Source organism: Streptococcus pluranimalium (genome assembly GCF_002953735.1).
GTDB classification, from domain to species: domain Bacteria; phylum Bacillota; class Bacilli; order Lactobacillales; family Streptococcaceae; genus Streptococcus; species Streptococcus pluranimalium.
In genome coordinates, this window is sequence record NZ_CP025536.1 from 1,802,474 (window position 1) to 1,860,144 (window position 57,671).

57 protein-coding genes and 1 pseudogene (2 of these 58 running past the window's edge) are annotated in these 57,671 nt (G+C 39.3%); 8 read left to right on the top strand and 50 right to left on the bottom strand.

Going from position 1 to position 57,671, the window contains the following annotated elements; translation table 11 throughout:
- The 3 genes in view from tsaD to tsaB are tightly spaced (at most 19 nt apart) and all read right to left on the bottom strand, a layout consistent with a single transcriptional unit that may run on beyond the window.
- Positions 1–733 carry the 5' portion of a tRNA (adenosine(37)-N6)-threonylcarbamoyltransferase complex transferase subunit TsaD gene (tsaD, locus tag C0J00_RS09150; protein ID WP_104968561.1) on the bottom strand. It extends 281 nt beyond the left edge of the window, so the window shows 733 of its 1,014 coding nt (coding positions 1–733); it begins with the start codon at positions 731–733; the stop codon falls past the left edge of the window.
- Between the two features lie 19 nt (positions 734–752).
- Positions 753–1,190 carry a ribosomal protein S18-alanine N-acetyltransferase gene (gene rimI, locus C0J00_RS09155; protein WP_104968562.1) on the bottom strand — a complete coding sequence of 146 codons (438 nt, stop codon included), beginning with the start codon at positions 1,188–1,190 and terminating at the stop codon, positions 753–755.
- Positions 1,168–1,857 (bottom strand): tRNA (adenosine(37)-N6)-threonylcarbamoyltransferase complex dimerization subunit type 1 TsaB, encoded by a 690-nt coding sequence (tsaB, locus tag C0J00_RS09160; RefSeq protein ID WP_104968563.1) that lies wholly within the window; start codon positions 1,855–1,857, stop codon positions 1,168–1,170. The genes rimI and tsaB overlap by 23 nt, the downstream gene beginning before the upstream one ends.
- A 236-nt stretch (positions 1,858–2,093) precedes the next feature.
- Here tsaB and C0J00_RS09165 point away from each other — a divergent pair, with 236 nt between their 5' ends.
- Together C0J00_RS09165 and rnjA are read left to right on the top strand one after the other, a co-directional pair.
- Positions 2,094–2,324 carry a DNA-dependent RNA polymerase subunit epsilon gene (locus C0J00_RS09165; protein WP_104968564.1) on the top strand — a complete coding sequence of 77 codons (231 nt, stop codon included), beginning with the start codon at positions 2,094–2,096 and terminating at the stop codon, positions 2,322–2,324.
- 47 nt (positions 2,325–2,371) lie between these two features.
- Positions 2,372–4,069 carry a ribonuclease J1 gene (gene rnjA / locus C0J00_RS09170; RefSeq protein WP_104968565.1) on the top strand — a complete coding sequence of 566 codons (1,698 nt, stop codon included), beginning with the start codon at positions 2,372–2,374 and terminating at the stop codon, positions 4,067–4,069.
- Between the two features lie 244 nt (positions 4,070–4,313).
- Here the strand turns inward: rnjA and C0J00_RS09175 are convergent.
- The 22 genes and pseudogenes from C0J00_RS09175 to C0J00_RS09290 form a co-directional block, all read right to left on the bottom strand.
- Positions 4,314–4,652, bottom strand: a pseudogene (locus tag C0J00_RS09175) (CHAP domain-containing protein); the annotation flags it as partial.
- Positions 4,653–5,571: 919 nt separating this feature from the next.
- Positions 5,572–6,918: a type I glutamate--ammonia ligase gene (gene glnA / locus C0J00_RS09180; protein WP_104968567.1), complete on the bottom strand. Its 1,347-nt coding sequence runs from the start codon at positions 6,916–6,918 to the stop codon at positions 5,572–5,574.
- Positions 6,919–6,947: 29 nt separating this feature from the next.
- On the bottom strand, positions 6,948–7,334 hold the full coding sequence (locus C0J00_RS09185) for a MerR family transcriptional regulator (protein ID WP_104968568.1): 387 nt from the start codon (positions 7,332–7,334) through the stop codon (positions 6,948–6,950).
- Positions 7,335–7,784: 450 nt separating this feature from the next.
- On the bottom strand, positions 7,785–8,300 hold the full coding sequence (locus tag C0J00_RS09190; RefSeq protein WP_104968569.1) for an FUSC family protein: 516 nt from the start codon (positions 8,298–8,300) through the stop codon (positions 7,785–7,787).
- Between the two features lie 12 nt (positions 8,301–8,312).
- Positions 8,313–8,636 (bottom strand): hypothetical protein, encoded by a 324-nt coding sequence (locus tag C0J00_RS10470; RefSeq protein ID WP_158667330.1) that lies wholly within the window; start codon positions 8,634–8,636, stop codon positions 8,313–8,315.
- Positions 8,637–8,864: 228 nt separating this feature from the next.
- Positions 8,865–10,061 (bottom strand): phosphoglycerate kinase, encoded by a 1,197-nt coding sequence (locus C0J00_RS09200; protein ID WP_104968571.1) that lies wholly within the window; start codon positions 10,059–10,061, stop codon positions 8,865–8,867.
- A gap of 190 nt (positions 10,062–10,251) precedes the next feature.
- The gene (locus tag C0J00_RS09205) at positions 10,252–11,088 is read right to left on the bottom strand and encodes an aldo/keto reductase (RefSeq protein ID WP_104968572.1); all 837 of its coding nucleotides are present in this window, start codon (positions 11,086–11,088) and stop codon (positions 10,252–10,254) included.
- Between the two features lie 70 nt (positions 11,089–11,158).
- Entirely contained in the window at positions 11,159–11,875 is a 717-nt protein-coding gene (locus C0J00_RS09210; protein WP_324761715.1) for a GntR family transcriptional regulator, read from the bottom strand.
- Positions 11,876–12,581: 706 nt separating this feature from the next.
- Positions 12,582–13,592, bottom strand: coding sequence for a type I glyceraldehyde-3-phosphate dehydrogenase (gene gap, locus C0J00_RS09215; RefSeq protein ID WP_104968574.1), 1,011 nt, complete (start codon positions 13,590–13,592; stop codon positions 12,582–12,584).
- A gap of 698 nt (positions 13,593–14,290) precedes the next feature.
- The gene (gene fusA / locus C0J00_RS09220) at positions 14,291–16,369 is read right to left on the bottom strand and encodes an elongation factor G (RefSeq protein WP_104968575.1); all 2,079 of its coding nucleotides are present in this window, start codon (positions 16,367–16,369) and stop codon (positions 14,291–14,293) included.
- Between the two features lie 231 nt (positions 16,370–16,600).
- Positions 16,601–17,071 carry a 30S ribosomal protein S7 gene (rpsG, locus tag C0J00_RS09225; RefSeq protein WP_017768901.1) on the bottom strand — a complete coding sequence of 157 codons (471 nt, stop codon included), beginning with the start codon at positions 17,069–17,071 and terminating at the stop codon, positions 16,601–16,603.
- A gap of 20 nt (positions 17,072–17,091) precedes the next feature.
- Positions 17,092–17,505: a 30S ribosomal protein S12 gene (gene rpsL / locus C0J00_RS09230; protein WP_018366304.1), complete on the bottom strand. Its 414-nt coding sequence runs from the start codon at positions 17,503–17,505 to the stop codon at positions 17,092–17,094.
- A 492-nt stretch (positions 17,506–17,997) separates the two neighbouring features.
- Complete coding sequence (locus tag C0J00_RS09240; RefSeq protein WP_104968576.1) at positions 17,998–18,177, bottom strand: hypothetical protein; 180 nt, start codon at positions 18,175–18,177, stop codon at positions 17,998–18,000.
- Positions 18,178–18,186: 9 nt separating this feature from the next.
- Entirely contained in the window at positions 18,187–20,841 is a 2,655-nt protein-coding gene (locus C0J00_RS09245) for an SEC10/PgrA surface exclusion domain-containing protein (RefSeq protein ID WP_104968577.1), read from the bottom strand.
- 144 nt (positions 20,842–20,985) lie between these two features.
- Positions 20,986–21,798, bottom strand: coding sequence for a pur operon repressor (gene purR, locus C0J00_RS09250; protein WP_104968578.1), 813 nt, complete (start codon positions 21,796–21,798; stop codon positions 20,986–20,988).
- A gap of 198 nt (positions 21,799–21,996) precedes the next feature.
- The gene (locus C0J00_RS09255) at positions 21,997–22,935 is read right to left on the bottom strand and encodes a 3'-5' exoribonuclease YhaM family protein (protein ID WP_104968579.1); all 939 of its coding nucleotides are present in this window, start codon (positions 22,933–22,935) and stop codon (positions 21,997–21,999) included.
- Positions 22,925–24,199 (bottom strand): DNA recombination protein RmuC, encoded by a 1,275-nt coding sequence (rmuC, locus tag C0J00_RS09260; protein ID WP_104968580.1) that lies wholly within the window; start codon positions 24,197–24,199, stop codon positions 22,925–22,927. The genes C0J00_RS09255 and rmuC overlap by 11 nt, the downstream gene beginning before the upstream one ends.
- Positions 24,200–24,213: 14 nt before the next feature.
- On the bottom strand, positions 24,214–24,840 hold the full coding sequence (locus C0J00_RS09265) for a thiamine diphosphokinase (protein WP_104968581.1): 627 nt from the start codon (positions 24,838–24,840) through the stop codon (positions 24,214–24,216).
- Complete coding sequence (gene rpe, locus C0J00_RS09270) at positions 24,833–25,495, bottom strand: ribulose-phosphate 3-epimerase (RefSeq protein ID WP_104968582.1); 663 nt, start codon at positions 25,493–25,495, stop codon at positions 24,833–24,835. The genes C0J00_RS09265 and rpe overlap by 8 nt, the downstream gene beginning before the upstream one ends.
- 6 nt (positions 25,496–25,501) lie before the next feature.
- The gene (gene rsgA / locus C0J00_RS09275) at positions 25,502–26,374 is read right to left on the bottom strand and encodes a ribosome small subunit-dependent GTPase A (protein WP_104968583.1); all 873 of its coding nucleotides are present in this window, start codon (positions 26,372–26,374) and stop codon (positions 25,502–25,504) included.
- A 700-nt stretch (positions 26,375–27,074) separates the two neighbouring features.
- Positions 27,075–27,908 carry an amino acid ABC transporter substrate-binding protein gene (locus C0J00_RS09285; protein ID WP_104968585.1) on the bottom strand — a complete coding sequence of 278 codons (834 nt, stop codon included), beginning with the start codon at positions 27,906–27,908 and terminating at the stop codon, positions 27,075–27,077.
- 168 nt (positions 27,909–28,076) lie between these two features.
- Positions 28,077–28,643 carry a GNAT family N-acetyltransferase gene (locus tag C0J00_RS09290; RefSeq protein ID WP_104968586.1) on the bottom strand — a complete coding sequence of 189 codons (567 nt, stop codon included), beginning with the start codon at positions 28,641–28,643 and terminating at the stop codon, positions 28,077–28,079.
- A gap of 213 nt (positions 28,644–28,856) precedes the next feature.
- On the opposite strand from C0J00_RS09290, the gene C0J00_RS09295 reads away from it, so the two are divergent.
- On the top strand, positions 28,857–29,351 hold the full coding sequence (locus tag C0J00_RS09295) for a VIT1/CCC1 transporter family protein (RefSeq protein ID WP_104968587.1): 495 nt from the start codon (positions 28,857–28,859) through the stop codon (positions 29,349–29,351).
- A 51-nt stretch (positions 29,352–29,402) separates the two neighbouring features.
- Here the strand turns inward: C0J00_RS09295 and rsmA are convergent, their stop codons facing one another.
- The 4 genes from rsmA to C0J00_RS09315 form a co-directional block, all read right to left on the bottom strand.
- A complete protein-coding gene (gene rsmA / locus C0J00_RS09300) occupies positions 29,403–30,278 on the bottom strand; it encodes a 16S rRNA (adenine(1518)-N(6)/adenine(1519)-N(6))-dimethyltransferase RsmA (RefSeq protein WP_104968588.1) in 876 nt (291 codons plus the stop codon).
- Between the two features lie 11 nt (positions 30,279–30,289).
- On the bottom strand, positions 30,290–30,886 hold the full coding sequence (locus tag C0J00_RS09305; protein ID WP_104968589.1) for an HD domain-containing protein: 597 nt from the start codon (positions 30,884–30,886) through the stop codon (positions 30,290–30,292).
- Positions 30,873–31,442 carry a ribonuclease M5 gene (rnmV, locus tag C0J00_RS09310; RefSeq protein ID WP_104968590.1) on the bottom strand — a complete coding sequence of 190 codons (570 nt, stop codon included), beginning with the start codon at positions 31,440–31,442 and terminating at the stop codon, positions 30,873–30,875. Before rnmV ends, C0J00_RS09305 begins: the two co-directional genes overlap by 14 nt.
- Before the next feature lie 168 nt (positions 31,443–31,610).
- Positions 31,611–32,384, bottom strand: a complete 774-nt coding sequence (locus tag C0J00_RS09315) for a TatD family hydrolase (protein WP_104968591.1) — start codon at positions 32,382–32,384, stop codon at positions 31,611–31,613.
- Positions 32,385–32,483: 99 nt separating this feature from the next.
- Between C0J00_RS09315 and ruvB the strand changes: the two genes are divergently transcribed.
- Both ruvB and C0J00_RS09325 read left to right on the top strand, forming a co-directional pair.
- Complete coding sequence (ruvB, locus tag C0J00_RS09320) at positions 32,484–33,485, top strand: Holliday junction branch migration DNA helicase RuvB (RefSeq protein WP_104968592.1); 1,002 nt, start codon at positions 32,484–32,486, stop codon at positions 33,483–33,485.
- Between the two features lie 187 nt (positions 33,486–33,672).
- Entirely contained in the window at positions 33,673–35,022 is a 1,350-nt protein-coding gene (locus C0J00_RS09325; RefSeq protein ID WP_104968593.1) for an MATE family efflux transporter, read from the top strand.
- A gap of 66 nt (positions 35,023–35,088) precedes the next feature.
- Here C0J00_RS09325 and rpmH read toward each other — a convergent pair whose 3' ends face one another.
- From rpmH to tig, 9 genes are all read right to left on the bottom strand, one after another.
- Complete coding sequence (gene rpmH, locus C0J00_RS09330) at positions 35,089–35,223, bottom strand: 50S ribosomal protein L34 (RefSeq protein ID WP_000831903.1); 135 nt, start codon at positions 35,221–35,223, stop codon at positions 35,089–35,091.
- A gap of 101 nt (positions 35,224–35,324) precedes the next feature.
- Complete coding sequence (locus C0J00_RS09335) at positions 35,325–35,720, bottom strand: DUF3021 domain-containing protein (RefSeq protein ID WP_104968594.1); 396 nt, start codon at positions 35,718–35,720, stop codon at positions 35,325–35,327.
- Positions 35,721–35,731: 11 nt separating this feature from the next.
- Complete coding sequence (locus C0J00_RS09340; RefSeq protein ID WP_324761699.1) at positions 35,732–36,181, bottom strand: LytTR family DNA-binding domain-containing protein; 450 nt, start codon at positions 36,179–36,181, stop codon at positions 35,732–35,734.
- Between the two features lie 145 nt (positions 36,182–36,326).
- Entirely contained in the window at positions 36,327–37,382 is a 1,056-nt protein-coding gene (gene jag, locus C0J00_RS09345) for an RNA-binding cell elongation regulator Jag/EloR (RefSeq protein WP_104968595.1), read from the bottom strand.
- 15 nt (positions 37,383–37,397) lie between these two features.
- On the bottom strand, positions 37,398–38,201 hold the full coding sequence (locus tag C0J00_RS09350) for a YidC/Oxa1 family membrane protein insertase (RefSeq protein WP_104968596.1): 804 nt from the start codon (positions 38,199–38,201) through the stop codon (positions 37,398–37,400).
- Positions 38,185–38,544 carry a ribonuclease P protein component gene (gene rnpA / locus C0J00_RS09355; protein ID WP_104968877.1) on the bottom strand — a complete coding sequence of 120 codons (360 nt, stop codon included), beginning with the start codon at positions 38,542–38,544 and terminating at the stop codon, positions 38,185–38,187. The genes C0J00_RS09350 and rnpA overlap by 17 nt, the downstream gene beginning before the upstream one ends.
- A gap of 88 nt (positions 38,545–38,632) precedes the next feature.
- Entirely contained in the window at positions 38,633–40,018 is a 1,386-nt protein-coding gene (gene argH / locus C0J00_RS09360; protein ID WP_104968597.1) for an argininosuccinate lyase, read from the bottom strand.
- A gap of 9 nt (positions 40,019–40,027) precedes the next feature.
- Positions 40,028–41,218 carry an argininosuccinate synthase gene (locus C0J00_RS09365; RefSeq protein ID WP_104968598.1) on the bottom strand — a complete coding sequence of 397 codons (1,191 nt, stop codon included), beginning with the start codon at positions 41,216–41,218 and terminating at the stop codon, positions 40,028–40,030.
- A 228-nt stretch (positions 41,219–41,446) separates the two neighbouring features.
- Positions 41,447–42,730 carry a trigger factor gene (gene tig, locus C0J00_RS09370; RefSeq protein ID WP_104968599.1) on the bottom strand — a complete coding sequence of 428 codons (1,284 nt, stop codon included), beginning with the start codon at positions 42,728–42,730 and terminating at the stop codon, positions 41,447–41,449.
- A gap of 175 nt (positions 42,731–42,905) precedes the next feature.
- Here tig and C0J00_RS09375 point away from each other — a divergent pair, with 175 nt between their 5' ends.
- On the top strand, positions 42,906–43,742 hold the full coding sequence (locus C0J00_RS09375) for a mechanosensitive ion channel family protein (protein ID WP_104968600.1): 837 nt from the start codon (positions 42,906–42,908) through the stop codon (positions 43,740–43,742).
- Positions 43,743–44,957: 1,215 nt separating this feature from the next.
- Entirely contained in the window at positions 44,958–46,166 is a 1,209-nt protein-coding gene (locus C0J00_RS09380; protein WP_104968601.1) for an MFS transporter, read from the top strand.
- Between the two features lie 133 nt (positions 46,167–46,299).
- On the opposite strand, the gene C0J00_RS09385 is transcribed toward C0J00_RS09380, so the two are convergent.
- Genes C0J00_RS09385 through truA form a run of 4 tightly spaced genes read right to left on the bottom strand, consistent with a single transcriptional unit; the run spans position 46,300 to position 48,859 of the window.
- Positions 46,300–46,863: a TIGR01440 family protein gene (locus C0J00_RS09385; RefSeq protein ID WP_104968602.1), complete on the bottom strand. Its 564-nt coding sequence runs from the start codon at positions 46,861–46,863 to the stop codon at positions 46,300–46,302.
- Between the two features lie 32 nt (positions 46,864–46,895).
- On the bottom strand, positions 46,896–47,366 hold the full coding sequence (locus C0J00_RS09390; protein ID WP_104968603.1) for an ECF transporter S component: 471 nt from the start codon (positions 47,364–47,366) through the stop codon (positions 46,896–46,898).
- Positions 47,353–48,120, bottom strand: coding sequence for a bifunctional hydroxymethylpyrimidine kinase/phosphomethylpyrimidine kinase (locus C0J00_RS09395; RefSeq protein WP_104968604.1), 768 nt, complete (start codon positions 48,118–48,120; stop codon positions 47,353–47,355). The genes C0J00_RS09390 and C0J00_RS09395 overlap by 14 nt, the downstream gene beginning before the upstream one ends.
- Entirely contained in the window at positions 48,083–48,859 is a 777-nt protein-coding gene (gene truA, locus C0J00_RS09400; RefSeq protein WP_104968605.1) for a tRNA pseudouridine(38-40) synthase TruA, read from the bottom strand. Before truA ends, C0J00_RS09395 begins: the two co-directional genes overlap by 38 nt.
- Positions 48,860–48,984: 125 nt before the next feature.
- On the opposite strand from truA, the gene C0J00_RS09405 reads away from it, so the two are divergent.
- Positions 48,985–49,437, top strand: coding sequence for a hypothetical protein (locus C0J00_RS09405; RefSeq protein WP_104968606.1), 453 nt, complete (start codon positions 48,985–48,987; stop codon positions 49,435–49,437).
- Between the two features lie 45 nt (positions 49,438–49,482).
- On the opposite strand, the gene C0J00_RS09410 is transcribed toward C0J00_RS09405, so the two are convergent.
- The 8 genes from C0J00_RS09410 to C0J00_RS09445 form a co-directional block, all read right to left on the bottom strand.
- Positions 49,483–50,250, bottom strand: a complete 768-nt coding sequence (locus tag C0J00_RS09410; protein WP_104968607.1) for a nucleoside phosphorylase — start codon at positions 50,248–50,250, stop codon at positions 49,483–49,485.
- Positions 50,251–50,375: 125 nt separating this feature from the next.
- Entirely contained in the window at positions 50,376–51,515 is a 1,140-nt protein-coding gene (gene dnaJ / locus C0J00_RS09415; protein WP_104968608.1) for a molecular chaperone DnaJ, read from the bottom strand.
- A 307-nt stretch (positions 51,516–51,822) separates the two neighbouring features.
- Positions 51,823–52,455, bottom strand: coding sequence for a DJ-1/PfpI family protein (locus C0J00_RS09420; RefSeq protein WP_104968609.1), 633 nt, complete (start codon positions 52,453–52,455; stop codon positions 51,823–51,825).
- 136 nt (positions 52,456–52,591) lie between these two features.
- A complete protein-coding gene (gene dnaK, locus C0J00_RS09425) occupies positions 52,592–54,415 on the bottom strand; it encodes a molecular chaperone DnaK (RefSeq protein ID WP_104968610.1) in 1,824 nt (607 codons plus the stop codon).
- A 215-nt stretch (positions 54,416–54,630) separates the two neighbouring features.
- The gene (grpE, locus tag C0J00_RS09430; RefSeq protein WP_104968611.1) at positions 54,631–55,176 is read right to left on the bottom strand and encodes a nucleotide exchange factor GrpE; all 546 of its coding nucleotides are present in this window, start codon (positions 55,174–55,176) and stop codon (positions 54,631–54,633) included.
- A gap of 24 nt (positions 55,177–55,200) precedes the next feature.
- Entirely contained in the window at positions 55,201–56,235 is a 1,035-nt protein-coding gene (gene hrcA, locus C0J00_RS09435; RefSeq protein ID WP_104968612.1) for a heat-inducible transcriptional repressor HrcA, read from the bottom strand.
- A gap of 125 nt (positions 56,236–56,360) precedes the next feature.
- Positions 56,361–56,957 carry a glucosaminidase domain-containing protein gene (locus C0J00_RS09440; RefSeq protein ID WP_104968613.1) on the bottom strand — a complete coding sequence of 199 codons (597 nt, stop codon included), beginning with the start codon at positions 56,955–56,957 and terminating at the stop codon, positions 56,361–56,363.
- Positions 56,954–57,671: the 3' portion of a M15 family metallopeptidase gene (locus C0J00_RS09445; protein WP_104968614.1), read on the bottom strand. 50 nt of this gene lie beyond the right edge of the window; 718 of the gene's 768 nt are visible here — the last part of the coding sequence; the start codon falls outside the window, past its right edge — the gene reads right to left on this strand; its stop codon occupies positions 56,954–56,956. Before C0J00_RS09445 ends, C0J00_RS09440 begins: the two co-directional genes overlap by 4 nt.

The window sequence follows — 57,671 nt, forward strand, 5'->3', positions numbered from 1 at the left end:
AAGCTTGGAAAGAGGCACATAAATCCTCTAAGACCAGTTCTTCTCCTTTTTGAGCAGCATTATGATGAAGGTTAATAAAAGCTGACTTGAGACCAGAAAATGAAAACTCAAGATTATCTTCCTTAATCATGGCTCTTGGAAAATCATAAACATCATTTCCTTGATGCGCCAACTGGTCAATCTCACGACCCGCAGGATAAGTCAACCCCATCACACGACCAACCTTGTCGTAAGCTTCACCAACGGCGTCATCTCGAGTTTCCCCTACAATATGATACTGACCAGGAGCTGACACATATACCAACTCGGTATGCCCACCCGAAACTAAAAGTGCCAGGAGTGGATAGGTCAACTCTTTTTGTTCACGCGCTGCCATCAAATGTCCTGCCATATGATTGACTGGGATTAAAGGCAAGCCATGAGCCCAGGCAAAAGCTTTAGCGGCCGATAAACCAACTAAGAGGGCACCAACTAAACCAGGACCATAAGTCACAGCCACTGCGGATAAATCTTGAGCAGTGATACCAGCCTCCACTAAGGCATCTTCGATACAAATCGTTATCACTTCCACATGGTGGCGACTAGCTACTTCAGGCACCACACCACCAAAACGCTTGTGACTTTCCACTTGACTGGCAATAATATTACTCAATAACTCTGCTTCGTTTTTTAAAACAGCCACGCTAGTCTCATCACAAGAACTCTCGATGGCTAAAATATAGCGATCAGACATGCCAACTCCTTTTCTAACATTATCTTGCTTCTCGTTTCATTAATACTGCATCTTCGATTGGATTATGATAATAGTTTTTTCGACAACCGACCTTCGCAAAACCAAATCGCTGATAAAGACCTTGTGCTTTTCGATTGGATTCTCTCACTTCCAAGAAAATAGGTCCATCCATCTCATCTAGATTGGTCAGCAATTGTTTAGATAAGCCTCTTCCTTGATAAGCTGGTAAGATAGCAATATTGGTGACTTCTATCTCACCAAATAAATCCTGAGTAGATAGAAATCCTAGCACTTGCTCATCCTCTGACAGAAAAAAATAATCCGTATTATCCTGCTCAAAGTCAGCTCTTATTTGATTTTTTGACCAAGGTGACTGACCATAAGCCTCTTTAAGAACAGTGAAGACACCATCGACTAACTGTTGTTTAGACAGATTAGACCCGTTTGATATAGTCATCCCTGTCACCTGCTTGATTGGCTTGGAGCCAATTTTCTTCTGCCTCTACCTTCTTCAAGTAATTGGGTAAGAAAGCATCAACATCTGCACTAGGCAGGCTCAAGGCTAATTTTCCCACCTCATAAGCTGATGGTAAACTGGCTTGATAAGTGGCTTCTGGAAAATCCGTCGCAATCTTTTCAGAAAAGGCGGCAACTTCTCCAACGAAGCAGACCTGGTCATGAGTCTTTGCTTGCTCGATAATCTCATCAATACTAGCATAATGATCTTCTGCAATAGCTTTCCCATTCTGATAAAAACCAACATAGGCATGCTGGCGCCTAGCATCAATCAAAGGCACCAAAACGGCTGTTGACGTCACAGGTAAAGCCAAAGCTTGCAAACTAGACACACCAACCAAGTCGATTTTGAGACTGTAAGCCAAGGTTTTAGCTGTCGCTACTGCTACACGAAGACCTGTATAAGAACCAGGTCCTTGCGCCACGGCGATACGCTCCAAGTCAGACGGCTGCCAGCCAACTTGCTGCATCAGAAAATCAATTATTGGCATCAAGCTGATACTGTGATTTTTCTTAACCGTCAGACAAGTCTCCGCCTGTAAGTGTTCATCTTCCAAAAGGGCTACCGACAAGGTCTGGTTTGAGGTATCAAATGCTAAAACTTTCATGAGAACTTCCTTCTTGTTTCACTATTTCAATATTATATCATATTTGCAAATAGCCTAGTCTAACAAAGTTTTCTCGTCAATGTTTTTACTATACCCTGTCTTTATGGTATAATTTAAGATAATTGTAACGATATCACGGTTAACGCATGATGCAGAAATGATCACATTGAGTCAACCTAACCAAACAGGTTGTCTTCTTTTATTGTCAGCGATTAACCAAACCAGAAAGGAATTTTATGATCTACAAAGTTTTCTATCAAGAAACAAAAGAACGTAACCCACGTCGTGAAACAACACAAGCTCTTTATGTTGACATCGATGCTACAGAAGAGTTGGAAGGACGTATCAAGGCTCGTAAACTCATTGAAGAAAATACAGCTTTCAACATTGAGCATATCGAACTCCTATCAGACAAACACCTTGACTACGAAAAAGAAAAAGGCGTTTTCGAACTCACCACATTTTAATCCAAACTAGAATAGAAAGGACTGGCGCTAAAAGACGCCAAGAAACTATGTCAAATATCAATCTAAAACCCGAAGAAGTTGGGGTCTACGCGATTGGTGGTTTGGGAGAAATCGGAAAAAATACCTACGGGATTGAGTACCAAGATGAGATTATCATCGTTGATGCTGGTATTAAATTCCCAGAAGACGATTTGTTAGGGATTGACTATGTTATCCCTGACTATTCCTATATCGTTGAAAACATTGACCGTGTCAAAGCATTGGTCATCACCCATGGTCATGAGGACCATATCGGTGGTATTCCCTTCCTCCTTAAACAAGCCAATATCCCTATTTACGCTGGACCTCTTGCTCTTGCCCTCATCCGTGGCAAACTTGAAGAACATGGTCTTTTAAGAGATGCTAAACTTTTTGAAATCAATCATAACACTGAATTGACGTTTAAAAACCTTAGCGTTACCTTCTTCCGTACTACCCACTCTATTCCAGAGCCTTTAGGGATTGTTATCCACACTCCTCAAGGGAAAATTGTTTGTACCGGGGACTTTAAGTTCGACTTTACGCCAGTTGGTGAACCAGCTGACCTCCACCGTATGGCAGCTCTTGGAGAAGAGGGGGTTCTTTGCCTTCTCTCTGACTCTACCAACGCAGAAGTCCCTACTTTCACCAACTCAGAAAAAGTAGTCGGACAGTCCATCATGAAACTCATTGAAGGTATTGAAGGACGTATCATTTTTGCTTCCTTTGCCTCAAACATCTTCCGTTTACAACAAGCTGCGGAAGCGGCTGTTAAAACAGGACGTAAAATTGTCGTTTTTGGGCGCTCAATGGAGAAAGCTATTGTCAATGGGGTTGAGCTTGGTTATATCAAGGTGCCAAAAGGGACTATTATTGAACCAAGCGAGATGAAAAATTACCACGCTAGCGAAATCCTCATTATGTGTACTGGTTCTCAAGGAGAGCCAATGGCAGCCTTAGCACGTATCGCTAATGGTATGCACCGTCAAGTAACCTTGCAACCTGGCGATACTGTTATCTTCTCATCAAGCCCAATCCCTGGTAACACCACAAGTGTTAATAAATTAATCAATACTATCCAAGAAGCTGGTGTTGAAGTTGTCCATGGTAAAATTAACAACATCCATACATCTGGACACGGTGGTCAACAAGAGCAGAAACTCATGCTTCGCTTGATAAAACCAAAATACTTCATGCCCGTCCATGGTGAGTATCGTATGCAAAAAGTCCATGCTGGACTTGCTATCGATACTGGCGTTCCTAAAAATAACATTTTTATCATGGAAAATGGTGACGTTTTAGCCTTAACAAAGGACTCCGCTCGTCGTGCTGGTCACTTCAACGCTCAAGACATCTACGTTGATGGTAATGGAATCGGTGATATCGGTGCTGCTGTTCTTCGCGATCGTAAAGATTTATCAGAAGATGGGGTTGTCCTTGCTGTCGCAACTGTTGATTTCAAGTCAAAAATGATTCTTGCCGGTCCAGATATCCTCAGTCGAGGCTTCATCTACATGCGTGAATCTGGTGACCTTATCCGTGAATGCCAACGTGTCTTGTTCAACGCTATTCGTATTGCTCTTAAAAATAAAGATGCTAGCATTCAGTCTGTCAATGGTGCTATTGTCAATGCTATTCGTCCTTTCCTCTACGAAAAGACAGAGCGTGAACCAATCATCATTCCAATGGTCTTGACACCAGACAAAGAGAATAACAATAATAAATAAACCTAAATCAGTTAGCTAGGCTAGCTGATTTTTATATACTTCAAATACCTTAAACAATACCATCCAAAACCTAATCAGGTTAGCATTAAGAAGCATCAAAAAAAGCTAGACAAAATCTAGCTTTCTATTATTAAACAATATCTATCAAGTAAAACTACCGTTACTCACTATATGGAATGATTCAGAGAATAAAGTTAACCATCACTCTCTTCAATAATTGAGGTGTTTAGAGTGGCAACTAACATCAAGCATTAGGATAGATGTAAGATACCATACCTGGTGTATCGCTTGCTAGTGGATTGAACCAACCACGATAATTTCCAATCGCTTGATTGCCATTATAATTAGCTTCCATTACTTGAATCTGGCCATCTGCAGCCACATCCGTTACATAAGCCACATGTCCGTATCTACCATCAGTCCAGACTATCAAAGCACCAACTTGAGGTGTTGTTCCAGTAGCAAAACCTGCTGCTACTGCACTAGCAGTCCAGTCACCACCATTCCCCCAGTAACTACCAGCCCAAGGGGCTAAAACCTTGGCCCCCCAGGTGCATTGACCGACTGGATAACCATTTGAACTAATATTCGATACTGCTACTTGACTGATTGAAGGCTGACTTGGCCATGTCGTGTCCTGATAAAAATTGCCGTAACTATTATAACTATAGTTGTCGTTATAAGAATAGTTTGAACTATATTGATCAGCACTTACGGTGTCATTCGCCATTAAAGTTAAAGCAGAAACAGCTGTAAAACCGAAAGTTGCTATAAGTGTTTTTGATGTCATATTAAATACTTCCTTTCATTGTCAGACCTGTATATCATATCGAAGAAATATAACAAGCCATTAACGGCAACATGACATTCATCACACTTGAATTGCAAATAAGCTTTCTTTAAGTTTTCTAACCTTCTTTTCTTATTAATGTAGCATCAGCTATCTTATTCTTTTAACATCAAAGACCTAAAAACAAGTCACACATAAAACCTTGTAAACTTCATTCTTCCCTTACTCTCAAACGATTAAAACGGTTCAATCCTTAAATATCATCTCCACCTTTTTGTGTAATACAGACCGGTGATCGAGTGTTTTCACATCTTTTCGATTAATGTTTTCAGTTAATTGACATCGCTACAAAACTAGTTAACTTCTGAAAGTTATCCTCAACTTGCTAATCAATATCCTTCAAGCTAACTCGTTTTCTAGCTATTAAGTTCTTAGAAGGAAAAGACTGAGCGATGACTTAGGACAACTGAAGAATGTCATAACCTCAGAAAGACAAAAACATCGGAAAGTCCAAAATAAAAGTTAACGTTAGCATGTTTAGATATCAAAAAATTGGTCAAAATGATATCTGGAGGGTCTTTTTATGTTGGCTTAAATGGCTTTATTGAGCCTATTGTAACTCTTTGCAATCTTATTTGTGTCATTGGATAAGAAAAGACAAACATCAAAAATGACGTTTGTCTTCATTGTGAATCATTCAATTGAACGCTTTTTAATAAAGATCTAAATAATTCTCGATCTCCCATTGAGAAACAAAGGTTGCATAACTTGCCCATTCCAGACGTTTTGCTTCTACAAAATTGGTTGTAATATGCTCTCCAAGAGCTTCTTTTACCACATCATCTTCCAACAAAGCCTTAATAGCATTATGAAGTGTTGAAGGAAGATCTGTAATTCCTGCTTCCTTACGCTCATCTGCAGACATAGCATAAATATTTGACTCAACAGGTGCTGGTGCTTCAATTTTATTTTTCACACCATCAAGACCTGCTTCAAGAAGGACAGCCATAGCAAGATAAGGATTTGCAGTCGGGTCAACAGAACGTAATTCTAACCGAGTACTCATACCACGAGATGCTGGTACGCGAATCAACGGTGAACGATTTCGACCAGCCCAAGCGATATAAACAGGTGCCTCATAGCCAGGTACCAATCGTTTATAAGAATTAACCGTTGGGTTCATAATAGCAGTATAGTTATAAGCATGCTTCATTAAACCACCAAGGAAATGATAGGCTGTTTGAGAAAGCTGCATACCATTTTTATCCTCTGGATCAAAGAAGGCATTATTGCCATCCTTATCAAAGAGAGACATATTACAATGCATACCAGACCCAGCGATACCATATTTAGGTTTCGCCATAAATGTTGCATACAGACCATGTTTACGAGCAATGGTTTTGACAACTAATTTAAATATCTGGATATTATCGCAAGCTTCAAGAACCTCACCGTATTTAAAATCAATCTCATGCTGACCGACAGCCACCTCGTGATGGCTGGCTTCTACTTCAAAGCCCATCTCTGTTAAAACATTAACAATTTCACGACGTGTATTATCAGCTAAATCAGTCGGTGCTAAATCAAAATAGCCACCCTTGTCATTAACATCAAGAGTTGGTTCACCCTTGTCATTAAGTTTAAAAAGGAAAAACTCTGGCTCAGGTCCCAAGTTAAATGATTTAAAACCAGCTTCTTCCATATGTTTTAGAGAACGTTTAAGGTTTCCACGAGGGTCACCTGCAAAAGGCTCTCCTTCTGGCGTATAAATATCGCAAATCAAACCGGCAACAGCACCATTTTCATCTCCCCAAGGGAAAACAGTCCAAGTGTCAAGGTCAGGGTATAAATACATATCTGACTCATTAATACGGACAAAGCCTTCAATGGAAGAGCCATCAAACATTGCTTTATTCGACAAGACTTTTTCAATCTGTTCATCTGTTGCTGGGATTTCAACATTTTTCATTGTCCCCAAGATGTCTGTAAACATTAAGCGTAAAAATGTAACATTCTTATCTTTGATATCTTGTTTGATATCAGCTACTGTAAGTGCCATTTGATCTCCTTTTAAGAATATGGGCAGTTTTATTTACGTACTATACCAGTTTGTAAATGATTGAAATGTGATGAAGGATTTTGAAATCCACCTTGATTAAGGAGTTCGTCATGAAGGATTCGACGAACATCAGCATCAGTCAATGTTTTCCTTTTAGACTGCTTAGCTTCTTGGCGCTCTGCATACTCATGCTTAATAGCAGCAATATTTAGACCTTCATCAATAAAATCTTTGATTTCCAATAGACGATCCATATCATTTAAAGAATACATCCGCCTATTTCCTGGGGTTCTTTCTGGATTTATCAAATCTTGATCTTCATAATAACGAATCTGCCTAGCTGTTAATTCCGTCAGTTTCATAACAGTGCCAATTGGAAAAACAGCCATGGTTCGTCTTAATTCTTTACCTTTCATACGACCTCCTTTCTTTTACATTATATTCTGAAAATTCAAAGCTGTCAAGCCCTTATGTTACTTTTTCTAACATCTAAAAGAGTTGCCAAAGAATAAGAAAGTACTCTGATTAATAAAAAAGAGTTCGTCTTCGCTCTTTTGATTTAAAGCTCAGACCTGAAACTCTTAATTGAATAGATTTTGACATTTACTTCGCAAGGTTTATCTCCCGCTCGAAAGCTTCATCCAACTCTTTTTAACCCAACCTCACACAGCATAAAAGAGCTAGAAAATCTCTTGCGGCTGCAGATATAATACTTCACTTTTTTTACTTATCTAGAGCTCAAACTGTAAAACATGAACAACAAACCATTCAACCACTGCATTTAGAGGCTTATTACAATGAACTGCATATAGCAAGAATGGCGTTTATGACCATACTCGCTTAACTATTATTTTTCGATACTAGAGTCACTTTTTTACGAGCCATTCACGGACTTTGTCAACATCAGCATTCACTAAAATAGCTACAAAAACACCGATAAAGGTTTCAAAAATCCTAGAAAATACATATAAAATCGTATCACCTTGAGGAATCGATAAGGTAATAATCAATAAGGCAGCTACCCCGCCGATAATACCTGGTTTATTATCACAAGCGACATTGACCATAATAGTTAGCATGGTTAAAATAGGAACAAAGACCAGCATAACCCATGCTCCACCACCTAGTAACTCCCGCAAAAGATAATAAATCAAAGCACAAATACCACCGACAGAATTACCAAAAATTCGTGACATACCAAACGAAAAACTTTTATCAAAATCTTCTCTTAAACTAAAAACAGCCGTTAGAGAAGCAATCTGAAGACCTTTCCAGCCCAAGGCTAGAAATAAAGATAAGACCAAAAAAACAGCAAGCCCCGTTTTAAAAGTTCGCATCCCTAAGCGAAATTTCTTAGGATCAAAACGATAATTTTTTAACATAAAACTATTTTATCATGAAGCATTGGATTTGTGGGATAAATAGGCTAAATAATAAGTTTGTAGCAGATAAAAAACCACTAGAGCAAGAATAGCTAGATATTTCAGAACAGGATTTACATCAAAATCTGCTACACCATTTTCATGGATCGATTCTAAATACCAAAGAAGATAAATATTCCAAAGAACAAATGGACTCGATAGATGGAAAATCCACTTCCAATTTGTTGTTAAAACATCTTTAGTCCATAAATGAAGAAGAAGAAAAGGAATGATATTTGGTAAAGTCACTAAACCAACAGTCATTGCAATAACGATAATCCAAATGCTTTGAATCATATAAAAATAGTAAAACCCAACAGCATAAAGAAGCAATAAAAGCTGAAGTACTTTTAATATATTATTATAGCTTGTCAAAAAACTTCCAATTTTTTGGGAAACACTTAGTCTCACCAAACAAAAAGAAAGGCTATAGCATACAATATGTAAAAGCAAAAACGGTATAGCTGTTAAAATAATGTCCATTTTTCACCTAAAAAAACAGGGCAAAGCCCTGCTTAATCATTCTTATTTTTCAGTAAGGGCATCAAGTCCTGGAAGTACTTTACCTTCAAGGAGTTCCATTGACGCACCACCACCTGTTGAGATCCATGAGAATTTATCTGCACGGCCAAGGTTGATTGCTGCAGCAGCTGAGTCACCACCACCGATAATTGATTTCACGCCTGGTTGTTTAACAATAGCGTCCATCACACCGATTGTACCAGCTTGGAAGTCAGGGTTTTCAAAGACACCCATAGGACCATTCCAAACAACTGTTTTAGCGCCTTCAAGAGCTGCTTCAAATTTAGCAATTGATTTAGGACCGATGTCAAGACCAAGGAAACCTTCAGAAACTGCTTCACCTTCAGTATCACGTACTTCAGTATAGTCTGCAAAAGCGTTAGCTTCTTTTGAGTCAACTGGCAAAATCAACTTACCGTTTGATTTTTCAAGCAATTCTTTAGCAACATCAAGTTTGTCTTCTTCAACAAGTGAGTTACCAATTTCGATACCTTGAGCTTTGTAGAATGTATATGTCATTCCACCACCGATAAGAACTTTATCAGCTTTATCAAGAAGGTTTTCGATAACACCGATTTTATCTGAAACTTTTGAACCACCAAGGATAGCTACGAATGGACGTTCTGGAGTTTCGACTGCCTCTTGGATGTAGGCAATTTCGTTTTCAAGAAGGTAACCAGCAACAGCTTTATCAACGTTAGCTGAGATACCTACGTTTGAAGCGTGCGCACGGTGAGCTGTACCGAAGGCATCGTTAACGAAGATACCATCACCAAGTGATGCCCAGTATTGACCAAGTTCAGGATCGTTTTTAGATTCTTTCTTACCGTCAACATCTTCAAAGCGAGTATTTTCAACAAGAAGAACTTGTCCATCTTCAAGAGCGTTGATAGCTTCTTCTAATTCAGCTCCACGAGTAGCTCCTGGGAAAGCAACATCTTGTCCAAGTTTTTCAGCAAGTGCTTTAGCAACTGGTGCCAATGATTTGCCGTCTTTATCTGCTTCTTCTTTGACACGTCCAAGGTGAGAGAAAAGGATCGCACGTCCACCCTCTTCAACAATGTGTTTGATTGTTGGAAGAGCTGCAGTAATACGGTTATCGTTTGTGATAACGCCATCTTTCAAAGGAACATTGAAGTCAACGCGAACGAGGACTTTTTTACCTTTTAATTCAACATCTTTAAGCGTTAATTTAGCCATTAGTAAGACTCCTTATTAATTTTTATAGGAACTATTATATCATAATTCTCCTCAGAAACCTATGATATGAAAATAATAAATTAATTGTTTCACATTTTTGAACGATGCTTTCATAGGATTATGTCGGTAACAACTTAACACTCAACATAAAAAGAAAGAAACCTGTCAGAGACAGATTTCCAAGCTATTTTTAAAATTCTACTGAATCCGGATCTTTCTGACCAACAACACCTTGCACCTTATCTAATTTATCTTCATCTTCATCAGATAAAACAAAATCAAAAATCTCTAAATTAGAAGTGATATTTTTAGGGGTCACTGATTTCGGAAGGGGTAAAAATTCTTTTTGCAGTGACCAGCGCAATGCCACTTGAGCGACAGTTTTTCCATATTTTTCTGCCAATTGATTAGCTAAATCATTGCTAAAAATAGATCCTGTTCCTAATGGGCTGTAGGCTTCAAGAAGGATATCATGTTTGCGACAAAATGCAACGAGATCATCCTGTGAACAACCTGGCGCCAAGAGAATTTGGTTAACCATCGGTTTGATTTCTGCTGTTTCAAAAAGTGCTTCCAAATGATGTTCCATAAAATTTGACACACCTATCGCACGGATTTTCCCAGCTTTATAATATTCTTCCATAGCTTTCCATGTTCCCGCATTAGCTTCTCGCCAATTATCACGAAAGGCCTTTGGATTTGGCCAATGAATCAAAAGAAGGTCTAGATAAGACACACCTAATTTTTTAAGTGATTCTTCAATCGACGCTTTTGCCAAATCATAGCTATGGTTACTATTCCATACCTTCGTCGTTAAGAAGATATCTTTACGAGAAATACCACTATCAGCAATCGCTCTACCAACGCTCTCTTCATTCTTATAAGCTTGCGCAGTGTCAATGTGAGTATATCCTTCCTTCAAAGCATGACTCACAGCCTGATAGGCTTCATCACCATCAGGAATTTGCCAAGTTCCAAAACCAAGTTTCGGAATAGTTACACCATTAGATAAAGTATATGTTTCCATAAATGACTCCTTTATGATTTTTTGGCAGAATGAATCAAATAAGCTTGACTAAAGACAGTCTCAATGACGATTATTGTTTAAAAAGAACTGTCTCAAAATCAAACATCTCTGGTAAATGACGAGAAATTGAATACTCAAATACTTTACAATTGTCTAGACTAACAACTTGCTCAACCTGCATCAGAAAGTCAGTCTCTTTCAACTCCATTTTTTCTGCTTCAAGCTCATCTGGTCGGATACCGGTAACTTTAACAAAAGCACTGTGGATCTTACGCCCAAGCTCATCGGTAATATACTGATAAATAGAACTTTCTAAGTGATCACGTTTTAAGTGAGGTATCACATCTAAAGGCATATAGGTATATTCTATAATGCTTGGTTTTTTATCAATATAACGCAATCGGATAATTTTATAAGCAAAATCATCTTCATTAATCGATAATTTTTCTGCTAACTGACTATCTACTCTAATCACATCAAAAGCAAGAACTTCTGTATCCAACTTGTCACCATAGTCTTCAGTAGCTCCATTCAAAGTATAAACATGAGGCTTCTGTACAGACTTCCAGTCGCGCACAAACGTCCCAGAACCCCTGCGACGAATAAGATAACCTTCTACTACGAGCATATCTAAGGCACGCTTTAAAGTCATTAAACTCACACCAAACTCTTTGGCCAATGTCTTACCATCTGGTAAGCTAGCATTAACTGGATAAAAACCCTCTCTGATACTTTGACGAATTTCTTTAGCAATTTGTAAATATTTTGGTTCAATATGTCCGATAATCGGTCACCACCTCTTCAATAAATATAGCATTTATAAACGAAAAAGTCTAGTCTTTTTAAAAATCAACTATTTTGACTAACTTTCTCCTTATATCTTAACACAATCCTTTTGATTCCGAAAATTAAACCTATTAAACTTACTATAAAAAAACTAAGAAACTAGGGATTCTAGCCATTTGATAACATACCAGAACCTTGTATGATACGCAGTTATAACAAGAACAAAATCCACCTCTAAAAACTATACTGCTAATTTACAGTATCTATTAAAGTTAATGTGGAAAGCGTAATCCTTTAAATAACTTTGGGAACAAACATATTATCTGCCTTATCAGAGGCTAAGATGAGTAATTTTCATTAACCAACTTATCGTTAAAGAAGTCATCTTACTTCAGCACTATTTATTGACACCCTAGTACATGAATACTCATTGAAAATCAAAATCTGACGTTGTCAAGTTTACTTTGATGGACTTTAGTTCTATCTGCGGCGCCTTGTGTAGGCAGATTTTTATTTTCTTCGAGTATAAACTATCCTACTGTCACATTAAAAACTAGGAAGTAAGCTTGCAAGGATAACTTTAGATATAAAAAAGAGAAGACCAAGAAGGTCTTCCCTAATATATTAGCTGAAAGCTAAATGATTACTGGGCAATTACATCAGAACTGAAAGAGCCCTTTTCTTGCTTTTTATTGATTAGTAATCAATTATTTAGCAATTTTTGCGAAGTACTCAAGAGTACGAACAAGTTGTGAAGTGTATGACATTTCGTTGTCGTACCATGAAACAACTTTAACCAATTGCTCACCATCAACTTCAAGAACTTTAGTTTGAGTAGCATCAAACAATGAACCAAATGACATACCAATGATATCTGAAGAAACGATTTGATCTTCTGTGTAACCATAAGAATCGTTAGCTGCAGCTTTCATAGCAGCGTTAACTTCTTCTACAGATACGTTTTTAGAAAGAGTTGCAACCAATTCAGTTACAGAACCTGTTGGAACTGGAACACGTTGTGCAGCACCATCAAGTTTACCATTAAGTTCTGGAATTACAAGACCGATAGCTTTTGCAGCACCTGTTGAGTTAGGTACAATATTAGCTGCAGCTGCACGAGCACGACGAAGGTCACCACCGCGGTGTGGTCCGTCAAGAACCATTTGGTCTCCTGTGTAACCGTGGATAGTTGTCATAAGACCTTTTTCTACACCAAAGTTATCGTGAAGAGCTTTTGCCATTGGAGCAAGACAGTTTGTAGTACATGAAGCACCTGAGATAACTGTTTCAGTTCCATCAAGAATATCGTGGTTAGTGTTGAAAACAACTGTTTTAACATCATTTCCACCAGGAGCAGTGATAACAACTTTTTTAGCACCATTTTCATGGATGTGTTGCTCTGCTGCTGATTTAGAAGCAAAGAATCCTGTAGCTTCAAGAACGATTTCTACACCGTCAGCAGCCCAGTCAATGTTTCCTGGCTCACGCTCAGCAGAAACTTTAATGAATTTACCGTTAACTTCAAATCCACCATCTTTAACTTCAACAGTACCATCGAAACGGCCTTGTGTTGTATCATATTTCAAAAGGTGAGCAAGCATGTTTGGATCTGTAAGGTCGTTGATGCGTGCAACTTCAACACCTTCTACATTTTGGATACGACGGAATGCAAGACGACCGATACGACCGAAACCGTTAATACCAACTTTAACTGTCATTTGTGATTTCCTCCTTATGAAAATCAATAAATAATTCTACTAGGGAATACCCCTATACCTATTGTGAAAATATTAACTAATATATCTATCAGCTAACCTTTCAACACCAATATTATATAATAATTTCCTTAAACTTGCAAATCCTAAATATTTTCTGTAAAACAAATGGGACATCACTCCTATTAGCGTTTAAAATAGAAATTTTCACACCTAAAGCTAGTAAGAAGTGAGCTAACACTTTTAAAAATAGAAAATAGCTTAGAATGATATTACCATAAAGTGTTGATTCTAAGCTAATTCCCATTGTTTAATTGTTATCAATAAGGTTAAACTGAGTTTTACTAAGCAGGATCTTACTAAACTATCATTCAATAAGGAATCGGCAAAGAACCTAAAAAGAGAGTGGAACAAAATCGTTTTCTCTTCAGATGATTTCACTACTTCCACCGAACAACTAAATAAGTCGCTTCCTTGGTTGTTTGAACTTAGAAATTAGAGAAGTAAAGCTTCCTTAATTTATTCGAGCTGTAAAAGCTAATGATGTCCGCACCTTAGAGAGATTTGTATCTCACATTTTCCACCTTCAAGGCTTATATTGAAGCGCTCATACTGCATCTCGCTAAGTACCTAAAAAGGCAAGGACTTTTGTCCTTACCTCCTTCAATACAGGAAATACTTTCAAGTATCTCTATTAGTTATTATTCACCAGAATTTTTTTTGATGATTTCTTCTTGAACTGACTTAGGAACATCTTCATAGTGGTCGAATACCATCATGAATGTACCGCGTCCTTGAGTTGCAGAACGAAGAGTTGTTGCGTAACCAAACATTTCAGCAAGTGGAACGAAGGCACGAACGATTTGGCTGTTACCATGAGCTTCCATACCATCAACACGTCCACGACGAGCTGTAACGTGTCCCATAACATCTCCAAGATTTTCTTCTGGAACTGTTACAGTAACAAGCATCATTGGCTCAAGGATAGCAGGTTGTGCTGATTTAGCAGCTTCTTTAAGAGCAAGTGAAGCAGCAATCTTGAAGGCTGTTTCAGATGAATCGACATCGTGGTATGAACCATCGTAAAGCTTAGCTTTAACGTCAACCAATGGGTAACCAGCAAGAACACCATTTTCCATAGATTCTACAAGACCTTTTTCAACGGCTGGGATGAATTCACGTGGAACCACACCACCGACGATTGCGTTCTCAAATTCGAATCCTTTACCTTCTTCGTTTGGCGTAAATTCAATCCAAACGTCACCGAATTGTCCTTTACCACCAGATTGGCGTTTGAAGAATCCACGAGCTTGAGTCGAAGCGCGGAATGTTTCACGGTAAGATACCTGAGGAGCACCGACGTTTGCTTCAACTTTGAATTCACGCTTCATACGGTCAACAAGGACATCAAGGTGAAGCTCACCCATACCTGCGATGACTGTTTCACCAGTTTCAACGTTTGTTTCAACGCGGAATGTTGGATCTTCTTCAGCAAGTTTTTGAAGGGCAATACCCATTTTGTCTTGGTCAGCTTTAGACTTAGGCTCAACCATCAATTGGATAACTGGTTCTGGAACATTGATTGACTCAAGAATAACTTTTGCTTTCTCATCAGTCAATGAGTCACCAGTTGTTGTATCTTTCAAACCAACGGCAGCTGCGATATCACCGGCGTAAACTGTTTCAATCTCTTGACGGCTATTAGCGTGCATTTGAAGGATACGTCCGATACGCTCACGTTTACCTTTTGAAGTATTCATAACGTATGAACCTGAGTTAAGAACACCAGAGTAAACACGGAAGAATGTCAAACGACCTACAAATGGGTCAGTCATGATCTTGAAGGCAAGAGCTGCAAATGGCTCTTCATCAGATGCTGGACGTTCTTCTTCAGCGTCAGTATCAGGGTTTGTACCTTTGATTGCAGGGATATCAAGTGGGCTTGGAAGGTAATCAATAACCGCATCAAGCATCAATTGAACACCTTTGTTTTTGAAGGCAGAACCACAAAGAACTGGGAAGAATTCAACATTGATTGTAGCCTTACGGATACCTTCCATCAATTCTTCGTTAGTGATTTCTTCACCTTCAAGGTATTTCATCATCAAGTCTTCGTCAGTTTCAGCAACGGCTTCAACCAATTTTTCACGGTACTCTTCAGCTTGTTCAAGGTATTCAGCTGGGATATCTTCTTCAAGAATATCTGTACCAAGGTCATTAGTATAGATTTCAGCTTTCATCTTGATCAAGTCGATGATTCCTCGGAAATCATCTTCTGAGCCGATTGGCAATTGAATTGGGTGAGCGTTAGCTTGAAGACGGTCATGGAGTGTGCTTACTGAGTAAAGGAAGTCTGCACCGATTTTGTCCATTTTGTTAGCAAAAACGATACGAGGAACGCCGTATTCAGTTGCTTGACGCCAAACTGTTTCAGTTTGAGGTTCTACACCTGATTGAGCATCAAGAACAGTTACCGCACCATCAAGTACGCGGAGTGAACGTTGTACTTCAATAGTGAAGTCAACGTGCCCTGGTGTATCAATGATATTAACGCGGTGGCCATCCCATTGTGCAGTTGTCGCAGCAGATGTGATTGTGATACCACGTTCTTGCTCTTGCTCCATCCAGTCCATTTGTGAAGCACCTTCGTGTGTTTCACCGATTTTGTGGATCTTACCAGTGTAGTAAAGAATACGCTCAGTTGTTGTTGTTTTACCTGCATCAACGTGAGCCATGATACCGATATTACGAGTTTTTTCTAGTGAAAATTCGCGAGCCATTAGGTTTCTCCTATAAAAATTTATTTTACTTAGTCATTATAACACTATTTAAGAAAAACGGATAGGCAGGACCTACCCGTTAGTAGTGTTTATTTGTTGAACTTCCAATCCGAAAGATTCTATCATACTTGGCTTTGCTTCATATGTTAGTTAACATTACTCATCTAATACAATGATACAGAATAAAATTCTTGATATCTATATAGCAAGCTACGCCACTGTACTTTAATCTTACCAGCGGAAGTGAGCGAAAGCACGGTTGGCTTCTGCCATTTTGTGTGTGTCTTCACGTTTTTTAACTGATGCGCCAGTATTGTTAGCTGCATCCATGATTTCTTTTGAAAGACGGTCTTTCATAGTGTGCTCACCACGGGCACGTGATGCATTAACCAACCAACGTAGACCAAGTGTCACACGACGTTCTGGACGAACTTCAACTGGGACTTGGTAGTTTGAACCACCAACACGACGTGCACGTACTTCAAGTACTGGCATGATGTTATCCATAGCTGTTTCAAACACTTCAAGAGCATCTGTTCCAGTAGTTTCTTTAATTTCTGCAAAAGCATCGTATACAATTGATGCTGCAGTACCACGTTTACCATCAAGCATTACACGGTTGATAAGACGTGTCACAATTTTTGAATTGTATAATGGATCTGGCAATACTTCGCGTTTTGGCGCTCTATTTTTACGACTCATTTTCTCTTATCCCCCTTCTATTATCCTTTAGGACGTTTAGCACCGTATTTTGAACGGCCTTGTTTACGATCTGCAACACCTGCTGTATCAAGTGCACCACGAACGATGTGGTAACGTACCCCTGGAAGGTCTTTTACACGTCCACCACGGATAAGAACAACACTGTGCTCTTGCAAGTTGTGGCCGATACCTGGGATGTATGCAGTTACTTCGATAAGGTTACTCAAACGTACACGAGCGAATTTACGAAGGGCTGAGTTAGGTTTTTTAGGTGTCATTGTTCCAACACGAGTCGCAACACCACGTTTTTGTGGAGCAGACAATTTAGTGTGAACTTTTTTATGACTGTTGTAACCAATATTCAAAGCAGGTGAATCTGATTTTTCAACTTTAGATTTACGTGGTTTACGTACCAACTGGTTAATTGTAGGCATCTACATTTCTCCTGTAAAAATTTTATTTTTGGCTGAATAGAACGATTGGTGACATCTTCTATTCTGTGTGTACTTTTGCAACATTTGTCAGCACGTCTCTGTACACTTTTGAGAGACCAAAAGTAAAAAGTACCGTTTATTATAATAACACATTTGTAATTCTCAGTCAATTGATTTCTCTTAAATTATTTTTTGACGTCATGCTAAAAGTAAGCCCTAGCTTCCTCTCAATCTAAAAGCTGCTCAGAGACGGGAAAATAAGATAGACCTCCATCTGGGACAAGTTCGATACTTATATAATCATAATGAAAAAAATACCCCAAAAAGCTGTCACTCACCTAATCTTTTAGCTTATAAACTGTAATACCAACCATCAAAACTAGGCTCATTTCAGAATGGAAATTCTCTCAAAGTAATTGATTTCAATTGGCTCTAAAATACAGATCTCAGGCAGTTTATCCTTACTCTTATCAGTATCTATGAAAACAGAACTTACTTTAAGGAGTCATCAAATTTTTTTTGCTTCCATTCAACCTCGATAATATCTTCCTCAAATCGAACATCAGTCGATAATTCTAAAATATTAGCAACCCAAAGATAGAAATCTAGCTTTTCAACTATCAAAAAAGAGAAGATCAAGATAGTCTTCTCTTTTTGAATATTCAATGACAAGTTATCACTTTATTTGTAGCGTTTTTTTGAAAGAGCCATCGCTGCTAACGTAACCATTGTTGCTCCGGCTACTACTGTTGTCGCTACTACTTTATCACTAGTAGGTTCAGACTCAACAGCTGTTGCCATTGATTTGGAAGATGATGTCTTTGTTAAAGCTGTTTTTTGCTGCTTTGTTTCCTCGCTGACATCTGATTTAACCACCATTTTTTCTGATTGAGATGACACATTTTGTAACCCTAGAGAACTAAAGTTCTCAAGAGGCATACGATCACTTACTACAGAAGCTAGTTGTCCAACTTTTGCAGGATGAGTCACCTGTTTTTCTATTGTTGTTAGAGATGCTAGCTCTCGTACAATTTGATGTGATGAAGACGAACCTTCTGAACGTTCTACAATGTTTAAACGACTTGCTGATGAAGAATTCGAGGTATTAGATTGAGTCTCAGATATCGTTGAAAATACTGCATCACTATTACCGTGATCATTTTCAGCAATAAGCGTTTCGAGCAACAATTTAGAATTAAGTAGATTTTCTTTAGCGCTATCATAACCTTTAGCAGCTGTAGCCAAATCATCTTTTAATAATTGCAATGCTTTAACATTGACTTCTAAATTCACCGTTGCAACTTGAAGCTTAGTCTTCAGATTTCGAACATTAGCTTCTGTACGTGACACAAGTTCTGGATCACTATATTTTTGTAGATTTTTCGTTAATTGCGCAATCCTATCCTTTAATGCTGAAATCTTAGCCTTAGATTCAACGGCTGCTGCTTGTAGAACTTGATATTTTTTAAGTTCTTTTGTCAAATTATCCTGAGCAATAACTTTTTCTTGAAGACGAATCGCATTGACCTGTTTGGCTTCTTCAAGTTGAGTCATTAACTTAGTCTTATTAGCCGCTAATTGAGTTTTTAATTTAGACAAGTTACGATAATTATCGCGTGCACCTGCCAATTGCTGATTTAGAGATTTCAACTTATCTTTAGCACGAACAACCAAGGTAGATGATGCTACTGTAGAACCTTGAGCTTTTAAACGACCAATTTCTGATTGAATAGTCGCCATTGCTGCTTGTACAGCTGAAATTTTAGCGCTATTATCTACTGTTTTTACAGCAGTTAATGATGCAGTGCTGAAACGAGCGCTTCTAACATTTGCTGAAGGTATAACATAGATATGTTGAGCATCAGTAGTTGAAGATACTCCTAGATAATACGGACCATTATTGCTATTTTGCAACAAGCTGATTGTGTGACCATAGTTTGAAGTCACATCATTAAATAGCATGTAAACAATGGAATTATAGAAATAATTTTTTAATTGATCAACTGTTCTAGCATTCCCAAAGAAACCTAAACTTTCATATCCACGATTATCAGAATAGGCTAATCCAACACTTTGGGCATTATGTCCTATAATACTTGAACTGTGAGGATTTGACATACGACCAAAGCCTGTCCGACGATAGTCGCTTGCAATTGCTGCCGCAAATTCTTGAGCTGTTTTTGTAACAGTTAAAGTAGTCAAACCTAACTGGCTACGAACTTCATTTAAAAGCTCTCCTGTAAATTGAGCCAGCTCATTTTGAACAGCTGTTGTTAAGTTATTTGGGTCAATATATCTAGTTCGATCTGCTGCAATAGATTTATAGGAGTTAACACCAGTACCATTATATGACACTCCATATACTGATGATTGAACACCAGATTCAATTCTACCTTTTAACCTTGAAACTGAAGTATTGTATCCAGCTGAAAAGGTCCAACCACTATTTTCAATATCCTTAAGAGCAGGATAAACAATTGTTTTATAGGTTGATGGCAAAACAATTTTATTAGAACCAGTAACCGACGGCGCTTTAATAACCGTCTTATCTGCTTTGAGTTTATTCAACTCAGATTGTTTTTGTGATAATTCTTCTTGCTTCGATGCTAGCTTTTTAGCAAGCTCTGCTTTTGCAGTAGCTGTTGCAGATGTTACAGCTTTTTCAGCAGCAGAAACTTCACGTTCTAAACGACTAACTTCTGATTTTGCATTTGCTAAGTCAGTGGAAACTTTTTCTGGAGAATTAACCAATGACGTTAATTCATCAACTTTAGCTGCTGCCTCTGATGCTGAACGACTTGCTTCTGAAGCAACAGCACTTGCTGATGCTACTGTATTAGACTGTGAATCAGCAACCGATTGATTAGTGATATTAACAACTGATTCAGAGGTATAAGTCTCTTTAACAGAAGATAGTTCTGAGGTCAATTCTGAGATGTGCTCAGATGAACCTTCAGATTTGATAGCAATGGCTTCTGAATGCTCCGCAATGGCACTAACCAACTGTTCTTCGAGAGTTGCAACTTCAGATGTTGATAACTCGACTTCTTCAGATTGAGACGTCAGTTGACTTTCTTTTGTTGAAAAAACTTCACTTGCACTATCCGCATCAGCTTGTGCATTAACAACTAGGGCATTCGCTTCTGCAATCGTTGTTGGTACAACTTCAACCGTTGATGACGCCGTAGCTGACGGTTCAGTCGGTATAGGAGCAACAGTCACTTCGTCAGCTTGTACTGTCCCTTGGTTTGCCAAACCAAAACCAAGTAAAGCAATGGTTGAAGTCGCTGCAAGCTTACCTGAATTCTTCCTTACTAATTTTAATTTTTTTAACATAAATTCCCACTCATTAATTTCATTTTCTTTTCTAATGAGTACTCTCTTTCAGTAGCAAGAGAGTATTCAATCAGCTTATAAATAATAACACATGAATATTGCAATTCTGTAACATTCATGTGTTATTTATATAATCAATGTTTTCTAATCAAAAATATTTCCTGTCTCTACGCTGACTTGACTGTTTTTAACATCCAACTCAGAAACTTTTAATAATGATTTATAAGAAACATCCATTTTTTCTGTCTTAGCATTCTCTGCAAAAACAGCAACACCTACCAACTCACTGTCAAATTCATCTAACAGCCCCATCATACCTGTTACGGTACCACCACCTTTTAAAAAGTCATCTACGATAAGAACGCGACTGCCAGGTTTTAAACTGCGTTTTGATAAGAACATCTTTTCAATACGATCTGATGAGCCACTGACATAGTTGACTGAAACGGTCGAACCTTCGGTAATTTTTAAATCACGACGAACAATAACAAAAGGTACATTAAGCACATTAGCAACCGCATTGGCTAAAGGAACTCCTTTTGTTGCGACAGTCATGACAGCATCAATTTTTTCGCCTTTGAAAGCATTAGCTATAATCCGACCGACATTTTGTAAAATAGCTGGCGTACTCAAGAGATCCGTCAAATAAAGATAGCCACCAGGTAAGATACGATCACTTTCAGACAGTTTATCACACAAATCCTCTACAATTGCTAGAGCTTCTTCTTTTGCTATGCTCGGAGTAAAAATGACTCCCCCACTTGCACCTGTAACCGTTTCAATTTCACCAATGTGTCTTTCTTCAAAAGCTTTTTTAATAATCGCAATATCTTCTGAAATAGAAGATTTAGCTGCTTCATATTGGCTTGCAAAAGTGTTTAGATTTGTTAATTGATAAGGATTGTTAATAAGATAATTAGAAATGACAACCATTCGCTCACTACGTCTTAACTTCATGATGTTTACTCCTTTGAATTTTGTGACGAAACAGTAGACCCATATTACTAAGGATTACACGACAAATAAATCATTCCTAATTAATTAATTTCATATCCCTGTTTTATCACTTATACTTTAGCCATTATAGCATAAAGTAAAGAAAAAGCGAACATTATGATAAAACAATGCCCACTTTTCTATATTTTTCTTTATCATTTACAGTTTTGGTTTGTAAAATGAACGATTATCTAAGGCAAATAGGCGTGCCGTCATCTCACCTTCACCAATGCGACTAAGAGCTGTAGTCATCATCATCATTTCAGCATCAATATTGTCAATCATATGGATAATTTCAGCTTCCATGATTTTAGGACGAACAGGACTACCATATTCTAAAAGACCATGATGACTAAGAACAATATGACGGAGTACTGTTACTTCCTCTCTAGTATCATCAATGTTTAATTCTGTAATGACTTTTGTGATTTCTTCATCAATAAGAGCGATATGTCCAATCAAATTACCACGAACCGTGTACTCTGTATTGTCTGGTCCCGATAATTCGATAACCTTAGCTAAGTCATGAAGCATAATCCCTGCGAACAAAAGACTCTTATTGAGCTCAGGGTAAATATCACCGATAGCATCTGCCAAACGAACCATCGTAGCAGTATGGTAAGCTAACCCAGACTCAAAAGCATGGTGATTGGTTTTAGCAGCAGGATAAGTAAAGAACTCCTGGTGGTATTTCCGATAGAGGGCCCGCACAATGCGCTGCCAAGTAGCGTTTTCAATTTTAAAGACCATCTGTTCTAAGTATTCTTTAACATCAGCGACATTGACAGGTGGTTTTTCTTTGAAATCTGCTGGATCATTCGGTTCACCATCTCCTGGTAAGCGAAGTTTGATTTGATTCACTTGGGGCGTGTTATTATAAACTTCTCGGCGTCCTTCCATATGAACTACTTTCCCCGCTGTAAAAGTCTCAACATTGTGTGATTGAGCATCCCAAAGATTGCCAGAAATTTCTCCTGAATCATCTTGGAAAGTCATCGCAAGAAAATCTTTACCTGCTCTCGTTTTACGTAATTCTGCTTTTTTGATGAGATAAAATCCTTCAAAAAGCTCATCTTTTTTCATTTGATTAATTTTCATAGGAATCCTCGTCTTCTAAGGGGGAAATGCCCAAAAGATTAGTTGTCGCACTATCTTGGTAGGTCTCAATGGTTTCTAGAGCACGTCTAATGGAATTAGTGCGTGTGGTTAACAGACTATCGACCGTCTTACTTGCAGTTGATAATTGCTTCTGCGCTCTGACCAGCATATTACCAAATTTATCAAACTCCAGTTTGACATTACCCAAAACCTTGCTGATATCATCCGCATTTTTTTGGATATTAAGTGTTCTAAAGCCAACTGATAAAGAGTTTAAAAGTGCTGACATAGTAGATGGACCAGCAACGACAATATTTTCATCTCTCCTTAGACTATCAAAGAAGGCTGATTGGCGAACCACTTCAGCATAAAGACCTTCAGTCGGCAGAAAGAGCACACCGAAATTTGTGGTTTCAGGCGGCTTAATATATTTTTGATTGATGTCTTTTGCAAAACGTTTGATACTAGTCAGAAGAGCCTTACGGTATCGTTCAACCTCTTCCCTATCACCACTCTCGTAGGCATCTTCCAGTCTATAATAATCCTCTAAAGGAAATTTAGAGTCGATTGGGAGATAAACGTAGTCACCCTGACTAGCCCCAGGCATCTTGATGGCGTATTCAACGCGTTCAGATGAACCAGGAACCGTTGCATATTCTCGTTCGTATTGACTCTCTGTCAAAATATCTTCGATGATCTGACCCAATTGAAGCTCTCCAAGAATACCACGTGTTTTGGTATTAGAAAGAACTTTATTAAGTGTCCCAACATCTTGTGCGACTGTTTTCATCTCACCAAGACCCTGATTAACAGACTCAAGTTGCTTAGACACACTATCAAACGACGCCTGTAAACGAGTTTGCAAGGTTTTTTCCAACTTTTCTTCAACCGTCAAACGCATCTGCTCCAAACGTTTTTCGTTAGACTCTTGCATCGTTTTAACAGCATCTGTCAGTTGTTGATTAATTATTTCCAAGCGTTGATCAGAGCGGTCTCGACTATCTGACAAATTTTGATGTAAAACATCTCGGATATCAGTCAACTGTTGGTAAATATCTGTCTGTAGGCGATTTACATCTTGACTAATTGCCAAGCGTTGATCATTGGTTGAACTGGTTAACTGATAAGATACTTGTTCAGAGAGATTGTCAGCATGTTCCTCTAATTGGTCTTTGAGACTAGCTTCTATATTGATCAGCTTGCGGTATAAAAAGAAAGTTAGCCCGAGGCTAGCAATCAAAAACAATATCATAAGCGTCTGCATCGTGGCTCCTTTCTTCAATCCTTGCTCTCTATAACGATGACATATCCCGATGGAACCGTTAGGCTAATAGGTTTTCCAACAGCTTCATTGCTAGAGTATATTTTTTTCTTAAAATAATTCGCCGCAGTGAGTTCATACTTAGCACCCAAGATAGTGAGCTCCGTTTCTTCATCTGTCATAAAAGCCAAATAGTCCATCTCTGGATGAGCTCTAAAAGTATGCTCCCCAGCTGGAAAATAAGAAATAACATTAGTCTCATTAGCCAAATGAATCTGACTCATAAACGGTTGAAGCTCAGGGTCACTCGGAAGAAAAACATTGGATAGAAAATGGTCAATACGGCCACCAAAGGCTCCAAATATCGTTGCCTGCGCTAGCGGATAAGCTTTAAATAGCAGTTTCAAGGCTAACTCCGTATCCGTATCATCTTTTTCTGTGGGCGACTGGTGAATAATCGCACCAGACGATTTAAGTTTTGCTAGTTCGTCTGAAGAAATAGAATCAAAGTCACCTACAGCCCAATCCAGTGCGAAGCCATTTTCCAAAAGTCTCAAAGCACCACGATCAATCCCAATGTAGACATCAAAATCACCCTTCGGTGGACTGTAATCGCCACCGGCTAGAAGTGCTACTTTAGTCATTTAAGGCCACGCGCAAGGTTTCCACTTGAGACACCAAATCTTGTGCTTTGAAGAGGTAAGAACCTGCAACAAAAACATTAGCACCAGCATCCGCACAAGCTTTAATGGTCTTATTGTCAACCCCACCATCTACTTCGATATCAAAGTGCAATCCTTTTTCTTGACGCAGTTGGGCAACCTTAGTCACTTTTTCCAAACATTCTGGAATGAAGGCTTGTCCACCAAAACCTGGATTAACGGTCATAATCAAGACTTGATCGACCAAATCCAAAACAGGAATAAGATTCTCAACAGGCGTCCCTGGATTGATAACGACGCCAGCTTTCATGCCAGCAGCCTTGATTTTTTGAAGCGCACCATGAATATGTAGTGTGCTCTCCGTATGAATGGTCATGATATCCGCACCAGCCTGAGCATAGGCATCAACGAATCGTTCAGGATTAACCACCATGAGATGAACATCAAAAACTAATTTACTGTGTTTACGCATACTAGCCACAACATCAGCACCAAAACTGATGTTTGGCACAAACTGACCATCCATAATGTCAATATGAACGTACTCAGCGCTTGTTTCTTCGATGCGCTTTAGTTCAGAAGCAAAATTGGCATAATCAGCAGCTAAAATAGATGGAGCGATTTTTTGGTTTGACATGGTAGCCTACTTTCTTTTGATGACTTTTGCGTATGTTTCGCGGCGATTTTCGATTTCACTGAGGAATTGCAGGTAATTATCATAACGAGATTGCCAGATTTCACCGTTTTCAAGCGCTTCTTTAACACCACATGACGGTTCATGAGTGTGACTACAGGACCGGAATTTACAAAAATGACTAGCTTTGCGGATTTCTGGGAAGGATTCACTCAGATCTTCAACAGTTTTTACTTCATAATCTAGCGATGAAAATCCTGGCGTATCTGCGATTTTTCCACCATGGACATTGTAAAAACTGACTGCACGCGTCGTATGACGACCACGTCCCAGACTATCTGATATCTCACCCGTTTCAAGAGCCAACTCTGGAGCAATCCTATTGAGTAAGGTTGATTTTCCAACACCAGTCTGACCCATAAAGACGGTGACTTTATCGTTTAGCATAGGGAGAAGCGCCTCTTGTGTGGTCACAAAGTCATAACCAATATCTCGATATTTAGCGGCTACTGCTTCAATCTCAGATTGAGTGTCCAGTAAATCCATCTTGGAAATATAGACAACTGGTTGGATAGACTTATGCTCTAGCAAAACTAAAAAACGATCCAAAAGATTGGCATTAAAATCTGGCTCTTTAGCCGACATAATGACCACCGCTTGATCGATATTGACAATAGGAGGACGAACAAGACTGTTATGACGGTCATAAATCTTTAAAATATAACCTTCAGAATGATCCTCTGCGGAGAAATCCACAAAATCTCCTACATAGGGGGTCTGACCTTTTTTTCTAAAATTGCCTCTAGCTCTGGTTTGATAGACTTGGCCGTCACATTCTACATAGTAAAATCCTGCCAAGGCTTTGATAATTCTTCCTTGCAAATGAACTCCTTAGTAATTCAAGATATGCCTATTATACCAGAATTATCCTCAATCTTCAGCCACTAATCTCCTTTTCAAATCTCTAGGATAACAGACTTAGTATTTGATGCCCCAAAAGAGTCACAATTTGAAAACTTAAGCCACAATAGAGACAAACTAGGCATACTTTTTTGAATTTACTAATCTTGTCATAAGGAATATGACAGATAATAATAAAGGCGCCAAAAATAGTTAAAAAGCGTAGCATTTGACAAAGATAGTCTACTGCTAGCCAATGGGCAAGTGGAAGCAAGAGCAAAGCCCACAGATAGATAAATTTAAAGCGGCGTACCCACCCACCTTTTCGACTGGTTTCCGTCATCAAAGCAAAGCAAGAAATTGTAGCCGAGACTGATATCAAACATGATAATATGTGCATAATCATTCCTTATTTTTTCTTCTTACTGATTTATTCGAAAAAAATATGGAAAAGTGTCAAAAAAGATCATTTTTTTGATAATGGACCTTATCATTACACTCAGAAACTAACGAAGAGTTTTCTGAAAATAAAACGATATAAACATTAAAAAACACCTAAAGCGAAGTGCTTCAGGTGTTTGGGAGATTTTGGACCTTGCTGTAAAACTGAGATAAAGAATCTAAAAGATAATCGTTACCATTTCATTTTACTCAAGGAGACTTTTTATGTCTATTTTTAAACTTAGTTTGTTGGTACTTTCAATGCTGATTTAGCTGGAATGTAGCCTTTGCTACCAAGGTATTCTTCAGCTAAATCACCCAGCGTACCATCTGCTTGAAGTTCTTTGATGCGCTTATTCACAAATTTTTGAAGATCATCTTCACCATCAGCGAAAATAAAGTAGATGTAAGGTTTTTCTTTAGCATCAATCTCAATAGTCTTAAGATTATCTAACCCTTGTGATTCAATGATACTGTTAACTGTTGGTGCATCAAATAATTTGAAATCTGTCTTACCTTCATTAAGACCACGAAGTGTCTGTGTAATGTCTTCACTTGAGAACTTCAACTCAACGGGATTATCAGAATGCTTTTTATTAAACTCTTCCAATTGTGTTACCGTTGATGTTCCTTGAACAACTTGTGTGGTGTGACCAGCAATATCATCATAAGTCTTGATGTCACTGTCTTTTGGCACTGCCAATACTGCTGGTGTTGTCCCTGTTGGGTAAGAATAAAGGTATTTTGAAGCACGCTCTTCTGAGAATGACAAGTTATTACCACTCATTTGGTATTTTCCTGCATCAAGTCCTGTGAAGATTGAAGACCAAGCAATTTTTTTGAAACTAACTTTATATTCATCTGAATCTTTGAAGACTTCACGCGCTAATTCAACGTCAAACCCTGTTAATTCTCCATCTTTTTCATAAGAGAATGGAGCTGTTGTACCGACTGTCGCAAAGACTACTTCTTCTTTTCCAGATTTTTCTTTTGAAGCATCTGATGAACATGCTGCTAAAACAAGACCTGATACCAAAGCAAGGCCAGTTACAGCTAAAACTTTTTTCAATTTCATGTTAAAACTCCTTAAACTAATACTTTTTGATAAACTCAAAAATATTTAGATTTATTATATCACTAATTGATCTTTTCACTGAACGATTAGCTATACCAATTCATTATCGTGCGATAGGCAAAAGCTATCACAGAAAGCAAAACCCTAGCTCAATAACTAGGGAATCATCTATTTTAGAGAGTCACTGTGTAAGTTCTTAACATAGACAGCCTTATCAATCCACTCGCCGTCTTCAAACATAAACTGCTCTCGAATAACTTCGAGACGAAAGCCCAGTTTTTCAAGAAGTTGCCGTGACGGGTCATTTCCCAAGGAAACATGAGCTTCAACTCGGTGAAAATCTAAGCAAGGATACAAATGCCCAATCAAAGCAGACAATGCTTCACTAGCATAACCTTGACGCCATTCTTGATTATGAATAAAGTAGCCCAATTCACACCAGTTCATGTTAGCACGCGCCAGTGTCACGATGTCAATCATCCCAAGATGTCTACCCGATTGAGTGAATATCGCTACAATATATTGCTCATCATTATCGGCTAGTTGACGATGTCTGAGCACTAACTCTTCAAACCAAGTTTTAGTGCAAGGTATCATATCTATGTAGCCATCGTCATAGGCTGATTGTGACGGTTTACGATCACTATAAGCTTGGTACCACACCTCGTAATCATCAAATGTGAGCGGTCGAATCACCAAACGGTCCGTCTGTATATTCAGTGTCGAAAAATTCATCTAAACACCATCTTTCTATTTTGAATGGAGATTGTCCTTCATCAGCATACGGTTAATAAGATTCTTCATAGCTATCACAACCTTTCTGCTCATTTGTAAATAATTTTAACAGATTGTTCCACAACAAACAATCAAGCTATCCAACCCTTGTCTTTTACCTTGTAAAAATGAGATAATAACATCAGACAATGAGAATAGAGAAAGGATTAGGACATGACCATTACCAAATACGCTAAATCTATTACTTATGGTGGTTTAGATGGTATCATCACCACTTTTGCTGTTGTCGCTGGAGCTATCGGTGGAAAGCTTGGTGTGACAGCCATCATTATCCTTGGTTTTTCAAACCTCTTGGCAGATGGATTTTCTATGGCGGCAGGCGACTATCTCAGTTCAACGACAGAGGATGGCACTAATTCAAAACAAGCTCTAAAAAATGCCCTGATGACCTTACTTTCCTTTAATCTTTTTGGCCTCGTTCCACTACTTGCTTATCTATTCTTGATTAAAATCGCTACTTTTACAGACCAAATCACTCTGATTTTGGCTAGTGTCCTTGTTTCCCTAGCCCTTATCGCTCTCGGCTGGGTTAAGGCAACTATCACTGGTCAATCCAAGAAAGTTGAAATCCTACGAACCTTACTTGTTGGCATTATTGCAGCTGGTGTCGCCTATGGAATCGGGCAACTCTTAGGTGGACTTGTCTAGTCCCTTTATACTATCAAAAAGACCTCTGTATCAAGCAAAGGTCTCTTTTTCTTATGGTAATCCTACCTCTTTAAGGGCGTCCGCTAAACGGCCAAAGTCTGCGATGGAGAGGGCTTCTCCACGAAGATTTGGTTTTAGCTCCGCCTTTTCTAAAGCCATTTCCAACTTCACTTTGACATCTTCTGTTTTGCCAAAACGGTTGGTCAGATTGTTCCAGAGGGTCTTACGTCTATGGACAAAACTAGCTTTTGAAACGTCAAACAAGAAATCCTCGTCCTGCACTTGGACCAAAGGATTTTCCCGACGAACCATCTTAAGAATAGCCGAATCAACGTTAGGTGCTGGCACAAAGACCGTGCGAGGCACGATGAAAGCCACCTTGGCAGTCATGTAATACTGGACAGCGATAGAGAGACTACCGTAAGCTTTGGTATTTGGCTCAGCAGAAATGCGATCAGCAACCTCTTTTTGCATCATAACCACAAACTCCGTGAAAGGAATCTTGCTCTCAATCAGGTGCATGAGGATAGGGGTCGTGATGTAGTAAGGGAGGTTAGCCACCACCTTGATGGGTAGGTCGGGATTCTTAAACTTCTGAATCTCCGTCTGCAAATCAGCTTTGAGGACATCCTGATTGATGACTTGGACGTTGTCAAAATCGCGAAGCGTATCAGCCAAAATCGGCACCAGACGGTCGTCGATTTCAAAGGCCATGACCTCAGCAGCATTCTCAGCCAAAAACTCCGTCAAGGCACCGATACCAGGACCGATTTCGATGACATTAACGTTCTTGTCAATCTCCGCCGTGTCAACAATCTTCTGCAAAATATTAGTGTCGGTCAAAAAGTTCTGACCGAATGATTTCTTAAAGGTAAAACCGTGACGCTCAAGGACAGCCTTTGTCACGGAGTAGTCTGCAATTCTCATGTGTTTTCTTTCTATTTGTCTAAATACAACCCCTTATCAAGGCTCTTATCCATCATATCTAAGACCCAAGCCCATAGAGTAGGACTTTCTTTTTCAATAAATGATTTCTTAGATAAGACTTGTGTTTTGGTTAATTGATCAGAATTGTCATTTTTCTTAGTAATCAAGAGGTGATTCATCAAAGGAGCGATAGCATCAATACATCGTGCATAGCGAGCTTCTGGGGAATCCCCTTGTTCAAACTCTGTCCATAAAGTTAAATAGTGATCTCCTTGTTCTTTTGGCAACAAGAAAAAGGTTAATGTAACAGACCGTAATTCTCTTTCATAAGAAGTCGATTTTCCAACCTCATCAAAAGCTGAGGTATCTCCCGCACCAATTTCTCCGATATCATGAACAAGAAGCATGGTCATCACTTTAGTCATATCCAAAGATTCAGCAAAATACTCCTGCAAGGTCATTGCCATTAGAGCGAGTTGCCAAGAATGCTCAGCTGAATTTTCAAATCGGCCATCCAGCGTTTGGTTTTGTCGACATACGGTTTTTAACTTTTTCAATTCATTGAAAAACTCCCATTGTCTTTCAAGATTGTTTTTACGATTCTCCATATTCCCCCATCACTTGCTTAACCTCTTCCAAGGTCACTCCAAAGAGTTCTAATCGTTTGAGGAGTTGTTTTCCATTGCTATAACCAATGCGGAGCTGTTTACCTAGATATTCACGACGCTGGCGGCTATCAGCTCCCATAAGGAGGCAGAGGCGTATCAAATCTGACTTGGTAATATCAAAATTATCTTCGTCATCAAAGTGCTGGGTAACTTTGGATAGAGCCTTATCTAAGTCTTCAAAGCTAGCATGCTCAACACCAAGAGAACGGCCTTTGGTTTTGGATTTAGGTGCAGCTTCGTCACGATTGAGAAAGGCGTGACGTACCGTCGGGATAGCATCCATGATGATACGGCGAATGCGTTCCCCACTATGATCTGGGTCTGTGAAGACAATGACACCACGTAAGTCATGTAACCTTTCGATACGTTCCAAATCATCATCGGAGATAGCGGAACCTCTTGTTTCATAGGTATCAACGTCGTAGAAGCGTTGAAGGTTGGCGGTGTCGTCCTTGCCTTCGACGACCAGAACTTCTTGTATTTTGATTTTTTCCATAATTCCTTTTTTGAACTGAGGTTTAAGTGGTAGGGTCGGCAGCAGCTAGCGAGCTATCTCATGCCTAAACTCAGAGCCTTGGTCTCTGAGTTTCCCCTGACCAGTAGCGCTACTACTGGTCTTTTTACCACGGCACCTCAGTTCGAGTATGACTCGCTTCGCTCGTCTCTATTCACCTATCCTAAACAGTCGTTTAGCATTTGCTGTTGTTGCTTGTGCGACTTCTTCTACACTAATACCTCGTAATTCAGCGATTTTTTCGACCACATAGCGGGTATAGGCAGTTTTGTTTTCTTTCCCACGTTTTGGTACTGGAGCTAGGTATGGGGCATCGGTTTCGACAAGGATTTTATCCAATGGTAATTGCTGCGCTGCTTCTTGGATATCGGTTGCTTTTTTAAAGGTAACAACACCTGAAAATGAAATCATCATGCCTAAATCAACAAACTTTTGAGCCTCTTCTAGCGAACCAGAAAAAGAATGCATGATTCCTCCACGTGGACCAAGGCCGGCTTCCTTAATGACTTGGTAGGTATCCTCAAGGGCGTCCCGAGTATGAACCACAAAAGGCAAATCCAAATCTTTTGAAAGAGCTATTTGACGTTTAAAAACCTCGATTTGAACCTCTTTAGGATCCTCCATCCAGTGATAATCCAGACCAATCTCACCGAGAGCAATTACTTTGTCATGCTTGAGCACTTTTTGAAGGTAGGCTTCGACCTCATCATTATATGAACCTGCTTCAGTGGGATGCCAACCCAGTGTTAAGTAAACTTCTGGGTGCTGGTCTGCAATCTCCAAAGCTCTCTCGATGGTCTCGCGATCAAAACCAACCACATTATGCTTGGTAACGCCCACTTCACGCGCCAAGATTAATTCTTCTTCAACTGTTTCTGTAAAATTAGCCACATTTAAGTGGGTATGTGTATCAAAGATTTCCATAGAAATATTATAACATAGCTAAACGACATCAGTTTGAAATATGCTAAATCGTTTATAACTTCCTTTGCCTCTCCTCTTCTTTAATGGTAAAATAGCTTCATGACAAGAATTTTAGACAAGGATTTAATGGGTGATGAGGAGCTGGTTGAACGCACTCTCCGCCCACAATATTTTAGAGAATATATTGGACAAGACAAGGTCAAGGAACAGCTAGAGATTTTCATCAAGGCTGCTAAAATGCGTGATGAAGCCCTTGACCATGTTCTTCTTTTTGGACCTCCAGGTCTCGGTAAAACAACCATGGCTTTTGTTATCGCTAACGAACTAGGCGTCAACCTCAAGCAGACTTCTGGACCTGCTATTGAGAAAGCTGGTGATCTGGTCGCTATTCTCAACGAACTTGAACCAGGCGACGTCCTCTTCATCGATGAGATTCATCGTATGCCAATGGCTGTGGAGGAAGTCCTCTATTCTGCCATGGAGGATTTCTACATTGACATCATGATTGGAGCCGGTGAAACCAGCCGTAGTGTCCACTTGGACTTGCCGCCATTCACCCTTATCGGTGCCACTACCCGCGCTGGTATGTTGTCCAATCCTTTGCGAGCTCGTTTCGGGATAAACGGACACATGGAGTATTATGAGTTAGCTGACCTCACAGAGGTTGTTGAGCGTACTGCCGACATCTTTGAAATGGAGATAACGCACGAAGCTGCCATTGAGTTGGCTAAACGAAGTCGCGGGACCCCCCGTATCGCCAACCGACTCTTAAAACGTGTCCGTGATTTCGCCCAAATCATGGGAGACGGTATCATTGACGATAAAATCACAGACAAGGCTCTTACCATGCTGGATGTTGATCATGAAGGTCTGGATTATGTGGACCAAAAAATCCTCAAAACCATGATTGAGATGTATAACGGTGGTCCAGTTGGTTTAGGAACCCTATCCGTCAACATTGCAGAAGAACGCGAAACTGTTGAGGACATGTACGAGCCTTACCTCATTCAAAAAGGCTTCCTCATGCGTACCAGGACAGGACGTGTAGCAACCGCAAAAGCTTATGAACATTTAGGATACGAGCGTTTTGAAGAAAATTAGAAGAGCCTCATTCCAAGCTCGATTTTAGGATATTAAGATGTAAAACGAGCAAGATGCAGATCATTCTTTCTGTCTTTTGTTCGTTTTATTGACGGGTCAGAGCATCTAGCATATCATTGGGAACAACTGGTCGATTTACTCATTCCTAGACTGATTCATTTTCCGAAACACTAATTAAGGAGATTACATGCAAGATTTAACCAAAGGGAGTCCTATCAAGGTCATCCTTCTTTTTACCATTCCTCTACTAATTGGGAGCTTTTTCCAATTAGCTTATAATTTCGCTGACAGTATGATTGTGGGACAAACACTTGGAAAAGAAGCATTTGCTAGCGTAGGAGCCACTGGTAGCCTTACCTTTCTTATCCTTGGTTTTGCTCAAGGATTAACCGCAGGCTTAACCATCGTGACAGCACAAAAATTTGGCGCTAAAGACGATGACGGCATCCGACAAAGTTTCGTTCACGGTATCTTTTATTCACTGGTGACAAGTATCGTGTTGACGGCGCTAGCTCTGATCTTTCTTCGACCTAGCCTTGAACTGATGCAAACTCCTGACAATCTCATTGATCATGCCCAACGTTTCTTGACTGCTATTTATGGGGGTATGATTTTCACCATTTTCTTCAACTACCTCTCAAACGTTTTGAGGAGTCTGGGAAATTCAAAAACACCTTTGATTGCCTTAATTATCGCCAGTATTATCAACGTCATTTTAGACTTCGTCTTTATCCTCAACTTCCATATGGGCGTCTTTGGTGCTGGATTGGCTACTATTATTGCGCAAGCTTTTTCTGTAGTATATCTTGCTATTTATATTTACCGAAAAGTTCCCTATTTTCATATGCATTTGTCGGATTGGCGCTTAAATCACGAGAACCTCAAAAAACACGCGCAATTAGGATTCCCTATGGGATTTCAATCTAGTATCATTGCTATTGGTGCTATTATCCTCCAAATCAGTTTGAATCAACTGGGAACGGATGCCATTGCAGCCCAAGCTATCGCTAGTAAAACCGATCAGTTAGCCATGTTACCAATGATTAACTTAGGGCTAGCCATGTCAACATTTACTGCCCAAAACTATGGAGCTAAAGAATACAAGCGTATTTTACAAGGACTTTACCGCACCATTTTTATTGCGATTTTATGGGCTATCTTCTTTGCAACGATTCTTATTTTCTTTAACCGTTTCTTCAGTGGGCTCTTCCTTTCAGATGGTAGTCAAGCCGTTTACAATCTTGCTTTATCTTACTATGTGATTAACGGTGTTCTATATTGGATTCTTTCCATTCTCTTTGTGACGCGAAGCTTCATTCAGGGACTAGGAAAAGGTTTAGTACCAACTCTAGCAGGGATTATGGAACTCGTCATGCGTGCAGGTATTGCGACTGTCGGCTCTATCTACTTTGGTTTTAGCGGTATCGCTGCCTCCAATCCTGCAGCATGGATTGGAGCCCTTCTTGTTCTGCTACCAAGTACCTTTATCATGCGCAAACGCCTGAAAGCACAAGCCAATGCCCCTAAGGCGATATAAGAAAGCATACAAAAAACCAGAAGTCTCGAGCACTTCTGGTTTTCTTTTATTATCACTTGTTAGCGATTAAGCTGACAAGACTTTACGCCCTTTACGACGACGGCTTGCGAGCACGCGACGTCCATTTTTTGTAGACATACGGTGACGGAATCCGTGTTTACGTTGACGACGAATTTTACTTGGTTGATAAGTACGTTTCACAATGAATACCTCCTCATAGATTTTCGTATTCGTTTAGCCGGCTATTTGTGATATCAGTTACTAAACATACCATACTAGTTTACAGAAATTAGCAATCCTTGTCAAGATTTATTTTCTTTATTCCTGAGTTTTTGGTTGATTTTAGAGACACTGTCTTTATTTTGCCAAGCAAAATATAAAACAATCAACCCATAGATAACCAGAAACTGGATAGTCCCACCTATCACATAACCAAACTCCAAAGGTAACCAAGAATTATAAAGCAACATCCCCATCACTAGTACGTAGACCGCCAATAAGTTTAAAGTATTTTTTGTGGCATCAGACCACTTAGGGTGTTCATGAATCAGTCCTGAAATCCCCATAAGGCCGCTAGCTAACCAATCAACAATTACGTTTTCCCAAGTTGGTTCAAAGCCATAAGCTAAAAGCGATACGATATATAAAAACGATCCGATACCTACACCCATCATAAAATAACGCACTATTTTTTTCATTTTCTTCTCCTCTAAATGCCTAATCGTTTTTCCAAAGCTTTTAAATAACGTCTGCTAACAGTGACTTTCAAACCACCTTTTAAAAAGGCGGTCATGTTACCAGAAAATGACGCTTCCATCCGTTCTAAATGGCTGATGTTAATCAGACTTTGCTTGGAAACTTGAATCATGTCTCTATCCCCTAGCTTTTCCTTCAACTGGTAGAGCCTTTGACGAGTCCTGACTTTTCTCGTTTTCTCGTAGATAAGCAGATAATCTCCGTCGACTTCTACAGCTGAGATATCAGCAATTTTTAAAATCAGAATATCATCACTTGTTTTTATGGTGATTAAATCCTTCCTATTAGCTTGGTAGGCTTCGATGTAGCTCACAAACTCTGCGACTTCTTGGTCATAGCTCCCATTTTGAATGATGACTGACAATTCGTCAACAGCTTGTTGCTGAAATTCCCATTTCACCATCACCACCTCATTTCTTATCTTTCTTTATGGTTTTATGATATCAAATCCTTCTTAGTTTGTGACAGGTTCTTGGATAAGTGGTTAAAAAGAACCTCTAAGTGGTCAGAAACAATAAAAAAGAAGCTAAATAAGCTAGCTTCTATGATTAATCTTCTGATAAAGTCACTACCACGTAGCGATTAGGATCATCACCCTCTGAATAAGACGATACGCCTTCGATTTGCGAAATGGTTTTATGAACCGTTTTGCGTTCACTGTTACTCATTGGATCCATATCAAATGACTCTCCTGATTTCAAAACACGGTCAGCAATTTTATGCGTAAAGTCAATTAAGGTTTCCGTGCGGTGTTCAACATAGTCATGAACATTAATGGATACGGAATAATGGCGTGAATAACGGTCATGCAAATAATTCTGCGCTAACAATTGAAGTGATTTCAACACTTTGCCGTGGTAACCAATCACACGACCAGGTTCTGTTGTCTCAATTTGTAACTTGATTCGACGTCGACTAGTCTGCGTGTCAATACTTGCTTCCACGTCCATCTCATCAATGACATTCTGAACATAGGCTGTCACCTGTCTTGCAGCTTCTTCTAATTCCGCAACCAACTCTGGTGATGACACATTATCATCAGCTGAAAATTCTTTGGCAACGAATTGATCGAAAGTCTCTTCATCAGAAACCTGTGCCGCTGTATCAGAAATTTCTTTATCAACACTTGGTTGTTCTTCAATAATCAGCAGCCCTTCAGATTCTTCTGTTACACGAACTTCTGCTTCGGAAGATACTTCTGACGGCTGGATTTCAACACTATCTGCGGACTCGCTTGGAGTGACTATCGCTTCTTCAATCACTGTTTTTGTATCGGTCACCTCTGGATCCAGAACAGTTGACTGAGAAGGCTCTGAAACTTCTTGGGAATCAGTCGATTCTGCCACTAATGCTTTGTCATCTAATTCAGCGGTCGATTTTGGACGTTCCTTGAAAATACTAGTGACACTGCTGGCTTTTTTATCAGATGCTTGAGCGTCTTCTATGCTAGAAACTTCGACTTGAGCAGGTTTTTTACCAAAACCTAAAAAGCCTTTTTTCTCCTTGGAAATGACCTTGATACGTGCTTTTAAACGAGGGATTCCGAGCTGATTCAAACCAGTCTCTATCGCTTCTTCTACGTTTTTACCTGTAAATATAGCCATTTTCTTTCTCCTTTATTACTTTCTACGCGCTTTTTTCTTAGCTCGTCTAATTTTCGCCAAACGTTCTCTCTCTTCTTCTTCCAAACGTTTACGTTCTGCAATGATTTTGAAAGGATTATTTAAGAGAAGAATTTGACCAACTTGAAAAGCATTTGACACTGTCCAATAAAGGGCAATACCACTAGCCAAGTTAGCCCCCATCACTAAAATCAAAATCGGCATGAGGTAGGTCATCATAGTCAAGGTGATATTTGACTCTTTAGCAGCCTTATTAGTCAACCAGGTTGATAAGAAAGTAAAGAAGGCAGCGAGAATTGGCAAGATAAAGTAAGGATCTCTCTCAGCTAGGTTGACCCAGAGGAAATGACCTTCTTTTAGGAAAGCAACGCGGCTCAATGCTTGATACAAAGCCATCAAAATAGGTAATTGAACCACTAATGGCAATAAGGAAGCATATGGATTAACATCATACTTTTTATAGAGCGCCTGGCTTTCTTCTGCCAATTTCACACGGTTTTCAGCTCCAGGATACTGACGTTGTAACTCACGTAATTCTGGCTGTAACTCTTGCATTTTTTGACTTGATTTGAGTTGCATGTGATACAGCGGCATCAAAATCAAGCGAATCAAGAGGGTAAAGAGTACAATACCTAGACCGATTGAGCCACCAAAACCAAGGAAACGAATGATTTCTGCAAAAAGATAGATCAACTGGCTCCAAAAACCATTTGACGATTTGGTAACTTCACTGGTGCCACAAGCTGTTAACAAGATAAGAGCTAGTCCACCCATTCCTAAGAGTTTAAATTTCTTTTTCACTACTTTGTCCTTCTTCAAATAATTCTGCAATTTTTAGTACATGTATGAGATTAGATTTCATATCTTGGTAGCTTAACTCTTCCACACCTTTACGAGCGATGATAACAAAGTCTTGATGACGCAGACCTGAGTCTAACTCCATCACAATATGTCTCAATCGCCTCTTGATAAGGTTACGTGTCACAGCATTACCAAGCTTTTTACTCACCGATAAGCCCAGGCGATAATGTGGCTGCTCTTTTTCCAAACGATAGACAACAAACTTCCGATTGGCACAGCTTTTCCCCTTGCTAAAGATGGCTTGAAAATCCTTCTCACTTTTAACACGATATGATTTTTTCAAAGTGATCTCCAAATATCTGTATTCTCCCTATTATATCAAAAAAACATCAAAAAAGCCAAAAGCCTTGCGACTATTGACTTTAGAGCGATTATGACAATAAATCTGTTTTTGCTTTTTCAATCTGCCACAGAACCTGATCAAATCCTGTTCCACCAAGGGATTGACGTCTGGCAACAGCCTGATGACTATCCAGAACCTCATAGACATCGGCCTCAATCAAATCTGATTGAACCTTATAGTCCTCCAAAGGCACATCCTGAAGGTAAATCCCTTTTTTGGTGCATTCCAAGACCATATGTCCGACAATGGCATGTGCTTCACGGAATGGCAAGCCTTTAGCCGCTAAATAGTCCGCAAGCTCAGTTGCATTTGAGAAATCTTTGGTCGTTGACGTTTCCATAAGGTCTTTATTAACCGTCATGGTTTCCAACATACCAGCCATGATTTTTAGGGAAACGGTGACAGTATCAACTGTATCGAACATACCTTCCTTGTCCTCTTGTAAATCCTTATTATAAGCCAAGGGAAGAGATTTCATAACCGTCAGTAAACCTAGTAAATCACCGTATACACGACCTGTTTTGCCTCTGATCAATTCTGCCATATCAGGATTTTTCTTTTGAGGCATGATAGATGACCCTGTTGAAAAAGTATCTGACAAGGTCACAAATTGGTACTCATGTGAACACCAATTGATGATTTCCTCACAAAAACGGCTAAGATGCATCATGAGGATAGAGCTATTACTTAAAAATTCCAAAATAAAATCACGATCAGACACAGCGTCTAAAGAATTCGCATAAGGCGCTGAAAAACCAAGCAAGTCACTAGTCAGGTAACGATCAATTGGAAAGGTCGTACCAGCTAAGGCAGCTGCTCCAAGAGGTGAGACATCCGTATGCTGGAGATTGAAGGTGAACCGTTCACTATCTCTCGTAAACATCTGATAATAGGCCATCAAGTGATGCCCAAAAGAAATTGGCTGAGCATGTTGTAAGTGTGTATAACCCGGCATAATGGTTTCTACATGCTCTTCAGCCAAGGCAACTAAAACCTGACGTAAGTCTTTCAAGAGCGACACGATGGTGTGTAATTGCTCTTTCAAATAGAGATGCATATCTGTCGCAACCTGATCATTTCTAGAGCGTGCGGTATGGAGTTTACCAGCAACCGGACCAATTTTTTGCGTCAACAGACTCTCCATGTTCATGTGGATATCTTCGTTAGAAATATCAAAGTTGAGAGTACCTGCTTCAAGTTCAGATAGCAACTCCATCAACCCTGTTTTTATGGTAAAAGACTCTTCGTGGCTAATAATTCCTGTTTCACCCAGCATGGTCACATGGGCAATTGAGCCTTCTAAGTCCTGTTTTGCCATTTTTTGGTCAAATCCGATAGAAGCGCCAAAGGCTTCTACCCATTCCGCTACTTGAGCCTCAAAACGGCCACCCCATAATTTTTGATTTCCAACCATAATAACTCCTTAATCTTTATTGACCTGAGCATTAACTTGGGTTGGTAAGCCCCAAAGTTTGATAAAGCCTACTGCTGCTTCTTGGTCAAAACTATCTGCACTTGTGTAAGTTGCCAAATCTTCGTCGTAAAGTGAATTATCTGATTTTCTAGCCACAACTTGGGCATGACCTTTGTATAATTTCACTTTTGCTGTTCCGTTAACTACTTTTTGCGTTTCAGCAATGTAAGCTTGTAAAGCTTTTGTCGCTGGGCTAAACCAAAGAGCATTATAGACAAGATTAGCAAATTCATTTTCTAAAATAGGTTTAAAATGTGAGACTTCACGTGTCAATGTCAAATCTTCAATTTCCATGTGAGCGGCAAGAAGGGTAATAGCTCCTGGGCACTCATAAATTTCTCTTGATTTGATACCAACCAAACGGTTTTCAACGTGGTCAATACGTCCAACACCATGTTTACCTGCAATAACATTGAGCTTTTGAATCAATTTTGCTAGGCTGAGTTCTTCACCATTGACTGCAACAGGTTTACCAGCTACGAAAGTGATATCCACAAATTCCGGTTGGTCTGGTGCTTCTTCAGGAGAATTGGTAATCCCAAAAGCTTCTTCTGGCGCTTGATTCCAAGGATTTTCCAAAACACCACACTCATTAGCACGCCCCCAAAGGTTTTGGTCAATAGAGTAAGGGTTATCCAAGTCTGCTGGAACTGGCACGTCATTTTCTTTGGCATAGGCAATCTCTTCTTCGCGAGACCATTGCCATTCTCTGACAGGGGCGACCACTTTCAATTCTGGATCGAGAGCTGCAATAGCCACTTCAAAACGAACTTGGTCGTTCCCTTTTCCGGTACATCCGTGCGCAATTGTTGTTGCTCCGGTTTCATGAGCTAACTCTACCAATTTTTTAGAAATCAAAGGACGACTAAGCGCTGATACCAATGGGTATTTTTGTTCATAGAAGGCATGTGCTTGAAGTGCTGGAAGCACATAGTCATTGGCAAATTCTTCTTTCACATCGATGACGTAAGATTCAACCGCACCAACTTTAAGGGCCTTATCGTGAATAAAATCCAAATCTTTTCCTTCACCAACATCCATACAAACTGCTACGACATCATAGTCTTTTTTAAGCCAGACAATGGCTACTGATGTATCAAGTCCACCCGAGTAAGCTAAAACAATTTTTTCTTTAGTCATAATTCGTCTCCATTTTTGCATATTTATGTCACGTTCTATATATTAATGCATATAAGAGCATTTGTCAAGAAAAATTGTATTTTTATTTATTTTTTTGTTAAAATTGCATAATTAAACTTCGTGTGAGATAAAAACAGTTGAATACCTCTGTCGAGAGCATAAAAAAATGGTTCAAAGAATCAACCTTCGGTCTTATCTTTGAACCATTTTTAGTTATTATTGAAATAATTATTTCACTTTAACTGAGCTAGTGATTACTTCGATTGCTTTCTTCATAGCAATGTCGTGTTGAAGCATTTCTGGTGAAAGAAGTGAACGTACTTGCTCTGCATCCATGTTGTATTCAGCTGCAAGATCAGTGATTTCTTTTTCAACTTCTTCTTCTGAAGCTTCAAAACCTTCTGCTTTAGCGATAGCTTCGATAACAAGGTTCGTTTTAACACGTTTATCAGCGTCAGCTTCGTATTGTTTGTGAAGATCTTCTTCGCTTGTGCCTGTCAATTGGAAGTACATCTCTGGTGAGATACCTTGACGTTGCATGTTGCCCATGAATTCGTTCATAGCACGGTGAACTTCGTCGTGTACCATTTCTTCTGGCAATTCAACGATTTCAGCGTTTTCAACAGCAAGCTCAATAGCAGCACCTTCAACAGCATCGTCATAAGCGATTTCTTTAGCTGCTTCAAGTTCTTTGCGGTATTTTGCTTTCAACTCATCAAGTGTTTCAACTTCTTCGTCGATGTCTTTTGCAAGTTCATCGTCAAGTTCTGGAACTTCTTTAGTTTTAACTTCATGAACTGTTGTTGCAAAGACTGCGTCTTTACCTGCAAGGTCTTCTGCTTGGTAATCTTCTGGGAAAGTAACTTTAACTTCAACTTCGTCACCAGCTTTTGAACCAACAAGTTGGTCTTCAAATCCTGGAATGAATTGACCTGAACCAAGTTCAAGTGAGAAGTTATCGCCTTTACCACCGTCAAATTCAACGCCATCTACTGAACCAACAAAGTCGATAACAACTGTGTCGCCATTTTCAGCTGCCTCTTCTTTGATAACAAGCTCAGCAAGGTTTTTACGTTCGCGTTCGATTTTTTCAGTCACTTCATCTTCTGAAACTTCTTTAGAAGCGTCAACTGAAACTTCAAGGTCTTTGTAGTCGCCAAGTTTAACTTCTGGTTTTGTCACAACTTCAGCAGTGATTTCCCAGTCTTGACCTTTTTCCATTGATTTCACATCAACTTTTGGTTGAGCCACAACATCAAGTCCAAGTTCAGCAATAGCTGCTTCGTATGCTTCTGGCAAGATAGCGTTCAAAGCATCTTCGTAAAGTGCTTCCTCACCAAAACGTTGGTTGAAGATAGCGCGAGGCATGTGTCCTTTACGGAAACCTGGTGCATTCAAATCTTTTTTAACTTTGTTAAAAGCTTGATCAAGAGCTGGTTTGATTTTATCTTGACCGATTGTGAATGTTACAACACCACGGTTAGTTGATTTGTTTTCAAATGATGTAGACATTAAGTCATTTCTCCTTAAAAATTTATAATACAGCTTAGTTTACCATATTTACCATTTTTTTTAAAGTTTTTTGTCAGTTTTCTCTTGAAAATCAAGGGATTAGAAGAAAGTAAATAGTAAGAGCTTTCTCTCAATATGAAATGATTTTTATAACTTTTTTTGATAAACTACTTCTATGACTTATATTGAAAATTATTGGAATAAACTCCATATCGAAACTATTGCAGAAAATATCATCTCGAAGACTGTCTCGTTAATTTTACTACTAGTGCTCTTTTTCCTAGCTAAAAAGATTTTTGACATGCTTTTTACCAAGGCTATCGAACGCTCTATTGCCTTCACCAAACAGAGTCCTATGAGAAAGCGTACCATGACTAAACTCCTTCATAACGTCATGAATTATGCCCTCTATTTCTTACTAATTTACTGGATTTTAAGTATTTTAGGGATTCCAGTCTCTAGCCTCCTAGCTGGTGCTGGGATTGCTGGTGTTGCTGTTGGTCTTGGGGCACAAGGATTTTTATCCGACATGGTCAATGGTTTCTTCATCCTTTTTGAAAATCAGCTAGAAGTTGATGAAGTCGTTGAGGTTGGTGACGTTTCTGGTACAGTTGCAAGCGTTGGAATTCGAACAACTCAGATTATCGGCTTTGATGGTACCTTACATTTTGTACCTAACCGCAATATCAGTACTGTTAGCAATCAATCGCGTGGTAATATGCGTGCTCAAGTTGACATACCAATTTATGCCCATACAGAACTTGAGAAGGTGATTGAAATTGTCAAATCCGTCAATGACAATAAGGTTCCGCAATATCCTGAAATTGTTAACAATCCAGATATTATCGGCGCTATTACCAACACCAATAATCAACTTGTTTTCCGCGTCAATATCTTCGTGCAAAATGGGAAACAATATACTATTGGGCCAAAATTCTTCAGGTTCTATCAGAAAGCCTTACTAAAAGAGGGTATTCAGTTACCAACCGTGACACCTATCGGACACCAGTAACACTCTATAATAATCTAATAAGTAAGAACTGGACATCAAAATTAATCTCGCTGTATAGCATCACATATTAGACGGGAGAAAGACTTAGCCATTGATATCTTTTAGTATTTCTCCTAGACAACTAACTACTTTTAGACTGTCAAATGGATTTTCCGCTCGCGTGATACATTCCCAAGGGAATGCTCCTAGATTATCTTCTATCTGTATCCTCAAAAAGCCTGCTAGAACTCATCGTATAAGCCAGACTTTTCTCACTATCAACCTACTCTAACTGCGAGTGTTAGGCGGAGAATCAATGGAAAATATTTTAAAATAAAACATGTGGCAGGGACAAAAGTCCTTGCCTTTTTAGTTATCGTCAAATAAATTCACTTTTGGACAAGTAACTGAGACGTAGACAGCTCAACCGTTTAATGAACCGTTTGAGGTGGGAGCTAAGATAAGAAAAACCTACCCCCATCAGGGGCTGCAAGTTGAAATCTCAAAGCCTTATGAGGACGTTCTCATATCTGAGTCTAGAAATCAAAAAGCGGAGAGTGCTAAAGTTAATTCAAAAGACTATATTTGCTCAACTAAGCAGGGGTGAGTGCCTAAAGACCTATAAGCCTTAAAGGTAGGAAATCATGAGGCACAAAGCAACACTACTCTCTAATGTGCTGGTATCATCAGCTTTTACACCCCTAATCTTACTTCCTCAAATTCCAACCCCAATAGTCACTACCCTAACTATTTGAACTGTCCGAACCTAGGAGTGAGGGGAAAATCGAAGGCTTCGAGTTAGCAATTTTTCTCCCACTCTCGTTTTATACTGCTCAGATTTCAACAGACAGTTTAACAGTTAAGTTCTTGCTTATCCTCTTGATTGAGCAAGAGTTCTCTTTGTTTTTAATTTTTAGAAAATTATAAGTTTTAAAATAGTAAGTTGTTATAGTTGACTAATTTTATAAGATAAAATAAACTTATGATTACACAAATGAATGCGCTTTCTTTTTTGTGAACTTTTACGCTTTCTATCTTCCTTTAACTATGACTAATTTCTTTAAAAGGCCTATAAAGAATCAAAAATGTCTAGCTTTTGATAGATTGATATCATTACTAATTTCCTAAGAGAATAAAATCAGACGATGCCATAGCATGATTATCTACAACAAATCGTAACGATGAGCTATCCGTGTAGTGCTCTAAGGAAATTATATCATTAGAAAAGGAAATCATATGTCCAATACCAATGTTTCGACCAAAACTGGTCTCATTATGTTTTTCACATTAGTTCTGGCTTACATTACATTTGCAGCCAGCTGGGTCGGAGGTTCAAATCTCAGTGCTGAAATTACAAATCACTACTTTGGCGGTCCAGTATCACCTGTTATCAGCCAGGTTGTCAACTATACCATAACTATTGCTCGAGCCATTGCTAATTTCTTAGCCGCTTATTTTCTCATTAAACTGGGTATCAAAAGAGCTTCAACCTTGGCTTTTATCTTGCTGTTATTTTCTTTAGTTGCTGTTTGGATGCCTAATTATTGGTTCTATATCATAGCGCGTATGTTTATGGCTCTAGGTGGCTCTATGATTATGGTTTATATGAATCCTCTGGTTGTTCGCTTTATCCAACCCAAGTACAAGCTCATGGTTTCATCACTTATTACAGCAACCTATAATATCGGAGCTTTCTTTGTTGCGGTTGCTTTTCTCTTTTTCGCAGATGCTATGAAGGCAGATTGGCGCATTACTTTAACCATCATCGGTTTGGTTTCTGCTAGTATGTTTCTGATTTGGATGTTTAAAGCCAAAGATTTTGATACAAGAGGCAATGCTGCTAATCATGCCGAACACTACAGTTATAGCATAGCTATCAAAGATCCTTTTATTTGGCGATTTTCTGTCGGCTTTGGCTGCTTCTTATTTTTATACGTCATGAGCTTAACAAGCCTTCCTTCAACTCTTGCTAGTGCTTTTAGTAACAATGGTTTTCAAGCAGGCCTCATGTTGCTTGCTGTCTCCGGCGGGGGAATGGTAGCGACACTGATCATGATGAAACTCCCTCTTAACAGACCTCGAAAACCTTATTTAGTTGTTATGGGAATCAGCGCTATTTTAGTGACACAAGCAGGACTATTTATCGTTCCAAGTTCACCAATTCTCGCTTATGCGTTATTCTTTATCACTGGGCTACTTATTTTTCTACAATATCCTGTTTTTCTTAACTTGCCACATGAACTTCCTGATATGAATCCGCAAAAAGCAACCTTGATGTTTGGAATTATCTGGGCTCTTACTTATGGCTTATATACCATCTTAACCTTCGTCTGGAGTTTAGTTCTCGCTAACTTTGGACTTAACCTAGCCCACCTCTTCTATGCTTTGATGACAGCTGTCTATGTCTTGTCTATCTTCACTTTACCAGAAACTTATCGTTACTAAATAACTATCAACTCGCACTTACCCTAGTAGCTTTCTTGTCCATTTTTCTTCGCAGGTATGAAAGAAACTAGCGGTCATATAATCAAAAAGATAACTTGAGAAGACAATCAAGTTATCTTTTTATAATTTGTTACTAATATTTTCGAATAGGATCTTCTAAATACTGACCACGCGCGCCACCAATAAGTTTTGGGCGACTAGCAAGAGCGGTAACGTGAGCTCCGCCTAATTCTCTTTGAATGGGTTTCAATGGGACTTGAACCCGCTTAACATGCATACCGATCGAAGTATCACCGATATCAAGTCCGGCATGAGCCACAATTTCTTCCACCTCGACAGGATCTTTCATAAACTTAAAGGCTGCTAGCTGCCCACTACCACCAGCATGAAGAGACGGCAAGACATTGACTATTTCTAAATCTTTTTGTAGGGCGTATTCTCGTTCAACAACAAGGGCACGATTAAGATGTTCACACCCTTGAACGGCTAACTCAATCCCTGATTTCCCTAATTCATCGAGGATGACTTTAACAATAATTTCCCCGATTTCTTGGCTGGAATTTTGACCAATACTCCCCCCTAAAACTTCACTTGATGACAAGCCTAATACGAATAACTGCCCTTTTTGAATGGCAGATCTGTCGATAATATCCATCACTATTTTTTGTGTGTCTTCAGCTAGCGTTTTAATATCCATGAGCTTACCTTTCTAAATTGTCGTTATGAGGGCTACTTTCGAAGATTTAGTTTGATAATAGCTTTATAGAGAATATATCCCAAGCCCATACCAAAGCAGTTTTGAAAGATATTCCCAAAAATACCTGCCCAAGCCGCACCAAGTCCATAACCCAGTAATAAAGCAGCCAAGAAGTACCACCCTACCATGAAAAGGCTGGCGAGAATCAAGCCTATGAGACGCTTTTTGCCGTTCCAACCACCAAAGAAGCCTTGTGTTCCATGCGCAATCAAGCTATGAATCATATACTGAGGATAACCTAGAAGCATGTCTATGAGAAAGCCTGATAAACCACCCACGACAGCACCAGCTTTTGAACCCAAATAAAAGGCTGTAAAATAAATACCGGCATCAAGCAGGGTTAAAAAACCCGTTGGTGTGGGGATGTGAATGTAGGCTAAGACAACACTAAGTGCTGTTAAAATAGCCAAGAGGGCTAATTGACGAATATTAGTCTGTTTCATATTGTGTCACTCCATAATCATTTGAATGTGCGATAGACTGGTAAACAAAATCCTTTGCCGCCTGACTACTTTGTCTAATGGTCCGGTCTTTAGCTAGTCCACTAGCTATAGCTGAAGCAAAAGTACATCCTGCCCCTTGATTATTGCGATCAAGAAGGGATGACTGTAAGAAATCCACCTGACCGTCTTCTCTTAATAAAACATCGAAGGCTTGGTCTCCTTCTAGTCTTGCACCACCTTTGATAACAACTGATTTGGCACCCATTTGCTGCAAGACTCTAGCAGCATTTCCCATCTCTTCCAAGTTAGAAATGCTCTGTCCAGATAGGAGTTCTGCTTCTTTGAGATTGGGGGTGATGATGGTCGCATAGGGAAAGAGCTCTTGCAATTCTTGACTCATTTGAGCGACTTCTTGGTCAGCATTTTCCTTAAAAACTAGAACTGGATCTAGAACCACAGGAACTTGTGGTCGTTTTTGAATAAAGACTTTGACAGCCCTAGCTATCTGAGGCGTTGGTAAGAGACCAATTTTAATGGCTGAAAAAGGAATACCTTTTAAGCTATCCAGCTGTTTTTGAAAGAGATTATCATCTGTTGGAAAAATTTCAAAACCATCATCAGTTATTGCTGTCATGCAGGTTTGAGCCAAAAAGCCATAGAGCTTATGGGCTGAAAAAGTTGCTAAGTCAGCTTGAAAGCCACCACCACTTAAAATATCATTGCCCGCTATGGTCAGAATATAAGGTGTCTTCATATGTTATCTCCTTAAGATAGAGTCCGTTTCCTGCTGCCGTTGGTCCAGCTAAATCGCGATTTTTTGATGCTAAAACTGTCTTAATCTGACTAACTGGCATGCGACCATTTCCGATTTTCAATAGCGTTCCCACCATGTTTCGCACCTGTTTATACAAGAAGCCATTTCCCGAAAAGGTAAACACTAAAAGGCCTGTTTTAGCATCTACTTCCAGACTTGCTTGGGTGATGGTCCTAACTTTGTTTTCAACAGCTGTTCCTGATGCTGTAAATCCTGTAAAATCATGGGTTCCTACCAAATCTTTGATAGCCTCCTGCATAGAAGTTAGATCCAGAGGATAAGGAAAGGCTGTCGCGTAATGTCGCATCATTGGATTCTTAGGACGTCCAGTATCTACTAGAAATTCATAGGTTTTACGATGTTTATTGTACCGAGCATGAAAGTCATCTGAAACAATGGCTATATCAACAATATCAATATCATCAGGACACTGAGTATCCAAACCAAAACGTAGTTTTTCAACATCACGCGCCTGAGGTAAGTCAAAATGAATCACCTGCCCATAAGCATGGACGCCAGCATCCGTTCGTCCTGCACCATGGATGGTAACAGGTTTGCCACTATTTAATCGTAAAAGAGTCTTCTCAATTTCCTCTTGAACAGTTCTAGCCCCAGGTTGTCTTTGAAAACCTGAAAAAAGCGTACCGTCATAAGAAATAATTGCTTTGTATCGTGTCATGAAACTGATTATAGCAAACTTTCAGCATTTCTCAAAATGAAGGTAATACATCCTCTATTCTAAGTGAAAATATGACTTTCTTTTTTGTGATATAATCAATAAGAGAGCGATTTCAGGAGGGTGTGATGAGAAAATCTGTTAACGTGATTCTAATAGTTCAAACTATCTTGTTTTATAGTAGCTTCTTCATTGATTTTGAGATATTATTCCCAACTCACTGGGCGACACTGGTCTCCTTGATTATCAATCCCATACTATCACTAATTGGGCTTATTCCAGCTATTTGGTTTAAACGCTGGCTAGCTACACTAGGCCTTATTTTATACTTTTTGTCATTTCCAATTGGGATGATAGCTGGGTATGCTCTACAAGCTTTCTCCAATGGTTGGGATATCACAAGTCAATCTCTTTACATCCTTTTAGGGCTATGGTTAGTGACTATTATCATAGCTATTATGGCTTTGATAAGTTTTCAAAAAAATCGAAATAAATTGGATTTGGTCACCTTTGGGATGATCTATCTACCACCATTGCTTACACTTGTAATATTATCCATTGTTTTCGCTAGACAATTTTAGTATCTTAAAAAATCACTGCATCATCTCCAGTTAAACGTGGATTATTTATTTAAATTGTTCGATCGCAAAGCCTAAAGCGATATAGGCAATCCTATCTTTTGTCTCTAGGTCGGCGTCATTACCGAGCGTTCGCTCATCCCAAACTTCCGCATCCAGATTATCCGCTGAATAGAAAAATTGGAAGTGGTTGATGTCTCGGAAATCAGCTAAAGCTGCGATGGCAGAGCATTCCATATCGACACAAATAGCTCCTTGGCGTTTACGCCTTGCCATCTTATCAGCTGTTTCTCGGTAAATCCCATCAGTCGTCCAGACCTTTCCTTCGGTATAAGAAACATTTTGACGGTCTAAAAATGCCTTAAAATCTTCATGAAAATCCTGGTTAACCGCAATCTCATCGCTAGGAGATGCATAATGAAAACTAGTTCCCTCATCACGCAGTGCAGCCCTTGGAATGATAATAGACGTCTCTGCAATACTACTATCAAGAACACCGCAGGTGCCAAAGACGACTAAGTTTTTCATGCCCATCACAATTAAATCTTCGAGAACGGCAACACAACCAGCAGCACCAACATAAGAATTGAAAAAACCAATTTTGTGACCGTCAAAGTCTATCTCGTAAATGGGGATATCCAGATTAGCGACACTCGTTGTCACCAAATGCTTATGAGGTAGCTCCTTTAAAATCCTCCCAAAGGTCCCTCTGGCGAAGCAAGTCACTACTGTCTCAGGAAAAGCTTCGATTGGCTCATTGACCATCTCCGGATTGATAATTGCATGGGAATTGGTATCAAATTCTTCAAGTAACATAGGCGAGGCTCCTTAGAAAAGTTTAAAATAGTTTAACACAATTCTCTAAGATTGCAAGGTTAGACAACAAAAACATCTCGACTATTAGTGCTTTCACTAACGTTCGAGATGTTTTTTATCAACTATTAAAATTCTTCAATAGCATCTTTGACCTTGTCAAAGAAACCTTTTTTCTTTTGGGGGTGAACTTTTTCGCCACCTGCTTCAGCAAAGGCACGAAGCGCCTCTTTTTGAGCGTCGTTAAGTTTCGTTGGCGTCACGATATTGATGGTCACGTGTTGATCACCTTGCCCGTTACCACGAAGACGAGGAGCCCCTTTTCCTTTCAAACGGAAGGTCTTACCAGTTTGGGTTCCGGCTGGGATGGTCAATTCGACGTCACCATGTACGGTTGGAATATCAACCACATCACCGAGCGCAGCTTGAACAAAGCTGACATTCATATTGTAGTAAATGGTTGCTCCTTCACGTTCAAATTTATCGCTCTTCATGACATTGATGATAACGAAAAGATCACCATAAGGACCACCATTATGACCTGCTTCTCCTTGACCCTGGAGACGGATTTGTTGACCAGTCTCAACGCCGGCTGGAATTTTGACATCAACCTTATGATTTTCTTTTTCATGACCCGTTCCGTGACAAGTTGTACATGGGTCTTTAATTTCTTGACCTGTTCCATGACAGACATCACAGGTTACTTGGCGACGCATCATACCAAGTGGTGTTTGGGTATCAACATTGATGACACCTTGTCCATGACAGCGACCACAAGTGACAGGGTGGCTACCAGGTTTAGCACCATTACCACCACAAGTATGGCAAGTCGCTTCACGACTATAGGTAACCTCTTTTTCAGCACCAAAAATGGCTTCTTCAAACTTGAGGTTAACACGGTATTGAAGATCATCACCTTGTCGAGGTGCATTAGGATTTCGACTAGCACCACCGCCACCAAAGAAACTTGAGAAGATGTCTTCGAAACCGCCGAAGCCACCGCCATCGAAGCCACCAAAGCCACCAGCACCGCCGCCGAAACCACCTTGTGCGCCTGCTGCACCGTATTGGTCATAGGCTGCCCGTTTTTGGCTATCACTTAAGGTTTCGTAAGCTTCCTGAACATCCTTATATTTTTGTTCAGCGCCAGCTTCCTTGTTGATGTCTGGGTGATACTTTTTAGACATCTTACGATAAGCTTTTTTAATCTCGTCCTGAGAGGCATCTTTAGAAACCCCCAGACGATCATAGAATTCAGTATTGTTCATAATTAAGATACAAAGGGCGTTAAGAAAACCGTATGAAAACAGGAAACTACCACCATGTGTGAAACACACTAGGAAGTTTATCTTTTTCACTAGGTTTTTAGCCTGTGTTCGAATAAACGAACTTGTATTCCTTTCTGTAATTTCATCTCAAAGAAAAATAGGAAATCCGATGCAGATACTTTACATATCTAAGAGGTATTTCTCTTTTTTCAAAGAGTCGTAAGCGCGATCTTTTCAATTCATTTGTGAATAAAATACTTCTAAAAGTCATATTCAATCAAGAACACTTACATTCCCTTCTGTGACATTAAACATTTTTTTCAAAGTCTTCCTTAAATTCAGCGAATTCAATTTCTGATAATGTAAATATGATGTCTGATTTTTGATAGGAGTCTTTTTCCCTAAAAAATCCAGAAGCATCACTAACTAGATGTAATTCCTCTAAAACAACCCTTGCAAACTCTTGGTGGGCGAAACCAATGGCAGTGACAATATTCTTATCCTTTGTCACCGGATGAGCTTTAAAATTATCTATTTTTAGAAAATCAAAATAATTGAAAAAGTTTTGCCAAATACCACCAGTGTAACAAACGTCTTCTAACAACCCTGCTTTTGCTAATAGCAGCGGCGCCGAGGAAATAGCTGCTATCAATAGGGAGCTATTTTTTAAAGTCTTTAAAAAAGTAATCAGTCTATCATCATAAAGTGCTTCTTTAAAATCAATCATTCCTGGTAAAATGATACAAGAATAATCATCTAAATTAACATCATCTATCAATTTTGTAGGAAGTGTGTCCAGACCGTCCTCTGAAACAACAACTTGATTTTTCGAAGCGATATAATCTATTTTTACTCCATAGTGTAAAACTAAAGTGCTAGTCAAAGTAGTTATTTCATAGAGGGAATAATTCGGGTATAACAAGCAAGCAACCTTCTTCATAACGACCTCCTTAGCCAAAAACAGAGGCTGGGTTGCAACCTCTGAGTTTGTACTTTATTGTCAACATCATTTACGACGTGAGATTTTCAAAGCGATATTTTTCAGCTCGTGGGCTAAAAACGTTCACTGAACGTTTTTACTTCTCCGTAAACTCTCCGTCTACGACGTCATCGCCTGTATTTCCTGCTGCTTCTGCACCTTCTGCGCCTCCAGCTGCTTGTTGTGCTGCGGCTGCTTGTTCATACATTTTAACTGCAAGAGCTTGTGCTTTTTCGTTGAGAGCTTCAAGTTTTGCTTTCATGTCCTCAAGGTTACCTGATTCTTGCGCAGCTTTCAATTCATCAAGGGCTGATTGTGCTTGATCACGTTCAGCGTCAAAGCCTTTACCTTCAGTTTCTTTGATTGTTTTTTCAGTTGCAAAGATAGCTTGGTCAACTTCGTTTTTAAGGTCAACTTCTTCTTTACGTTTGGCATCAGCTTCAGCGTTTGCTTCAGCATCTTTCATCATGCGATCAATTTCTTCTTCAGAAAGTCCGTCGTTTGATTTGATAACGATGTGTTGCTCTTTTTGAGTACCAAGGTCTTTAGCTTTAACAGATACGATACCATTTTTATCAATATCAAAGGTTACTTCGATTTGAGGGATTCCACGAGGAGCTGCAGGGATATCAGTCAATTGGAAACGTCCAAGTGTTTTGTTATCTGCTGCCATTGGGCGTTCACCTTGAAGAACGTGGATATCAACGGCTGGTTGGTTATCTGCTGCTGTTGAGAAGACTTGTGATTTAGATGTTGGAATTGTTGTGTTACGGTCAATCAATTTTGTAAAGACGGCACCCATTGTTTCAATACCAAGTGACAATGGTGTAACGTCAAGAAGGACAACGTCTTTAACATCACCAGTAATCACACCACCTTGGATGGCAGCACCCATAGCAACTACTTCATCAGGGTTAACTGATTTGTTTGGTTCTTTACCAGTTTCAGCTTTAACAGCTTCAACAACTGCTGGGATACGCGTTGAACCACCAACAAGGATAACTTCGTCGATTTCTGAAAGAGATAATCCAGCATCTGAAAGAGCTTGGCGAACTGGTGTTTTAGTACGTTCTACAAGGTCGCGAGTGAGGTCATCGAATTTAGCACGTGACAATGATACTTCTAAGTGAAGAGGTCCTGCTTCACCAGCTGTGATAAATGGCAAGCTGATTTGAGTTTGTGTCACACCTGAAAGGTCTTTTTTAGCTTTTTCAGCTGCATCTTTCAAACGTTGAAGTGCCATTTTGTCTGATGAAAGGTCAATACCATTTTCTTTTTTGAATTCTTCAACCAAGAAGTCGATGATTTTTTGGTCAAAGTCATCACCACCAAGTTTGTTATCACCAGCAGTTGCAAGAACGTCAAAGACACCATCACCGAGTTCAAGGATTGATACGTCAAAAGTACCACCACCAAGGTCAAATACCAAGATTTTTTCGTCTTTGTCTTGTTTATCAAGACCGTAAGCAAGAGCAGCTGCTGTTGGTTCGTTGACAATACGTTCTACTTCAAGACCAGCAATTTTACCAGCGTCTTTTGTAGCTTGACGTTGCGCATCGTTGAAGTAAGCTGGAACAGTGATAACTGCTTTTTCAACTTTTTCACCAAGGTAATCTTCAGCGTAACCTTTAAGGTATTGAAGAATCATTGCTGAGATTTCTTGTGGTGTGTATTCTTTACCGTTGGCAGCAACTTTTTCAGAAGTTCCCATTTTTGATTTGATAGAAATGATTGTTTCTGGGTTTGTTACTGCTTGGCGTTTAGCTGCATCACCAACAATGATTTCACCGTTTTTGAATGACACTACTGATGGTGTTGTACGGTTACCTTCTGGGTTAGCAATAATTTTACTTTCTGTTCCTTCAAGAACTGCAACAGCTGAGTTAGTTGTACCTAAGTCAATACCGATAATTTTAGACATATGTTTTTTCCTCTTTTTTTATTTGCTTTTCTTTGTGATACTCTTCTTAAGTAGTGCGGATGCTAGTAACCGCCTACGGCGTTTCATAGTTACTACGGCGAAGAGTATCGGTAAGGCTCACTTCGTTCGCTTCATTGCTGACGCTATAAAGGAGATTTTTTTATCAATTTTCATAGTTTATTGTCATTTCGGACAATTTACGAACTGTTATTTAGTTAGTTGTAAACTACCACCATTGCTGGTCTCAAGAGACGGTCATGCAATGTGTAGCCTTTTTGGAAGACTTCTGCAATCGTATCTGCTGGGTGGTCGTCATCTGCTGGAAGGGTTTGAACTGCCATGTGAAGGTTGTGGTCGAAGCTTTCAACGTCAACTTCTTCAACACCTTCTTCTTTAAGGGCTTGGATGAGGCTATCACGCGTCATTTCAAGTCCTTTTTTAACATCTTCTGTCAACCCTTCAACAGCAAGGGCACGTTCCAAGTTATCTAAACTTGGCAAGATTTTTTTAGCCAAGTCTTGTGAACGGTAACGTTGCAAACTTTGACGTTCTTCGTTGGCGCGGCGTTGGATGTTTTGCATCTCTGCGTGAGCACGAAGGTATTTGTTTTCAAACTCGTCAGCACGTTCATTGGCTAAGTCTAATTCTGATTTTTCAGGAGCCTCTTCTGACTCAACGGTTTCGTCAACAATTTCTTCAGTGACTGTTTCATTATCAATCGTTTCATCAACGACTTCTTCATTTTTAATATCTTCTGACACTTTGTCACCTCTTCTATTTATACTTTAATTCACTTCGTAGTGATTACCACTTAAATAACGATAGTAGTCAGCTAACTTCAAGGCTAGAACTCGGCTGACTACATTAATCAGACTAATCATCCGTCGGTAATCCATTTCAACAGGTCCAATCACACTCAAGAGTGCGAAGCCTCGATAAGGAATCAAGAACTGATGTCTAATGACGGTTAGATTAGCAAGAGCGGGTTCCCTACTATCTGCCACTTGGATAGTGGTCGGCTCTTTCTCAGATAAACTGCTACGCATTTCCATAGCAACCTTGGCCTCATTATCCAGAAACTGATACGTCGGCAGATCTGCATAAGTTAGAGCATTGACCTTACCTGAAATCAGGATAGTTTCACGGAACAGCCCTTGGAAAATATAATCAAACAGATCCAAAATGTTATCCGTAATCGTAAAATACTTGTGAATAACCTGAGGCACTTCTGTCAATAATTTATAGTGAATATCCAAGACTGCTTTACCAAGGAAACGTTCGTTAACCAGGTTTTTCAAGGTTTCCAAATCCTTGGACAAGAAATTCTTGGGAATAGCGAACTGAACTGTCACTGGCTTAGAATCATCTAGCATCATGACAGCTAAGGCGTCATGATTGGACAGCTGCACTAACTCAAAATTGGTCAAGCGTTGATGCTTCGGCTCAACATCCAAGATGACAGATGTGTAACCTGTCAAATCTGCTAACAGTTGACTGGCCGTTGCAAAGATATCCTCAAGACGAAAAGCTTCATAATCAAAAGCCTTAATGACCTGATAAACATCTTGCTCATCAATACTATCTAATGCCAATGAGTTTTGAACAAAATACTGGAAACCAGCTTTACTCGGTAAACGACCACTTGAAGTGTGAGCCTTTTCCAAAAATCCAAGTTTTTCCAGTTTAGCCATTTCATTACGAATGGTTGCTGAACTAGAATCTATAGCAGTTTGCAAAGCTTTGGAGCCAATAGGCTCATGCGTTTGGGTAAACATATCAATGATTAAATTTAAGATATCGTTTTGTCTAGGTGTAATCATAGAACCTCCCTCCACGCCTTAGCACTCTTTATCCATGAATGCTAATTTATGTTTCTAATTATACACCTCTCCTAGCGTAAGTCAAGCGAAAAACTCAAAAAATTAGCACTCTTTATCCATGAGTGCTAATCAATCTGTTTATCATATTTTTCTAAATCATATTCTTTAATGATACGTTCAAGTTGATTGGCATAATCATCATCTTGAGTGTAATCGTAGCGGTAAAAAGCTTGGGCTGCAACACTAATGCTAGAAGCGGTTGCTAGGATCTTATATAAATTTTTATTGGCTAGACTACCATCTTTTAAGCCTGCTAAATAAATCTCCAAAGCATGATTCCAAGATGGGTAAATAGCATAGTCTCTTTCGACCTCGCTAATATTACCCTCGTTACGTTCCATGTTACTTAAACGGATACTATCCTCGCCTGGTTTGGCAGGGATAGCAAATAAATTATTATACTTGGCAGCTAGTAAATTCTGACCAAAATTAGAGTCATAAGCTGCTTGGGCAATCAAAACTGACGGTCTAATCCCATAATAAGTTGATAACTCTTGCACATCAGGAGCAATTTTTTCAATAAAGCGATCATTATCCAAGCCTGTAGCCACTTTTTTCTCAGCTGATAAACTTCCGTAGTTCAAAGCTAATGGTAAGATACCAATCAATATAAAAGCAATTGCAAGACCAATAAAAAATGAAAATTTAAACCGTCGTCTCACTCTCTCTCCTCCAACTGCTCAGTATATTCTTCTAAAGTTAAACCATGATCGGTCATATAACGCGCTGACGCTTTACCAACATATCTAAAATGCCAATCTTCATAACCTACTCCTGTGAAATCCGTCTTTCCATCAGGAAAGCGAAGTACAAAACCATAGTCAGGTGCCATTTGATGAATTTCTGACATAGTAGATTTATCTGCCTGATTTAAAGCATCCACAGTACTTAGATCAATAGCCAATCCAGTTTGATGTTCACTGGCTCCACCCGGTTGAGAGTAGGTTTTGACTAATTTCTCAGCTTCTTCTTCACTCAAACTAGGATTAGCAGCCTTTTCTTGGTCTATGTAGGATTGGAATAATTCTTTCTGATAGGCTACACTTCGGTAACCAGAAATCAAATGGAAAGCCGGGTCAACTTCTTGAGCAGCCTTTAGAAAATCCCTAACATTTTCAGCAATCCGTTTATCCACTGTGATATTATCGACTGCCTCCAACTCGGGGTTTAGCTCTGGCGTCAGGTGTTCACGGTTAACCAAGATTAAACCCCAATCATTCGGTGATACCTTGGGTAAATCAGATGATTGTGATCTTTCCTTTGAAGTATGATTTTTTTCAGAAACTTGCTTAGTAGGTTTGATGACTGTTTTTCCAGCTGATCGATGGGATACCCCTTGACTTCTGTACCAAAATAAGACTCCTACCAAGACCAAA

What these genes read in the sequence shown, in the direction of transcription:
- dnaK (WP_104968610.1), bottom strand. Translation starts at nt 54,415, where the DNA reads ATGTCTAAAATTATCGGTATTGACTTAGGTACAACTAACTCAGCTGTT.
- C0J00_RS09410 (WP_104968607.1), bottom strand. Translation starts at nt 50,250, where the DNA reads ATGTTACTTGAAGAATTTGATACCAATTCCCATGCAATTATCAATCCG.
- C0J00_RS09305 (WP_104968589.1), bottom strand. Translation starts at nt 30,886, where the DNA reads ATGGAGAATCGTAAAAACAATCTTGAAAGACAATGGGAGTTTTTCAAT.
- rimI (WP_104968562.1), bottom strand. Translation starts at nt 1,190, where the DNA reads ATGACTATATCAAACGGGTCTAATCTGTCTAAACAACAGTTAGTCGAT.
- C0J00_RS09325 (WP_104968593.1), top strand. Translation starts at nt 33,673, where the DNA reads ATGCAAGATTTAACCAAAGGGAGTCCTATCAAGGTCATCCTTCTTTTT.
- rnmV (WP_104968590.1), bottom strand. Translation starts at nt 31,442, where the DNA reads ATGGAAAAAATCAAAATACAAGAAGTTCTGGTCGTCGAAGGCAAGGAC.
- rmuC (WP_104968580.1), bottom strand. Translation starts at nt 24,199, where the DNA reads ATGCAGACGCTTATGATATTGTTTTTGATTGCTAGCCTCGGGCTAACT.
- C0J00_RS09335 (WP_104968594.1), bottom strand. Translation starts at nt 35,720, where the DNA reads ATGAAAAAAATAGTGCGTTATTTTATGATGGGTGTAGGTATCGGATCG.
- C0J00_RS09265 (WP_104968581.1), bottom strand. Translation starts at nt 24,840, where the DNA reads ATGACTAAAGTAGCACTTCTAGCCGGTGGCGATTACAGTCCACCGAAG.
- C0J00_RS09165 (WP_104968564.1), top strand. Translation starts at nt 2,094, where the DNA reads ATGATCTACAAAGTTTTCTATCAAGAAACAAAAGAACGTAACCCACGT.
- C0J00_RS09395 (WP_104968604.1), bottom strand. Translation starts at nt 48,120, where the DNA reads ATGAAGACACCTTATATTCTGACCATAGCGGGCAATGATATTTTAAGT.
- argH (WP_104968597.1), bottom strand. Translation starts at nt 40,018, where the DNA reads ATGGTTGGAAATCAAAAATTATGGGGTGGCCGTTTTGAGGCTCAAGTA.
- C0J00_RS09420 (WP_104968609.1), bottom strand. Translation starts at nt 52,455, where the DNA reads ATGAAGAAGGTTGCTTGCTTGTTATACCCGAATTATTCCCTCTATGAA.
- C0J00_RS09340 (WP_324761699.1), bottom strand. Translation starts at nt 36,181, where the DNA reads ATGGTGAAATGGGAATTTCAGCAACAAGCTGTTGACGAATTGTCAGTC.
- C0J00_RS09315 (WP_104968591.1), bottom strand. Translation starts at nt 32,384, where the DNA reads ATGGAAATCTTTGATACACATACCCACTTAAATGTGGCTAATTTTACA.
- C0J00_RS09375 (WP_104968600.1), top strand. Translation starts at nt 42,906, where the DNA reads ATGACTTATATTGAAAATTATTGGAATAAACTCCATATCGAAACTATT.
- C0J00_RS09380 (WP_104968601.1), top strand. Translation starts at nt 44,958, where the DNA reads ATGTCCAATACCAATGTTTCGACCAAAACTGGTCTCATTATGTTTTTC.
- jag (WP_104968595.1), bottom strand. Translation starts at nt 37,382, where the DNA reads ATGGCTATATTTACAGGTAAAAACGTAGAAGAAGCGATAGAGACTGGT.
- purR (WP_104968578.1), bottom strand. Translation starts at nt 21,798, where the DNA reads ATGAAGTTAAGACGTAGTGAGCGAATGGTTGTCATTTCTAATTATCTT.
- C0J00_RS09190 (WP_104968569.1), bottom strand. Translation starts at nt 8,300, where the DNA reads ATGTTAAAAAATTATCGTTTTGATCCTAAGAAATTTCGCTTAGGGATG.
- C0J00_RS09290 (WP_104968586.1), bottom strand. Translation starts at nt 28,643, where the DNA reads ATGAATTTTTCGACACTGAATATACAGACGGACCGTTTGGTGATTCGA.
- tsaB (WP_104968563.1), bottom strand. Translation starts at nt 1,857, where the DNA reads ATGAAAGTTTTAGCATTTGATACCTCAAACCAGACCTTGTCGGTAGCC.
- rpe (WP_104968582.1), bottom strand. Translation starts at nt 25,495, where the DNA reads ATGTCAAACCAAAAAATCGCTCCATCTATTTTAGCTGCTGATTATGCC.
- C0J00_RS09185 (WP_104968568.1), bottom strand. Translation starts at nt 7,334, where the DNA reads ATGAAAGGTAAAGAATTAAGACGAACCATGGCTGTTTTTCCAATTGGC.
- C0J00_RS09245 (WP_104968577.1), bottom strand. Translation starts at nt 20,841, where the DNA reads ATGTTAAAAAAATTAAAATTAGTAAGGAAGAATTCAGGTAAGCTTGCA.
- truA (WP_104968605.1), bottom strand. Translation starts at nt 48,859, where the DNA reads ATGACACGATACAAAGCAATTATTTCTTATGACGGTACGCTTTTTTCA.
- C0J00_RS09405 (WP_104968606.1), top strand. Translation starts at nt 48,985, where the DNA reads ATGAGAAAATCTGTTAACGTGATTCTAATAGTTCAAACTATCTTGTTT.
- C0J00_RS09390 (WP_104968603.1), bottom strand. Translation starts at nt 47,366, where the DNA reads ATGAAACAGACTAATATTCGTCAATTAGCCCTCTTGGCTATTTTAACA.
- glnA (WP_104968567.1), bottom strand. Translation starts at nt 6,918, where the DNA reads ATGGCACTTACAGTAGCTGATATCAAACAAGATATCAAAGATAAGAAT.
- fusA (WP_104968575.1), bottom strand. Translation starts at nt 16,369, where the DNA reads ATGGCTCGCGAATTTTCACTAGAAAAAACTCGTAATATCGGTATCATG.
- rsmA (WP_104968588.1), bottom strand. Translation starts at nt 30,278, where the DNA reads ATGAGAATTGCAGACTACTCCGTGACAAAGGCTGTCCTTGAGCGTCAC.
- ruvB (WP_104968592.1), top strand. Translation starts at nt 32,484, where the DNA reads ATGACAAGAATTTTAGACAAGGATTTAATGGGTGATGAGGAGCTGGTT.
- rpsG (WP_017768901.1), bottom strand. Translation starts at nt 17,071, where the DNA reads ATGAGTCGTAAAAATAGAGCGCCAAAACGCGAAGTATTGCCAGATCCA.
- C0J00_RS09365 (WP_104968598.1), bottom strand. Translation starts at nt 41,218, where the DNA reads ATGACTAAAGAAAAAATTGTTTTAGCTTACTCGGGTGGACTTGATACA.
- C0J00_RS09385 (WP_104968602.1), bottom strand. Translation starts at nt 46,863, where the DNA reads ATGGATATTAAAACGCTAGCTGAAGACACACAAAAAATAGTGATGGAT.
- gap (WP_104968574.1), bottom strand. Translation starts at nt 13,592, where the DNA reads ATGACAGTTAAAGTTGGTATTAACGGTTTCGGTCGTATCGGTCGTCTT.
- C0J00_RS09285 (WP_104968585.1), bottom strand. Translation starts at nt 27,908, where the DNA reads ATGAAATTGAAAAAAGTTTTAGCTGTAACTGGCCTTGCTTTGGTATCA.
- C0J00_RS09255 (WP_104968579.1), bottom strand. Translation starts at nt 22,935, where the DNA reads ATGAAAATTAATCAAATGAAAAAAGATGAGCTTTTTGAAGGATTTTAT.
- C0J00_RS10470 (WP_158667330.1), bottom strand. Translation starts at nt 8,636, where the DNA reads ATGATTCAAAGCATTTGGATTATCGTTATTGCAATGACTGTTGGTTTA.
- dnaJ (WP_104968608.1), bottom strand. Translation starts at nt 51,515, where the DNA reads ATGAACAATACTGAATTCTATGATCGTCTGGGGGTTTCTAAAGATGCC.
- rpsL (WP_018366304.1), bottom strand. Translation starts at nt 17,505, where the DNA reads ATGCCTACAATTAACCAGTTGGTACGTAAACCACGTAAATCTAAAGTT.
- C0J00_RS09205 (WP_104968572.1), bottom strand. Translation starts at nt 11,088, where the DNA reads ATGGAAACATATACTTTATCTAATGGTGTAACTATTCCGAAACTTGGT.
- rnjA (WP_104968565.1), top strand. Translation starts at nt 2,372, where the DNA reads ATGTCAAATATCAATCTAAAACCCGAAGAAGTTGGGGTCTACGCGATT.
- tig (WP_104968599.1), bottom strand. Translation starts at nt 42,730, where the DNA reads ATGTCTACATCATTTGAAAACAAATCAACTAACCGTGGTGTTGTAACA.
- hrcA (WP_104968612.1), bottom strand. Translation starts at nt 56,235, where the DNA reads ATGATTACACCTAGACAAAACGATATCTTAAATTTAATCATTGATATG.
- C0J00_RS09295 (WP_104968587.1), top strand. Translation starts at nt 28,857, where the DNA reads ATGACCATTACCAAATACGCTAAATCTATTACTTATGGTGGTTTAGAT.
- C0J00_RS09200 (WP_104968571.1), bottom strand. Translation starts at nt 10,061, where the DNA reads ATGGCTAAATTAACGCTTAAAGATGTTGAATTAAAAGGTAAAAAAGTC.